Consider the following 57,671-nt stretch of genomic DNA (forward strand, 5'->3'; position numbering starts at 1 on the left):
CTGTGGCTGTGGCTGTGGCTGTGGCTGTGGCTGTGGCTGTGGCTGTGGCTGTGGCTGTGGCTGTCCAGATAAAACCAAACTGCTACACCAGTCAAGTCATTAATGCATCAGACATAAAAAAGGCCGAACATATTGTCCGGCCTTTTATAACTAAGACTTATTTACTCTGCAGTGTCTTCAACAGCTTCAGCTGCTTCAGGACGACCTACTAGTTCAATATACGCCATAGGCGCTTTATCACCAGTACGTAGACCGCACTTAAGAATACGAGTGTAACCACCAGGACGTTCCTGGAAGCGTGGACCCAATTCAGTAAATAATTTACCAACGACTTCAGCGTCGCGAGTACGTGCAAATGCCAAACGGCGGTTTGCAACACTATCACTCTTAGCAAGTGTTATCAGAGGTTCAACTACGCGACGCAGTTCTTTCGCTTTAGCTACAGTAGTTCGGATCACTTCGTGACGAACTATTGAGCATGCCATGTTGCGAAACATAGCTTTACGATGACTGCTGTTACGATTTAGTTGACGACCACTCTTACGATGGCGCATGACCTAATCCTTATTACCTATATCTGTACTAATCTGGACTTAAAGGTCGTCTACTAAACTAGCTGGAGGCCAGTTTTCGAGACGCATACCTAACGACAGTCCGCGAGATGCAAGAACATCCTTAATTTCGGTAAGAGATTTCTTACCCAAGTTAGGTGTTTTCAACAGCTCAACTTCAGTGCGTTGTACCAGATCGCCGATGTAATGAATCGCTTCAGCCTTCAAACAGTTGGCTGAACGTACAGTTAGCTCTAAATCGTCGACAGGACGCAACAATATCGGATCGAACTCCGGCTTCTCTTCGACTGGTGCAGCCTCAGTCACATCACGTAATTCAACAAACGCATCTAGCTGTTCAGCCAAAATTGTTGCAGAACGACGTATTGCTTCCTCGGGATCGATAGTACCGTTTGTGGTCATATCAATAACGAGTTTATCTAAGTCTGTACGCTGCTCAACACGTGCGGCTTCAACATTATAAGCAATGCGAGCTACAGGTGAGAACGAAGAATCAACCAACAAACGGCCGATAGGGCGATCATCGTCTTCAGTTTGTGCACGGGCAGAAGCCGGTACATAACCACGACCACGCTCTACGCGGATACGCATGCTGACGTCATTATTACCTGTCAAATGACAGATAACATGGTCAGGATTCATGATAGTAACATCACCATCATGCGTGATATCTGCTGCAGTAACAGGGCCTGCGCCTGACTTACTAAGCGTAAGCATAGCTTCGTCTTTCCCTTCGATAACAACTGCTAAACCTTTAAGGTTAAGCAATATCTCGAGGATATCTTCTTGCACGCCTTCCTTGCTACTGTATTCATGCAGTACACCATCGATCTCTACTTCGGTTACCGCGCAGCCTGGCATAGACGACAATAGGATACGACGCAACGCGTTACCTAAAGTGTGACCAAAACCACGCTCTAGCGGCTCCAGTGTAACTCTGGCACGTGTTGGATTAACCTGCTCGATATCAACGAGACGCGGTTTAAGAAATTCTGTAACAGAACCCTGCATTGTGTCCTCTCTTTTGTTTTAACTTTACTTAGAGTAAAGTTCGACGATCAGCTGTTCGTTAATTTCCGCAGACAAATCACTACGTTCAGGTAGACGCTTAAAAGCACCTTCCATCTTAGTGCTGTCAACTTCAACCCATGTTGGCTTTTCGCGTTGAGCCGACACTTCTAAAGCCGCTTTAATACGAGCTTGAGTACGTGACTTCTCGCGAACGCTCACTACATCATTCGCAGACACTTTGAATGATGGAATGTTAACGACGCTACCATTAACCATAATTGACTTATGGCTAATTAGCTGACGTGATTCAGCGCGTGTTGCACCAAAGCCCATACGATAAACTACGTTATCAAGACGGGTTTCTAAAAGAGTAAGTAGGTTTTCACCAGTGTTACCTTTAGTACGTGCAGCATCTTTGTAGTAGTTACGGAATTGCTTTTCTAGCACACCATAAATACGACGAACTTTTTGTTTCTCGCGTAGCTGTACGCCATACTCAGACAGACGGGTCTTACGAGCGCCGTGTTGTCCAGGTGCAGTTTCAAGCTTACACTTCGAATCAATTGCTCTCACACCGCTTTTTAGGAAAAGGTCAGTACCTTCTCTGCGGCTGAGCTTGAGCTTTGGACCCAAGTATCTTGCCATGTTCTTTCTCCAACGATCCTATTAAAAACGACGAATTAAACGCGACGTTTCTTAGGAGGACGACAACCATTATGAGGGATAGGCGTCACATCGGTAATGTTAGTAATTTTATAACCAACCGAATTTAGTGCACGAATCGCTGATTCGCGCCCTGGACCTGGACCCTTCACAAAAACTTCAAGGTTCTTAACACCGTAATCCTGAGCAGCAGTACCTGCACGCTCAGCAGCAACCTGTGCAGCAAATGGGGTAGATTTACGTGAACCACGGAAACCTGAACCACCAGAAGTTGCCCAAGATAGTGCGTTACCTTGACGATCTGTAATGGTAATAATAGTGTTGTTGAAAGACGCATGTATATGCGCCATACCATCAGCAACCTGTTTACGTACACGCTTACGCGGAGAACGTGACGGAACTTTAGCCATTGTGGATTACCCCGTTACTTTCTAATTGGTTTACGTGGACCTTTACGCGTACGCGCATTGGTCTTAGTACGTTGCCCACGAAGGGGAAGGCTACGACGATGGCGAAGGCCACGGTAACAACCAAGGTCCATAAGACGCTTGATGTTCATGGAAACTTCGCGACGTAAATCACCTTCTACAATGTAGTTGGCAACTTCTTCGCGTAGAGTATCTATTTGAGCTTCGCTCAATTCCTTGATCTTAGCATCTTCAGCAATTGAAGTAGCCGCGCAAATTGCTTGTGCGCGAGTACGGCCAATGCCGAAAATAGCAGTCAATGCAATGACTGCATGCTTTTGATCAGGAATGTTAATGCCAGCGATACGGGCCACTATGCACTCCTCAAGTTAAAGGTCATCTGTGAAAAGCCCGGTAGGATACTCGACAGACGACAATTTAGCAAATAATATTTTGACCAGCCCCGACTGGGCTGGTCAAATCTTTCTTTTAGCCTTGACGTTGTTTGTGTTTAGGTTCAACACAAATCACACGAACAACACCACTACGCTTTACGATCTTGCAGTTACGGCAGATCTTCTTCACGGAAGCTCGAACTTTCATTTCATCACTCCGAGATTGCTAAGTTAGCGACCAAAACGATCTAAATTCGCTTTGTTTACCAAATTAGCTTTCTTCATTACAGACTCATACTGATGAGACATCATATGGGTCTGAACTTGAGCCATGAAGTCCATGATTACGACTACCATAATAAGTAGCGAAGTACCGCCAAAATAGAACTGTACTTTCCACGCAATTAACATGAACTCCGGAATTAAGCAGATAAACGTAATGTACAACGCACCGGCTAATGTCAGGCGGGTCATTACTTTATCAATGTAACGCGAAGTCTGTTCTCCAGGACGAATCCCGGGAATAAACGCACCACTCTTCTTCAAGTTATCTGCTGTTTCGCGAGGGTTAAACACCAACGCAGTATAGAAGAAACAGAAAAAGATAATCGCTGTTGCATATAACAATGAGTACAACGGTTGTCCCGGTGACACAGCAAGTGAAAAATCACTTAACCATGACAAGGACTCATTTTGTCCAAACCACTGAGCCAGTGTGCCTGGAAACAAAATTATGCTGGACGCAAAAATAGGTGGTATAACACCAGCCATATTTATCTTCAGCGGTAAATGAGTGCTTTGCGCTGCAAAAACCTTTCGGCCTTGTTGACGCTTAGCATAGTTAACAACAATACGTCGTTGTCCACGCTCTACAAATACCACAAAATATGTGACAGCAAAAACAATTACTGCCAGCAACAACAATACTAGTACACTTATGTCGCCTTGACGCGCCTGCTCAGCCGTTTGACCGATAGCAGATGGTAGACCTGCAACAATACCTGCGAAAATTAATATCGAGATACCATTACCAATGCCTCTTTCGGTAATTTGCTCACCTAACCACATAAGGAACATTGTTCCAGTGACTAAACTCACAACCGCTACAAAGTAAAATCCGAATCCTAGGTTTACTACTAAACCTGGAACTAAGTTCGGAAGACCTGTTGCGATACCGATTGCCTGGAACGTACCCAGGACCAATGTGCCGTATCTAGTGTATTGACTAATCTTCTTTCGCCCTGACTCGCCTTCCTTTTTCAATTCAGCGAGAGCAGGATGAACGACTGTCAATAACTGCATAATGATCGATGCCGAAATATACGGCATGATACCTAATGCAAAAATAGAGGCACGTTCAAGGGCGCCACCAGAGAACATGTTAAACATGCCTAAGATGGTACCCTTTTGCTGATTAAACAGCTCTGCTAGTACAGCAGCGTCAATACCAGGAATTGGTACAAACGAACCGGCTCTAAAGACGATAATTGCACCAATCACGAACAGCAGGCGGGTTTTCAATTCAGATAAACCGCCCTTCGCGCTTTTTAAATCAAGTCCTGGTTTTGCCATCGACGTATTATTCCTCGATCTTGCCACCGGCAGCTTCAATAGCTGCACGTGCACCTTTGGTTGCCTTTAGACCTTTAACGGTCACAGGGCGCTCAATGGTACCTGAAAGAACGATTTTAGCAAACTGTATGTTGCGAGTAACTAGATTCGCATCTTTCAGCGCATTTAGGTCGATAACATCACCGTTAACTTTAGCTAGTTCGCTAATGCGAACTTCTGCTGATACCAACGCACGACGCGAGGTAAAACCAAACTTAGGTAGACGAATCTTAAGTGGCATTTGACCACCCTCGAAACCGACGCGAACGCCGCCGCCTGAACGAGACTTCTGTCCCTTGTGACCGCGGCCACAAGTTTTACCAGTCCCAGAACCGATACCGCGACCTACACGCTTAGCTGCTGATTTAGCACCTGCAGCAGGTGATAGAGTATTTAGACGCATCTTATACTTCCTCCACCGAAACCATGTAGTAAACCTTGTTAATCATACCGCGAACTGAAGGAGTATCTTCAACTTCGACTGTATGATTAATGCGGCGTAAACCTAGACCAGTCAAAGTTGCACGATGCTTAGGCAAACGTCCAATTGAACTTTTAGTCTGAGTTACTTTAAGTGTTTTAGTAGCCATGGTGCTTAACCTCGAATTTCTTTAACATTCAGGCCACGCTTAGCTGCAATTTGTGATGGTGACTTCATGTGCACCAACGCATCTACAGTTGCGCGAACGATGTTAATCGGGTTAGTAGAACCGTATGCTTTTGACAGAACGTTATGAACGCCTGCTACTTCCAATACGGCACGCATTGCGCCACCGGCAATAATACCGGTACCGTCAGAGGCTGGTTGCATGTAAACACGCGATCCAGTATGACGACCCTTTACAGGGTGGTGTAAAGTACCGTTGTTCAATTCAACGTTCACAATGTTACGGCGAGCCTTTTCCATTGCTTTCTGAATTGCTGCTGGTACTTCACGCGCTTTACCATAGCCAAAACCGACTTTACCGTTACCATCACCGACTACAGTTAGTGCAGTGAAGCTAAAGATACGTCCGCCTTTAACTACTTTAGAAACACGATTAACTGCAACTAACTTCTCTTGCAGATCGTCTTTTTGTTGAGCTTCAAATTTAGCCATTTTTCATCATTCCTTAGAACTTGAGGCCAGCTTCACGAGCGGCGTCTGCTAATGCAGCAACGCGTCCGTGATACTTGAAGCCGGAACGATCGAATGCAACTACAGCTACGCCTTTTTCGATAGCGCGCTCAGCAACGATTTTACCCACTACTTTAGCTGCATCAACGTTACCAGTGTACTTTAGCTGCTCTGATACTGCTTTCTCAGCAGTAGAAGCTGCCGCCAACACTACGTTTACAGGACTAATGACCTGAGCGTAAGTATGACGTGGTGTACGATGTACAACCAGACGATTAACGCCCAGCTCTTGGATCTTCTTACGGGCGCGTAGTGCGCGGCGTAAGCGAGATGTTTTCTTATCCATATCGCGTTACCTACTTCTTCTTAGCCTCTTTACGGCGTACTTGTTCATCAGCGTAGCGAACACCTTTACCTTTATAAGGCTCTGGTGGACGATGGCTGCGAATCTCAGCAGCTACCTGACCAATTAACTGCTTATCAGTACCTTTCAGTACGATTTCAGTTTGGCTAGGACACTCTGCTGTTACGCCGTCAGGAAGTTCGTGGACCAGTGGGTGAGAAAAACCTAAAGTTAAATCAATACCTTTACCAGCGATTTTCGCACGGTAACCGACACCAATTAACTGTAGTTTCTTTTCAAAGCCTACTGTTACACCAACAACCATATTGTTGATTAAAGCTCGAGCTGTACCCGCTTGAGCGGCAGTTTTCACGCCTTCAATTGGGCTACACTTAATTTCATTGTCTTCAATAACAATAGAAACGTCAGTGTTTATAACTCGAGTCAAACTACCTTTAGTACCTTTTACGGTGATAGTTTGTTCGTTTAAAGTCACTTCTACGCCGGCAGGAATAGCGACTGGTGCTTTTGCGACACGAGACATTGCTAGCTCCTTATGCTACGTAGCAGATAACTTCCCCGCCCATGCCATTTTGGCGGGCAGTACGATCAGTCATCAAACCTTTAGAAGTGGACACGATAGCGACACCCAGTCCGCCCATAACCTTTGGAAGTTCGTTTTTACTTTTGTAAATACGAAGTCCCGGACGGCTAACGCGCTGGATAGTCTCTACGACTGGCTGACCTTGAAAGTACTTTAAAGTAATTTCCAATTCAGGCTTGGCTTCATCTGCTACGGCGTAGTCAGTGATATAACCTTCTTCTTTAAGCATTTTCGCAATAGCGATTTTTAGCTTAGCAGAAGGCATCTTCACAGATACGTGTTTAGCAGCTTGGCCGTTACGAATACGTGTTAACATATCCGCAATAGGATCTTGCATGCTCATATTAGCTTACTCCGTGACAAGTGCTTACCAGCTGGCTTTACGTAGGCCAGGAACTTCACCGCGCATAGTTGCTTCACGTAATTTAATACGGCTAAGGCCGAATTTACGTAGGAAACCATGTGGGCGACCAGTTTGACTACAGCGATTGCGCTGACGCGCTGCGCTAGAGTCACGTGGAAGAGCTTGTAACTTAAGTACGGCATCCCAACGATCTTCATCAGAAGTTGTTGAGCTGCTAATGATAGCTTTAAGAGCTAGACGCTTTTCAGCGAACTTAGCTACGAGCTTGGCACGTTTTACTTCACGTGCTTTCATTGAACTTTTTGCCATTACGCTACCCTTATTTCTTGAATGGGAAGTTAAAGCCTTCGAGCAAAGCTCGGCCTTCTTCATCATTCTTCGCAGAAGTAGTGATTACAATATCCATACCGCGGATCTTATCGATTTTATCGTATTCGATCTCTGGAAAGATTATTTGTTCACGCACGCCCATCGCATAGTTACCGCGACCGTCGAATGATTTAACACTCATACCACGGAAATCACGGATACGCGGGATTGCGATATCTACTAAACGCTCTAAGAATTCCCACATACGCTCACCGCGCAGTGTAACCTTACAGCCTATTGGGTAGCCTTCACGGATTTTAAAACCAGCAACTGACTTACGAGCTACAGTCACTACTGGCTTCTGACCAGCGATAGCAGTCATGTCACGGAGCGCATGCTCCATAACTTTCTTATCTGCTACTGCTTCGCCAACACCCATATTAAGGGTGATCTTTTCAATCCGAGGGACTTGCATGACACTGCTAAAACCAAACTTTGTTACAAGCTCAGGACTAACAGTCTCTTTATATTTATCATGCAGTTTCGCCATCGTTTACTCCAATTACTTTACGAGTTCACTGTTCGACTTAAAGAAACGGACTTTTTTGCCGTCTTCAAATCGGAAACCAACGCGATCAGCTTTGCCAGTGGCAGAGTTGAAAATCGCTACGTTTGATGCTTGTATCGGTGCTTCTTGCTCAACAATACCGCCAGCTACGCCCAATTGTGGGTTTGGCTTTTGGTGTTTCTTGACAAGGTTAAGACCTTCTACAATTAATTTACCAGTAGTAAGAACTTGAGAAACATTACCGCGTTTCCCCTGGTCTTTACCAGCTAGTACAATTACTTCGTCTTGACGACGTATTTTTGCTGCCATTTTGAAGCTCCTTACAGTACTTCTGGTGCCAGCGAGACAATTTTCATAAATTGCTCTGTACGCAATTCACGTGTCACTGGTCCAAAGATACGAGTACCAATCGGTGCAAGGTTTGCATTAAGCAAAACCGCTGCGTTCCGATCGAAGCGAATGACAGAACCGTCTGGACGACGTACGCCTTTCTTAGTACGGACTACCACCGCGTTATATACATCACCTTTCTTCGCTTTACCGCGAGGAATAGCTTCCTTTACAGAAACCTTGATGACGTCGCCGATTCCGGCATAACGACGATGAGAGCCACCCAAGACCTTAATACACTGAACTCTACGAGCGCCACTGTTACAGGCGACTTCTAGAGTCGATTGCATTTGGATCATTTTAAGTGCTCCGCTATCGTTACTTCACATTCCCACAAAGGGGGTACATTTTCTGTCCAAATTTAGACTTTAATTTAGTCAAATTTGGCGCGCAAGTGTAACACCCAAAAATAGGAATAGATAGTACTAAAAATACAAACGGCTCCAAGCAATGGAGCCGTTTACCTAAACGCCTAATAATATTAGGCTTTTGTTACTACTTCAACCAGAGTCCAAGACTTAGTCTTAGAAAGCGGGCGACATTCGCGAATAGTCACGACATCACCAGCATTACACTGATTCTGCTCATCATGAGCATGGATCTTAGTAGTACGCTTAAGGAACTTACCGTATAACGGATGTTTAACCTTACGCTCAATAGCTACAGTGATAGACTTGTCCATCTTGTTGCTAAGTACTCGACCCTGTAAAGTACGGATATTATCAGTCATTACACACCCGCCTTAGAAGTAATAATGGTCTTAACGCGCGCAATGTTACGACGCACGATTTTAAGCTGTTGAGTTTGAGTCAACTGACCAGTGGCGTGTTGCATACGCAGATTAAACTGCTCACGCAGCAGACCAAGCAGTTCAGCGTTCAATTCTTCAACGCTCTTTTCTGTTAGTTCGCTCGCTTTCATTACATCACCGTCTTAGTTACGAAGGTAGTCTTAAGAGGCAACTTGGAAGCAGCAAGAGCGAAAGCTTCACGAGCCAACTCTTCTGGTACACCATTCATCTCATAAAGAACCTTACCTGGTTGAATTTGGGCTACCCAATATTCAACGTTACCCTTACCTTTACCCATACGCACTTCAAGAGGCTTAGAGGTAATTGGCTTATCAGGGAAAACGCGGATCCAGATTTGACCTTGACGTTTAATATGACGTGTCATAGCACGACGCGCAGCTTCAATTTGACGAGCAGTTAGACGACCACGTCCAACAGCTTTCAAACCGAATTCACCGAAGCTTACTTCAGTGCCGTTCGCAAGACCGCGGTTACGGCCCTTGAACATTTTGCGGAACTTTGTTCTTTTTGGTTGCAGCATTGCCAGCTCTCCTATTTACCGCGAGGCTTGCGCTTCGGCTGCTGTTTCGGCTCTTCATGCTGAGGAACGATACCGTCTAGAACTTCACCTTTGAAGACCCAAACTTTAACGCCAATCACACCGTATTGAGTGTGACTCTCAGAAGTAGAATAGTCGATATCAGCACGAAGAGTATGCAAAGGTACACGACCCTCACGATACCATTCCGAGCGCGCAATTTCAGCGCCGCCTAGACGGCCGCTAACTTGTACCTTGATACCTTTCGCGCCAAGACGCATTGCGTTTTGAACTGCGCGCTTCATAGCACGACGGAACATAACACGACGCTCTAACTGCGAAGCGATGCCATCGGCAACAAGCTTAGCATCTAGCTCAGGCTTACGGATCTCAGCGATGTTAATTTGAGCTGGAATACCAGTCAATTTAGCAACTGCATTGCGTAGCTTTTCTACGTCTTCGCCTTTCTTACCAATCACAACACCTGGACGGGCTGTGTGGATAGTAACACGAACACTTTTAGCTGGACGCTCGATAACAATTTTAGAAACTGATGCTTGCTTAAGTTTCTTTTCAAGAAACTTACGCACTTCCCAGTCACTATTCAAGTTATTGGCATAGTCTGACTTGTCAGCGTACCATGTCGAGATCCAAGGCTTAGTGATACCCAGACGGATACCATTAGGATGTACTTTCTGTCCCATTGCTAACTCCTAGCGATCTGATACAACCACAGTAATGTGGCTGGTACGCTTGATTATGCGATCAGCACGGCCTTTGGCACGTGGCATGATACGCTTCATAGTTGGACCTTCATCGATCATAATCTTTCCAACTCTTAATTCGTCAATGTCAGCACCTTCATTGTGCTCAGCATTGGCGATAGCAGAGTCCAGTACTTTTTTAACAAGTACGGCAGCTTTCTTAGGGCTGAAAGTTAGAATTTCGAGAGCCTTAGCAACAGGCAGTCCACGGATTTGATCTGCAACCAAACGACACTTTTGAGGCGACGTACGGGCAAAACGATGTATAGCTAAAACTTCCATCTTATTCCTCCCGTATTAACGCTTCTTCGCTTTCTTATCTGCAGCATGGCCGCGATAAGTGCGTGTTGGTGAAAACTCACCAAGCTTGTGGCCGATCATTTCGTCAGTTACGAACACAGGTACGTGCTGACGACCATTATGGACAGCGATGGTCAACCCAATCATATTAGGGATGATCATAGAGCGGCGAGACCAAGTCTTAATAGGCTTCTTGTCTCCAGCTTCCATCGCTTTCTCTACCTTCTTCAGCAAGTGTAGGTCAATGAATGGACCTTTCTTGAGAGAACGTGGCATGGCGAATCCTCTTACTTTTTATTGCGACGACGTACAATGTACTTGTCGGTGCGTTTGTTACTACGAGTCTTATAACCCTTAGTAGGCATACCCCAAGGTGAAACAGGGTGACGGCCACCAGATGTACGGCCTTCACCACCACCATGTGGGTGATCAACTGGGTTCATTGCAACACCACGAACTGTCGGGCGTACGCCTCTCCAGCGTTTAGCACCTGCTTTACCTAACTGGCGTAGCATATGCTCGGCGTTACCAACTTCACCCAATGTCGCGCGGCAATCAACCGGCACTTTACGCATTTCGCCAGAGCGAAGACGTAGAGTGGCGTATGCGCCATCACGAGCAATAACTTGTACATAAGCACCAGCAGAACGAGCGATTTGAGCACCTTTACCAGGCTTCATTTCGACTGCGTGCACTACGCTACCCACAGGGATATTACGTAGAGGCAATGCGTTACCGCTCTTGATCTCTGCATCGATACCAGACTGGATTGCATCTCCAGCTTTCATGCCTTTAGCGGCAATGATGTAACGACGCTCACCGTCAGCGTAAAGTACCAAAGCGATGTTAGCTGTACGGTTTGGATCATATTCCAAACGTTCAACCTTCGCAGGGATACTGTCTTTATTACGCTTAAAGTCGATTAGACGATAATGTTGCTTATGACCACCACCAATGTGGCGGACAGTGATACGACCAGTATTGTTACGGCCACCACTTTTTGATTTCTTCGCCAACAGGCCTGCAAAAGGTTTACCTTTATGCAGATCGTTGTTCACCACTTTAACTAGATGGCGACGACCTGGAGAGGTTGGCTTACACTTAATAACTGCCACGATAATTCTCCTTTGCTTATTCAGCGCCGCCGACGAAATCGATGTCAGCACCTTCAGCTAGAGTAACATAGGCTTTTTTCCAATCGCTACGACGGCCTGTACGGGCACCGTGACGCTTAGTTTTACCTTTGTTAACCAAAGTGCGAACTGAATCGACTTCAACTTCGAATAGCTGTGCTACTGCAGCTTTAACTTCAGCTTTAGTTGCATCGATAGCTACACGGAAAACAACTGTATTGGTTTTCTCAGCGTTCACAGTGCTCTTTTCAGAAACATGTGGAGCAAGAATAACTTTTAACAAACGTTCTTCGCTTATCATCCCAGCATCTCCTCGATTTGCTTAATAGCTTCAGCAGTTACGAGTACTTTGTTGAATGCGATAAGGCTAACTGGATCAATACCAGCAACATCACGAACATCAACTTTGTACAAGTTACGAGCAGCTAAGAACAAGTTCTCGTCAACTTCTGGAGTAACAATCAACACGTCTTCAAGTTGCATTTCAGCAAGTTTAGCTTTCAGCTCTTTAGTTTTAGGAGCATCAACACTAAACGACTCAACAACGATAAGACGGTCTTGACGTACCAATTCAGAGAATATGCTTTTCAGCGCTCCGCGGTACATCTTCTTGTTAACTTTTTGGCTGTGATCTTGTGCTTTAGCAGCGAATGTTACGCCACCGCCACGCCAGATTGGGCCTTTAACAGTACCGGCACGTGCGCGGCCAGTACCTTTTTGGCGCCATGGCTTTTTGCCAGAGCCAACTACTTCTGCACGAGTCTTTTGAGCACGAGTGCCCTGACGTGCGTTTGCAGCGTAAGCTACAACTACCTGATGAACCAGTGCTTCGTTAAAGTCACGGCCGAAGGTAGTTTCGGAAACTTCAAGAGCACTCTGTGCGTCTTTCAATACCAATTCCATTACTATCTCCTCAGACCTTAAGCTTTAACAGCTGGTTTGATGATCAGGTCGCCATTAGTAGCGCCTGGAACTGCACCCTTAACCAGTAGCAAGTTACGTTCAGCATCTACACGTATAACGTCTAGATTCTGCGTAGTAACACGCTCTGCACCCATGTGGCCTGACATTTTCTTACCTTTGAAAACGCGACCAGGTGTCTGGTTTTGACCAATAGAACCGTTAGATCTATGAGCCAAAGAGTTACCATGAGTCATATCTTGGGCATGGAAGTTCCAACGCTTAATACCGCCTTGGAAGCCTTTACCTTTTGATTGACCAGTTACATCTACTTTCGCAATTTCAGCGAAAATATCTACATTAAGCTCAGCACCAACTTCGATACCTTCACCTTCACCATCTGCCAAACGCATTTCCCATAAACCACGACCGGCTTCAACGCCTGCCTTAGCAAAGTGACCTGCTTCTGGTTTAGTGATGCGATTAGCTTTTTTAGTACCAGTAGTTACTTGAAGTGCGCGGTAACCGTCTGTATCCAAAGTTCTCACTTGGGTTACACGGTTAGCAGCAATTTCAATTACTGTTACAGGTACCGACGCGCCATCTTCATTGAAGATACGTGTCATACCTACTTTACGACCGATAAGACCGATAGCCATCTCTCAAACCTCTTCTAAGCTCAATTAACCCAAGCTAATTTGAACGTCAACGCCAGCTGCAAGATCTAAACGCATAAGTGCGTCTACAGTCTTTTCAGTCGGCTCGACGATATCAACAAGACGCTTGTGAGTACGAAGTTCGTACTGATCACGCGCATCTTTATTAACGTGTGGAGAAGTCAAAATGGTATAACGTTCTTTACGCGTAGGAAGTGGAATTGGACCACGAACCTGTGCGCCTGTACGCTTAGCAGTTTCAACGATTTCCGCAGTAGACTGATCAATCAAACGATGATCAAATCCTTTTAAGCGGATACGGATTCTTTGGTTCTGCATTGACCAGAGCTCCTAAAATGTACACATAAAAAATCACCCTCTAGCTTCTTCCTTTTGGAAAAGCAGAGCGAGATGATTTAACCGTTCGACTCACAATCGGAGTCGCTGTTTTTTTACGTCAACCTCAAGGGTAGACCAATTTAAATCGCCTAATGGTTAAGGCGAGGGGGTATTATACTGACTTTAGCGCTCAGATCAACCCCACTGTTTGAAATACCGTCAAATAGACAGAATTCAATAAAGTGGCGGCTATTATACCGAGCCAGATCAAGATTACTAGCCCCAATAACTTTCTTTCGGAAATTAAAAAGGCAGCCTAGGCTGCCTTTTTTGATATTGAGTTAAGACTCGTTGCTATTAAGCAACAATCTTAGCTACAACACCAGCACCAACAGTACGGCCACCTTCACGGATAGCGAAGCGTAAACCTTCATCCATCGCGATTGGGCAGATTAGTGTAACTGTCATCTGTACGTTATCACCAGGCATTACCATCTCAACGCCTTCAGGCAATTCGATAGTACCAGTTACATCCGTTGTACGGAAATAGAACTGTGGACGGTAACCTTTGAAGAATGGAGTGTGACGTCCGCCTTCTTCTTTAGACAGAACGTAGATTTCTGACTCAAAAGTTGTATGTGGAGTAATTGAACCTGGAGCAGCAAGAACCTGACCACGTTCAACATCTTCACGCTTAGTACCACGTAGAAGAACACCACAGTTTTCGCCAGCACGACCTTCGTCAAGTAGCTTGCGGAACATTTCAACACCAGTACAAGTAGTCTTAGTAGTATCACGGATACCAATAATTTCGACTTCTTCACCAATCTTGATGATACCGCGCTCTACACGACCAGTTACAACTGTACCACGGCCTGAGATTGAGAAAACATCTTCGATTGGAAGAATGAATGCACCATCAATAGCACGCTCTGGCTCTGGAATATAAGTATCAAGTGCTTCTGCAAGCTCAAGAATTTTAGCTTCCCACTCTGGCTCGCCTTCAAGGGCTTTAAGCGCAGAACCTTGGATAACTGGTAAGTCATCACCTGGGAAGTCATATTCAGAAAGAAGTTCACGAACTTCCATTTCTACAAGCTCAAGAAGCTCTTCGTCATCTACCATGTCACATTTGTTCATGAATACGATGATGAATGGTACGCCAACCTGACGTGAAAGCAGGATGTGCTCACGTGTTTGTGGCATTGGACCATCTGTAGAAGCAACTACTAGAATCGCGCCGTCCATTTGAGCAGCACCAGTGATCATGTTTTTAACATAATCGGCGTGACCAGGACAATCTACGTGTGCGTAGTGACGTGCAGGTGTGTCATATTCGATGTGAGAAGTATTAATTGTAATACCGCGCTCACGCTCTTCAGGAGCATTATCGATTTGTGCGAAGTTTTTAACTTCACCACCGTAAGTCTTAGTTAACACAGACGAGATAGCAGCAGTAAGAGTTGTCTTACCATGATCGACGTGTCCGATAGTACCCACGTTTACGTGTGGTTTAATACGTTCAAATTTTTCTTTAGCCACGATATATTCCTTTCTTTTCAGAAAATGCTCGGTTTATTTAACCGAGCAATAGCAATTAATTATATCAATAATAGAGTCTGGCTATTAGCCTCGAGCTTCCATTATTGCTTTAGTAACATTTTGCGGTGCATCGGAGTACTTCAAAAACTCCATTGAGTATGAAGCACGACCCTGAGTCGCAGAGCGCAAAGCGGTTGCATAACCGAACATTTCAGACAAAGGTACTGTTGCATGCACAAGTTTAACACCTGCGATACCATCGTCCATACCTTCAATTAGGCCACGACGACGGTTTAAGTCTCCCACAACATCACCCATATGATTTTCAGGTGTTGTCACTTCGACTTTCATACAAGGTTCAAGCAAGGCAGGGTCTGCTTCAAGAGCACCCTTTTTAAAGCCCATTGAACCGGCGACTTTAAAGGCCATTTCGTTCGAATCCACATCATGATATGAACCGTCAAACAAAGTAACCTTTACGTCTAGAATAGGGAAGCCGGCTAATACGCCGCTCTTCATCTGTTCTTGAATACCTTTGTCTACTGCTGGGATGTATTCCTTTGGAACAGAACCACCAACAATTTCATTGACAAATTCGTAGCCAAAACCTTGTTCTTGAGGTTCTAGCTTTAACCAAACATGACCGAATTGACCTCGACCACCAGATTGGCGAATGAACTTGCCTTCAACTTCCACGCTTGCGCGGATAGTCTCACGATATGCAACTTGAGGTTTACCTACATTACAGCTAACACCAAACTCGCGACGCATACGGTCAACGATAATGTCTAAGTGTAGCTCACCCATACCAGAGATCAGTGTTTGGCCTGATTCTTCATCAGTTTCAACACGGAACGACGGATCTTCCGCTGCAAGTTTTTGCAACGCCATCCCCATCTTATCTTGGTCTGCCTTGGTTCTAGGTTCAACAGCAATAGTAATTACAGGCTCAGGAAAATCCATTCGCTCCAGAACTACTTTATGGTCAATATCGCACAATGTATCGCCAGTCGTCACGTCTTTAAGACCAATAGCTGCAGCGATGTCGCCAGCGCGTACTTCTTTAATCTCTTGACGGTCATTAGCGTGCATCTGCACCATACGACCAATACGTTCACGTTTTTGCTTAACAGAGTTATAAACGCCAGCACCGGTTTCCAATACACCTGAATAAACACGTATAAAGGTTAAGGTACCCACAAATGGGTCTGTTGCAATCTTAAAGGCTAAAGCAGCGAAAGGCGCATTATCATCCGCAGGACGATATGTTTCTTTCTCATTGTCATCCATTCCCGTAATTGCAGGAACTTCGACAGGTGACGGTAGATAATCTACCACTGCATCGAGCACCGCTTGCACACCTTTGTTCTTAAAAGCAGAACCACAGGTGACCAAAACGATTTCATTATTTAAGGTACGCTTACGTAATGCCTCTTTGATCTCAACTTCTGAAAGTACACTTCCTTCGAGGTATTTTTCCATCAGTTCGTCTGAAGCTTCCGCTGCACTCTCAACCAAGTACTCACGCATTTCTGCTGCTTTATCGGCTAAGTCTGCTGGTATTTCTTCATAACTGAAAGTCATTCCCAGGTCTTCTTCAGACCAGTTAATCGCTTTCATCTTGATCAAATCAACAACACCTTTGAACTCTTCTTCTGCACCGATATTCAGCTGAATAGGGACACAGTTTGCTCCAAGACGGTTACGGATCTGTTCGACTACGCTATCAAAGTCAGCCCCTGCACGGTCCATCTTATTGATGAAAACCATACGAGGGACATGATACTTATCAGCTTGACGCCAAACAGTCTCAGATTGAGGTTCAACCCCAGATGAACCACAGAATACAACCACAGCACCATCTAAGACTCGTAGTGAACGTTCTACTTCAATAGTGAAGTCAACGTGACCAGGAGTATCGATGATGTTGATACGGTGTTCAGTAAACTGCGCATCCATTCCGCGCCAGAAAGTAGTCGTTGCGGCTGATGTGATGGTAATCCCACGTTCCTGCTCTTGTTCCATCCAATCCATAGTGGCTGCGCCATCATGAACTTCACCGATCTTATGAGACATACCGGTGTAGAATAGAACACGTTCAGTTGTGGTGGTTTTACCAGCGTCAACATGAGCGACAATACCGATATTACGATAACGCTCAATTGGAGTTGTACGAGCCACGATTTATACCCTCTTAGCTAAAACCTGAGTGTTAGCAATGCAAGTAAGGCGTGGGACTTAGCCCACGCCAAGATATTACCAGCGGTAATGAGCAAACGCTTTGTTTGCTTCTGCCATACGATGCACGTCTTCGCGCTTCTTAACAGCAGTACCTTTGTTGTCTGATGCGTCTAGCATTTCACCGGCTAGACGTAACGCCATAGATTTTTCACCACGCTTACGTGCAGCTTCAACCAACCAGCGCATCGCCAGTGCGTTACGACGCACTGGACGAACTTCACATGGTACCTGGTATGTAGAACCACCAACACGACGAGATTTAACTTCGACGGTTGGACGCACATTGTCCAGGGCTGCTTCAAGGATAACTAGATGATCTTCGCCTTTCTTTTCGAAAGCGGTATCTAGTGCCTTGTAAATAATTTTTTCTGCAGTCGACTTTTTGCCGTCCTGCATAATGACGTTGATGAACTTAGCCAGCAACTCACTGTTGAACTTTGGATCTGGTAGGATTTTACGTTGTCCTACAACGCGACGTCTTGGCATAACAATTTCTCCGTATGCTTCAGGGACCCCAAAACTGGAATCTCAATAAAAACTAGCTTGGCCTTACTTAACGGAAAACGTTAAGACTTAGGACGCTTAGCACCGTACTTTGAACGACCTTGACGACGTTCACTTACACCAGCACAATCTAAAGCGCCACGTACAGTGTGGTAACGTACACCCGGTAGATCTTTTACACGACCACCGCGGATTAGAATTACACTGTGTTCCTGCAGGTTGTGGCCTTCACCGCCGATGTACGAAGTAACTTCGAAACCGTTAGTTAGACGCACACGAGCTACTTTACGTAGTGCAGAGTTAGGTTTTTTTGGTGTGGTTGTGTATACGCGAGTACAAACACCACGTTTTTGTGGACACGCTTCCAACGCAGGCACATTAGTCTTATCGACTTTAGGTGCGCGTGGCTTACGTACCAACTGGTTTACAGTTGCCATGTATAGCTCCGAATCAGTTGACCGAATCAACAGTAAGGTGTGAAAAATCTATATCCCACAGGTGTGGGACGCGAAATTTTAGAAGTGTATGGCGTTAGTGTCAAGAAATAGACAACTTTTAACCGATTTAAAGTAAAAAAAAGGCGCAAAAGGCGCCTTTTTTACAATTTGTTTACTTTTCAGACTGAATTAATCAGAACTTCCAGCTAGATTTAGTAAATCTGCAAGGTTCTGCTCAGCTTCGCTTGCGCTAATTGTTGGTGCTTCAGTAGACGTTGGTTTCGCCGCCGCTGCTGCACGCTTCTGATGGTATGCGTAACCCGTACCAGCAGGGATCAAACGACCCACAATTACGTTCTCTTTAAGACCGCGTAGTTTGTCTTTCTTACCGCCAACGGCTGCTTCAGTAAGAACACGAGTGGTCTCCTGGAACGATGCTGCTGAGATAAATGACTCTGTCGCTAGAGACGCCTTGGTGATACCAAGAAGGTCACGAGTAAAGGTGACTAACTGCTTTCCTTGCGCTTCAAGTTCGCGGTTAGCGATCTTAACGCGTGAAACTTCAGCTTGCTCGCCTGCTAGGAAATTACTGTCACCAGCATTAGTGATCTCACACTTACGCAGCATCTGGCGAATAATCACCTCAATGTGCTTATCGTTGATCTTAACACCCTGTAGACGGTAAACATCCTGCACTTCATTCACGATGTAGTTAGCCACATTGTGGATACCACGTAGACGTAGAATATCGTGCGCAGCTTCTGCACCATCAGCAATAACTTCACCACGTTCGACTTTTTCGCCTTCGAACACGTTTAGGTTACGCCACTTAGGAATCATCTCTTCGTAGTGCTCGCCACCTTCTGCAGGGGTAATCACTAGACGACGCTTACCTTTGGTTTCCTTACCGAACGAGATAGTACCCGATACTTCAGCAAGAATAGCTGGCTCTTTCGGCTTACGCGCTTCAAACAAGTCGGCTACGCGTGGCAGACCACCGGTAATATCACGAGTCTTAGACGATTCTTGAGGAATACGTGCTAAGGCATCACCAACGTTAATTGATGCGTTATCGTCAAGGTTGACAATCGCGTTGCCAGGCAAGAAGTATTGTGCTGGAACTTCAGTACCAGGAATCTTCAAGTCACCGCCATCAGCTGCAACGAGACGAATCATAGGACGCATCTCTTTACCGGCTGTTGGACGTTGTGCAACATCTAATATCACAATAGATGATAGACCCGTTAGATCATCTGTTTGACGTGTCATAGTGACATTGTCAATCATATCGACGAACTTAGTACTACCCGCAACTTCAGTGATAATTGGGTGAGTATGTGGATCCCAGTTAGCGATAATATCGCCAGCTGCAACAGCTGCATCTTCTAGTTTTTCTAGAATAGTACCGTATGGCACCTTATAACGCTCTTTCTCACGACCTAGCTCATCAATAATGGCTAGCTCTGAAGAACGAGATACAATGACCAATTTGCCATTGATGTTCGTTACATGCTTAGCATTGTGCAGCTTTAGAGTACCCGCGTTCTTAACTTGAACGTTGTTCTCTGCTGACGCACGAGATGCTGCACCACCAATGTGGAAGGTACGCATCGTAAGCTGTGTTCCTGGCTCACCAATTGACTGAGCCGCAACAACACCGATTGCTTCACCTTGGTTGATGATATGGCCACGAGCCAAATCACGACCATAACAAGCAGCACACACACCGAAGTCTGTATCACAGCTAATTACTGAGCGAACAATCATTTCATCGATTGAATTATCTTCGATGATGTCACACCAAGCTTCGTCAAGCAGTGTATTACGGGGCACAAGTACTTCTTCAGTACCTGGCTTAAATACATCTTGAGCAACAACACGACCTAGAACACGTTCACGCAACGGCTCAACAACATCACCACCTTCAATAAGGGGTTTCATTGTTAGACCTTCAAACGTGCCACAGTCTTCTTCAATCACAACTAAATCTTGTGCAACGTCTACTAGACGACGAGTCAGGTAACCTGAGTTAGCTGTCTTCAATGCCGTATCCGCTAGACCTTTACGCGCACCGTGAGTCGAAATAAAGTACTGAGATACGTTTAGACCTTCACGGAAGTTTGCGGTAATCGGTGTTTCGATGATTGAGCCATCTGGCTTAGCCATCAAACCACGCATACCGGCAAGCTGACGAATCTGTGCAGCACTACCACGAGCACCAGAATCGGCCATCATGTAGATACTGTTGAAAGATTCTTGCTCTTCTTCTACGCCGTCACGGTTAATCACTGTCTCAGTTGACAGGTTTTGCATCATCGCTTTAGAAACTTTTTCGTTCGCGCTTGCCCAGATATCGATGACCTTGTTGTAACGCTCACCGGCTGTTACTAGACCTGACTGGAACTGCTCTTGAATCTCAAGAACTTCCGCTTCAGCGTCTGCAACTAGCGTGTACTTTTCATCTGGAATAACCATGTCGTTGATACCAACAGAGGCACCAGACACAGTTGCATAATGAAAACCGGTATACATCAATTGGTCAGCAAAGATAACGGTATCTTTAAGACCTAGTTGACGGTAACAAGTGTTCAATAGCTTAGAGATCTGCTTCTTACCCATGTTCTGGTTAACCAGATCATAAGATAAGCCTTTTGGCAGAATCGTTGAAAGCAATGCACGACCCACTGTTGTATCTACGATACGACGAGTCTTAACTTTTTCGCCTGCTTCGTTAATCTTGGTTTCGGTAATACGAACCTTAACGCGAGCATGCAATTCTGCGAAGCCGGTGCGGTAAGCTTTTTCAGCTTCTGCAACATCAGCAAATGCCATGCCTTCACCCTTGCCGTTAATGCGCTCACGACTCGTGTAGTAAAGACCCAATACAACATCCTGAGATGGTGTAATCACCGGCTCACCGTTTGCAGGTGATAGGATGTTGTTGGTAGACATCATTAGTGAACGTGCTTCTAGCTGAGCTTCCAGCGTTAGCGGCACGTGAACAGCCATTTGGTCACCATCGAAATCGGCGTTGTATGCCGCACAAACCAATGGGTGAAGCTGAATAGCTTTACCTTCGATGAGTACTGGCTCAAATGCCTGGATACCTAGTCTGTGCAATGTTGGTGCACGGTTAAGCATCACTGGGTGTTCACGAATAACATCGTCTAGAACATCCCAAACTTCTGGTACTTCACGTTCAACCATCTTCTTAGCAGCTTTAATGGTAGTAGCTAAGCCACGACCTTCTAACTTGCCATAGATGAACGGCTTAAATAGCTCAAGTGCCATCTTCTTAGGAAGACCACACTGATGTAAGCGAAGCGTTGGACCAACGGTAATAACCGAACGACCAGAGTAATCAACACGCTTACCTAGCAAGTTCTGACGGAAACGACCTTGCTTACCTTTGATCATATCGGCCAAAGATTTAAGCGGACGCTTGTTAGAACCTGTAATAGCACGACCACGACGACCGTTATCTAAAAGCGCATCGACAGATTCTTGCAACATACGCTTTTCGTTACGTACGATGATATCTGGAGCAGCTAGATCTAACAGACGCTTTAGACGGTTGTTACGGTTAATTACACGACGGTAAAGGTCGTTCAAATCAGACGTAGCAAAACGTCCGCCATCTAGTGGAACTAGAGGACGTAGATCAGGTGGCAGAACTGGCAGCACTTTAAGGATCATCCACTCAGGCTTGTTACCTGATTGGAAGAATGCCTCAACAAGCTTAAGACGCTTAGTGATCTTCTTACGACGAGTCTCAGAGTTGATTGATGGCAATTCTTCGCGCATCATTTCAATTTCTTTTTCAAGCTCGATAGCACGTAGCAATTCTAGAACTGCTTCAGCACCCATCTTAGCTTCGAATTCATCACCGTACTCTTCCAATGCATCCAGATAAGTTTCTTCTGTTAGCATTTGGCCGCGTTCAAGACTGGTCATGCCAGGCTCGATGACGACGAAAGATTCGAAGTAAAGTACACGTTCGATATCACGAAGAGTCATATCTAGCATCAAACCGATACGAGACGGCAGTGACTTCAAGAACCAAATATGTGCTACTGGGCTTGCAAGATCGATGTGACCCATACGTTCACGACGTACTTTAGTCTGCGTGACTTCAACGCCACACTTTTCACAGATCACACCACGGTGCTTAAGACGCTTATACTTACCGCATAAACATTCGTAATCTTTTACTGGACCAAAAATACGCGCACAGAATAAACCTTCACGTTCAGGCTTGAATGTACGGTAGTTAATGGTTTCTGGCTTCTTAACTTCACCAAACGACCAAGAACGGATCAAATCAGGTGACGCTAGGCCAATCTTGATTCCATCAAATTCTTCAGTCTTACTTTGCTGTTTCAGAAACTTTAATAAGTCTTTCACGTTTCTCTCCTGAAGGAGTTAAATCGGGTGCCCTGCTACTGCAGAGCACCGATTTTGCCAAATAGAGGCGGGAACCAGTTTTACTTGGTATCCAACTCAATGTTGATACCGAGTGAACGGATCTCTTTCAACAATACGTTGAAAGATTCAGGCATACCTGGTTGCATCTGATAGTTACCGTCGACGATGCTCTTATACATCTGAGTACGACCGTTCACATCATCCGACTTAACAGTTAGCATTTCCTGAAGAGTATATGCTGCACCGTAAGCTTCAAGTGCCCATACTTCCATCTCACCGAAACGCTGACCACCGAACTGCGCTTTACCACCCAATGGCTGCTGAGTAACAAGACTGTACGAACCGGTAGAACGGGCGTGCATCTTATCGTCAACCAAGTGGTTAAGCTTGAGCATGTACATATAACCTACGGTTACTTGACGCTCAAATTCGTTACCAGTACGACCATCACACAGCGTTAGCTGACCTGATGTCGGTAGACCTGCAAGAGCAAGCATCTGCTTGATCTCTTTCTCTTTGGCACCATCAAACGCAGGTGTAGCTGTTGGTACACCACCTTTAAGGTTTTTAGCAAGACGCAAGATTTCATCATCAGTAAATGAATCGATGTCGACTTTTTGAATTACTTCGTCGCCCAATTCATAAACTTCTTTGATGTATCCGCGAAGTTCTGCCAATTCGCGCTGCTCTTCAAGCATTTCAGCAATACGATTACCGATACCTTTAGCTGCAGCACCCATATGAACTTCAAGTACTTGACCGATGTTCATACGTGACGGTACACCTAGTGGGTTCAATACGATATCCACTGGGTTACCTTTGTCATCGTAAGGCATGTCTTCAACAGGACAAATCTTAGAGATTACACCCTTGTTACCGTGACGACCCGCCATCTTATCACCAGGCTGGATAGTACGTTTGACAGCAAGGTAAACCTTAACAATCTTCAGTACGCCAGGTGCTAAATCATCACCTTGAGTGATCTTACGACGCTTAACTTCAAATTTCTTATCGAAATCAGCTTTCAGCTCTTCCGCTTGCTCAGCTAATTGTTCTAGCTCAGTTTGCTTACCTTCATCATCGATGGTTTGAACCAACAATTGTGAACGTGAAATCGCGTTAAGTTGTTCTTCAGTGTAGCCTTCACCCAATAATAGGTTACGAGCACGACCAAGAACACCCTCTTCAAGAATTTGGAACTCTTCAGTCAAATCCTTCTTCGCTTCAGCGATATGCAACTCTTCGATTTCAACAGCACGCTTATCTTTATCAACGCCGTCACGAGTAAATACTTGAACGTCGATGATAGTACCTTTAACAGAGTTAGGTACACGTAGTGAACTGTCTTTAACGTCAGAAGCTTTTTCGCCGAAGATTGCTCGGAGGAGCTTCTCTTCTGGAGTCAGCTGTGTTTCACCCTTAGGTGTCACTTTACCAACTAGGATGTCGCCACCCTTAACTTCAGCGCCGATATAAACGATACCTGATTCATCTAACTTAGAAAGCGCAGATTCACCAACGTTTGGAATATCAGCAGTGATCTCTTCGCTACCCAACTTAGTATCACGAGCAATACATGAAAGCTCTTGAATATGGATAGTGGTGAAACGATCTTCCATCGCAACACGCTCAGAGATAAGGATTGAATCCTCAAAGTTGTAACCGTTCCAAGGCATGAACGCGATACGCATGTTCTGACCAAGAGCCAAATCACCTAAATCGGTAGATGGACCATCGGCTAGTACGTCACCGCGAACAACTGGATCGTTCATGCTACAACAAGGACGTTGGTTAATACACGTGTTCTGGTTAGAACGAGTGTATTTAGTCAGGTTGTAGATATCGATACCAGCTTCGCCAGGCGTTAGCTCAGCTTCGTCAACTTTTACCACGATGCGGCTAGCGTCAACGTAGTCAACATAACCACCACGTTTAGCAACAACAACAACGCCTGAGTCAACAGCAAGAGTACGCTCAATACCAGTACCAACTAGAGGCTTATCAGCCCTAAGTGTAGGCACGGCCTGACGTTGCATGTTTGCACCCATCAATGCACGGTTCGCATCATCGTGTTCTAGGAACGGAATTAGCGATGCCGCAACAGAAATAATCTGTTGTGGTGAAACATCCATATATTGGATATCACCAGCACCCATAAAGGTAGAATCACCTTTATGACGACAAGCAATAAGCTCATCCATCATGCGACCAGTTTCGTCGAGTTGAACGATAGCCTGTGCAATAACGTAGCGACCTTCTTCGATAGCTGACAAGTAATCTACTTCGTCAGTTACCACACCATCAACTACCTTGCGGTAAGGTGTTTCAAGGAAACCATAGTTGTTTGTACGAGCAAAGGTTGCCAACGAGTTGATCAAACCAATGTTTGGACCTTCAGGAGTTTCGATTGGACATAGACGACCGTAGTGCGTCGGGTGTACATCTCGAACCTCAAAACCAGCACGTTCACGAGTCAAACCACCAGGGCCAAGCGCAGAAATACGACGCTTATGCGTCACTTCTGAAAGCGGGTTGTTTTGATCCATGAATTGTGAAAGCTGTGAAGAGCCAAAGAATTCTTTAACAGCTGCAGAGATTGGCTTGGCATTAATCAGATCTTGAGGCATAAGCTCATTTAGATCGCCAAGGCTCAAACGCTCACGTACGGCACGTTCTACACGAACGAGACCAACACGGAACTGGTTTTCAGCCATTTCACCAACACTACGGATACGACGGTTACCAAGGTGATCGATATCATCAACTTCGTCAAATCCATTACGGATGGCGATGATGTTCTTCATCACGGCAACGATATCTTCTTTAGAAAGGATACCCGTACCTTCGTCGTCATCAATACTTAGACGACGATTGAACTTCATACGACCGACTTTAGACAGGTCATAGCGTTCTTCGCTGAAGAAAAGGTTATTAAATAACGCTTCTGCAGCATCTTTAGTTGGTGGCTCACCTGGGCGCATCATACGATAGATTTCAACAAGCGCTTCTAAGCGGTTAGTTGTTGAGTCTATACGTAGAGTGTCAGACATATAAGCACCGTTATCAAGCTCGTTGATAAACAGTGTGCTTACTTCTTTAATGCCAGCAAGTGAAAGCTTTGCAAGGTCTTCTAAGCCAATTTCTGCGTTTGCAGAAACTAAAACTTCACCGGTATCTGGATCGATATAATCTTTACCAGAAATTTTGCCAACGATGTACTCAACAGGTACTTCTAGCTCGGTAGTCTTAGTCTTTTCTAGTTGACGAATATGACGCGCAGTAATACGGCGGCCTTTCTCAACAAGAACAGTGCCATCAGCTTCTTTTATATCATAGCTTGCTGTTTCGCCACGTAGACGATCAGCAACAAGATCCATTACTAATGAATCTTTCTTGATCTTAAAGTTTACGCGATCGAAGAACAGGTCGAGAATGTCTTGAGTCGAATAATCTAATGCGCGAAGAATGATCGTAGCGGCCAATTTACGACGGCGGTCAATACGAACAAACAATGCATCTTTAGGATCGAATTCAAAGTCTAACCAAGAACCACGGTAAGGAATAATACGTGCATTATAAAGCACCTTACCTGAAGAGTGGGTTTTACCACGGTCATGATCGAAGAATACGCCCGGGCTACGGTGTAGCTGAGATACGATAACACGCTCAGTACCATTAATTACAAAAGTACCGTTGTTAGTCATAAGAGGGATATCCCCCATATAAACTTCTTGTTCTTTAATATCTTTTACAGTGCCAGGTGCCGCTTCACGGTCATAAAGAACCATACGCAATTTAACGCGTAATGGAGCTGCATATGTGATACCACGAATTTGACACTCTTTCACATCAAAAACAGGTTCGCCTAGCTTATAGCTAACGTACTGTAATTCTGAGTTACCAGAAAAACTTTTGATGGGAAAAACGCTACGGAAAGCGGCTTCAAAACCACGCTCGCCAGTAGGATCTTGATCGGTGAACTTCTTAAATGAGTCCAACTGTATAGACAAAAGATAAGGAATATCCAAAACTTGTGGACGTTTACCAAAGTCTTTGCGAATACGCTTCTTTTCAGAATAGGAGTAAACCATGGGTTTCCTCTGATTACGAGATGTGACCAAGACTGACCAATCATTTGATTGAGACAGCACGTTTGCCCATCACCGTTGATGGCAAGAACCTAACCAGTAATCTCTGTTAGGGACTGCAAAATCTGGCGACAAACGGTGAATAAAAAATCGCCTGCGCATACAGCGCAAAAAAGGCCGACGGTTAAAAAACCGCCAGCCCTAACCTAATTTCTTAGGTTGAGTAAGTTAAGTTATAACTTACTTGATCTCTACAGAAGCACCAGCTTCTTCTAGATCAGTCTTAAGCGTGTCAGCTTCTTCTTTAGAAATAGCTTCTTTAACAGCTATTGGAGAAGATTCTGCCATAGCTTTAGCTTCTTTAAGGCCTAGACCTGTAGCGCCACGAAGAGCTTTAATTACTTTAACTTTGTTCTCACCGAAAGAAGTAAGAATAACGTCAAACTCTGTTTGCTCTTCAGCAGCAGCAGCTTCGCCACCACCAGAAACAACAGCAGCAGCAGCAGATACGCCGAACTTCTCTTCCATTGCTTCGATTAGTTCAACAACTTCCATTACAGACATTTCTGCAAGAGCTTCTAAGATTTGGTCTTTAGTGATAGACATAACAAAAAATTCCTAATTGTACTGAATTCAATTTTAATTAAGCGGCTAATAAAATTATTAAGCAGCTTCTTTCTGATCGCGTAGAGCGGCCAATGTACGAACGAACTTGCCTGCAGATGCTTCTTTTAGAGTCATCATGAACTGAGCTAGTGCTTCTTCGTATGTTGGTAGTTTTGCTAAACGATCAATATCAGATGCAGGGATTAATTCCCCTTCAAAGGCTGCTGCTTTGATTTCAAACTTCTCTTGTGACTTCGCGAAATCTTGTAGAAGACGCGCTGCTGCACCTGGGTGCTCATTAGAGAATGCAATCAAAGTAGGACCAGTGAACGTATCGCTTAAGCACTCAAAATCAGTACCAGCGACAGCGCGTTTTACTAGTGTATTACGTACAACTTTAACGTATACACCAGCTTCACGAGCTGCTTTACGAAGACCGGTCATATCACCTACAGTTACGCCACGTGAATCGGCAACAACTGCAGATAAAGCACCTTTGGCAGCTTCGTTGACTTCAGCAACAATCGCTTTTTTGTCTTCGAGTCCTAATGCCATTGGCTTTACTCCTGGATTCTATCTAGGGAAAATCCCTAGCAATTACCATGCTAAATATCTAATGATATCTAGCGACTTACGGCGCGAAAAGATCCAGCAGAATAAAATCTATCTGGGGTCCGACACCGTCTACGTAGGAGATTAAGTTAGTTATTCAACTAACACCTACGGTCTTGGACGGAGATTGATTTTTAATCCAAAAAGATTAAACCTCAACCTCAACCCTACAAAGTGCGCGCATTATAGACTAATACGCGAGCATTGTAAATTTACTTACCATCATCCAGAGTACTCTGGTCAATAGTAACACCTGCACCCATAGTGGTAGAGATGCTTACTTTCTTAAGGAAAACACCTTTAGCAGCTGCTGGCTTGGCTTTTTTAAGAGCAACAAGAAGAGCTTCTAAGTTTTCTTTAAGTTGAGCTGTTTCAAAATCCACTTTACCAATAGTAGTGTGGATGATGCCGTTCTTATCGTTACGATAGCGAACTTGACCAGCTTTAGCGTTCTTAACTGCTTCTGCAACGTTTGGCGTTACAGTACCAGTTTTAGGGTTAGGCATAAGACCACGTGGGCCTAAGATTTGACCTAACTGACCAACAACGCGCATTGCATCTGGAGATGCGATTACAACGTCAAAGTTCATTTCACCCGCTTTAACTTGGGCAGCAAGCTCGTCCATACCGACTAGCTCAGCACCGGCTGCAATAGCAGCTTCAGCGTTTGCGCCTTGAGTAAATACAGCTACACGTACGTCACGACCAGTACCGTGTGGTAGCACAGTAGCGCCACGAACGTTTTGGTCAGATTTACGTGGATCAACACCAAGGTTTACAGCTACGTCAACACTTTCAAGGAACTTAGCAGTTGCTAGTTCTTTTAATAGTGCAACAGCTTCATTGATGTCGTAGTTCTTAGTTACTTCAACTTTTTCGCGGATCAAACGAGCGCGTTTAGTTAGCTTTGCCATTATATTAGTCCTCTACTACCAAACCCATTGAACGCGCAGTACCTTCAATTGAACGAGTCATCGCTTCAATATCAGCACCAGTCATATCCGCGGCTTTAGTCTCAGCAATTTCCTGGACAACGCTACGCTTGATAGTTCCCACTTTGTCAGTGTTAGGACGGCCAGAACCAGACTTCAAACCAGCTGCTTTAAGCAGTAGGAAAGATGCAGGTGGCGTCTTAGTTTCGAAAGTGAAAGAGCGATCAGTATATACAGTGATAACAACAGGAATTGGCATTCCTTTATCGAAATTTGCAGTACGAGCATTGAATGCTTTACAAAATTCCATGATGTTAACACCTTTCTGACCCAATGCTGGGCCAACTGGTGGCGACGGGTTTGCAGCACCGGCTGCTACTTGTAGTTTGATGTAACCATCAACTTTCTTTGCCATGAGACATTTTCCTCAAGTTTGGGTTCAAACGCCATCAACAAAATGTTGAAAAGCTCCCCGAAAAATATGGGTGCGAATTATATACAAATTCACACCCATTTCCAATTAGTATTTGTACTTTATTTAATCAGCTCTTTTCAATCTGACTAAAATCAAGTTCTACTGGCGTTGAGCGACCGAAGATCATGACAGAAACCTTAACGCGGTTCTTCTCATAATCCACTTCTTCAACAGTACCGTTAAAGTCAGCAAAAGGCCCGTCAGTAACGCGAACCACTTCGCCTGGCTCAAACATAACGCGATGCGTTGGAGACTCAGTAGTATCCTGAAGACGCTGAAGGATTGCATCAGCTTCTTTATCAGAAATTGGTGCTGGACGATCTGATGTACCACCAATGAAGCCCATCACACGAGGGATACTCTTCACTAAGTGCCAGCTCTCGTCATTCATTTCCATCTGTACTAATACATAGCCAGGGAAGAATTTACGTTCGCTCTTACGACGTTGGCCTGCACGCATTTCAACGACTTCTTCAGTGGGTACTAATACTTCACCAAAGTAAGCTTCCATCTCGTGCATTCTGATATGTTCGTGCAACGATTTACAAACGCGGCCTTCATAGCCAGAAAACGCTTGTACTACATACCATCTTTTTTTAGCTTCAGTTGCTTCAGTCATTCGAGATGCCTATACGCCAGTAATAAAATTAACAATTCTAAGCAATACTGCGTCCATGCCCCAAAGGATTAATCCTAAAATGGCGGTTGCAGCTAATACAATAAAAGTTGTATTCAGTGCTTCTTGACGCGTAGGCCAAACCACTTTACGAACTTCAATCTGTGATTCACGAGCAAACGTTAACGCTTGCTTGCCTTTCTCTGTTTGCGACGCAATAAGACCAGCAACGGCAAAGGCAATTACAACGCCTATCGCGCGTACTAAAACACTTGCTTCAGCGAAATAATGGTTGCCAATAATAGCAGCAGCCAACAAGATTATGACTAGGCCCCACTTTATAATATCCAGAGAATTACCCTGGCTTTCAGTATTTGTTGTCATCGGTTAATTCCGTTACTCACTACGTTCTGAGACTAGTAATACTATAAATATAGCATTTTGCTCAGTGAAAAAATCAGTCAGGCTTCAATCCGAACTGACGACGGCTCAATACACTCACTAAAAGCATATCCAGCGAGTCAAAAATCGGTCATAGATTGTATTCTTATTCCACGTATTTGGCAAGAATACAAAGCCCAGCTTAACTAACAAAATTAGTACAGACTTATAATGGAAATTAAAAAGGCAGCCTAGGCTGCCTTTTTTGATATTGAGTTAAGACTCGTTGCTATTAAGCAACAATCTTAGCTACAACACCAGCACCAACAGTACGGCCACCTTCACGGATAGCGAAGCGTAAACCTTCATCCATCGCGATTGGGCAGATTAGTGTAACTGTCATCTGTACGTTATCACCAGGCATTACCATCTCAACGCCTTCAGGCAATTCGATAGTACCAGTTACATCCGTTGTACGGAAATAGAACTGTGGACGGTAACCTTTGAAGAATGGAGTGTGACGTCCGCCTTCTTCTTTAGACAGAACGTAGATTTCTGACTCAAAAGTTGTATGTGGAGTAATTGAACCTGGAGCAGCAAGAACCTGACCACGTTCAACATCTTCACGCTTAGTACCACGTAGAAGAACACCACAGTTTTCGCCAGCACGACCTTCGTCAAGTAGCTTGCGGAACATTTCAACACCAGTACAAGTAGTCTTAGTAGTATCACGGATACCAATAATTTCGACTTCTTCACCAATCTTGATGATACCGCGCTCTACACGACCAGTTACAACTGTACCACGGCCTGAGATTGAGAAAACATCTTCGATTGGAAGAATGAATGCACCATCAATAGCACGCTCTGGCTCTGGAATATAAGTATCAAGTGCTTCTGCAAGCTCAAGAATTTTAGCTTCCCACTCTGGCTCGCCTTCAAGGGCTTTAAGCGCAGAACCTTGGATAACTGGTAAGTCATCACCTGGGAAGTCATATTCAGAAAGAAGTTCACGAACTTCCATTTCTACAAGCTCAAGAAGCTCTTCGTCATCTACCATGTCACATTTGTTCATGAATACGATGATGAATGGTACGCCAACCTGACGTGAAAGCAGGATGTGCTCACGTGTTTGTGGCATTGGACCATCTGTAGAAGCAACTACTAGAATCGCGCCGTCCATTTGAGCAGCACCAGTGATCATGTTTTTAACATAATCGGCGTGACCAGGACAATCTACGTGTGCGTAGTGACGTGCAGGTGTGTCATATTCGATGTGAGAAGTATTAATTGTAATACCGCGCTCACGCTCTTCAGGAGCATTATCGATTTGTGCGAAATTCTTAACTTCACCACCGTAAGTCTTAGTTAAGACAGACGAGATAGCAGCTGTTAGCGTTGTTTTACCATGGTCGACGTGACCAATAGTACCCACGTTAACGTGCGGTTTAATACGTTCAAATTTTTCTTTAGCCATGGTATTGCCCCAATCCAAAATACTGGTGATGAAACTGCATGTAGCAAAAAATCCGATGCATAAATGCTACCGAATCAGTGAGTAAGATAATTAAGATATATAAGAAGCAGGAGGCGTGCTGACAGAAGGTCTTAAACGGGAAAAAGCACTCGTAATCGAGTGCTTTCTACTGATTAAGTATTATCAGCAAGAATTTGGAGCGGATGGCGGGAATCGAACCCGCGTTATCAGCTTGGAAGGCTGGAGTAATACCATTATACGACATCCGCGTAACCTACTTCAGGCTACCTAACTAACTAGAAAGTGGTGGAGGGAGAAGGATTCGAACCTTCGAAGGCTGAGCCGTCAGATTTACAGTCTGATCCCTTTGGCCACTCGGGAACCCCTCCAGGGAAATGGTGCCGGCACCAAGAGTCGAACTCGGGACCTACTGATTACAAGTCAGTTGCTCTACCAACTGAGCTATGCCGGCGTGTCATTTCGGTAGCGGATATTATGGAAGTGTGAGCATAAGTGCAATAGCAAAATCGTTTTTTTTCTAAAAAAAACGCCAACAGAGGTTTTTTTACGCGCATTTCCGCCTTAATGTTTACTTTTAAGCCAATTAAATTGATTTGCTCAACATTGACTAAACGACTATCCCGTAGCAGTTGTCGATAATAAATTCATAGTGTAATCTGCCCTCCTTAACGGAGAACTTCGCAATGACGCAAAACAATCAAATTCATAAAGCACTTTACCTACCTTTCGAGCGTCAGCAATGGGCTGAATTGAGAGAATCGGTGCCTTTAACACTCAGTGAAAATGATCTAGCGGATCTGCGCGGTATCAACGAAAAAATATCACTGTCAGAAGTCACTGATATTTATCTCCCTTTAAGTCGACTACTCAATCTTAACGTCGGTGCTAAACAGCAACGCGGCTTAGCACTGAATGAATTTCTCGGCCGTGTTCCGCCGAAAAGACCCTACATTATTAGCATTGCTGGCAGTGTCGCTGTAGGGAAAAGCACTACAGCGCGTATTTTGCAGGCACTACTAAGTCATTGGCCCGAACATCCTAAAGTCGATTTAATGACTACAGATGGTTTCCTGCATCCGCTGGCAGAGCTTAAACGTCGTGGTTTAATGCAACGTAAAGGATTTCCTGAAAGTTACGATATGAAGGGGTTAGTTGAGTTTATTTCAGCAGTAAAAGCGGGAGAGTCGGCCGTCAGTGCCCCCATCTACTCTCATATCACCTACGACAGAATACCGAATCAGTTACAGTGGGTCCGTCAACCCGACATTCTCATTATTGAAGGTTTAAATGTATTGCAGACGGGTCAAGACTCAGCGGTAGACACTCGACGTCCATTTGTATCTGATTTTGTCGACTTTAGTATCTATGTTGATGCTGAAGAAGAATTATTAAAGAAATGGTATATAGAACGTTTTCTACAATTTAGAACCGGAGCATTTAGTGAAGATAGCTCTTATTTTCACCATTACTCTCAATTAAGCGATGCTGAAGCAACAGCAATAGCATCAAAAATTTGGGACAGCATCAACGGACCAAACTTAACCTTAAATATCCACCCAACTCGTGAACGAGCTCATCTTATTTTGCAAAAAGGACCGGACCATCGAATGGATCAAGTCCTCCTAAGAAAATAGTACTCGTTAAGTTAACGATCGCAGGCTTATTTCACCACCAATAAAACTCTTTAGGCCGTTGGCAGTCTCGAGCACCACGGCTCCCTGCTGATCAATACCTCTGCAAATGCCTTGAACTTCCTCAGTACCTATAATGAGCTTAATCTCTTGGCCGTTAAAGAGATCTGCCTCTCCCCATCTGGCTTGAAAAGGCGCTAAACCTTCATCTTGAAACTTGCACAGATCTTGCTGCAATTGTTTCTGCAACAACGTTAGCAATGCTGTCTTATTTGGCATGTTTTCCAGAGAGGTTAAATCACTCCAAGGCTGGTCAATTGATTTTCCTTGCTGTTCACTCATCGCCATATTCAAACCAATGCCGATCACAAGATTGCATTCGCTGTCGGTGTGGCCACTCATCTCAATCAGTACACCCGCTAATTTCTTACCTGCCAAGTAGATATCATTAGGCCACTTAACTCCCACATTGGGCACTTCTAATTGCTCAAGCACTGACACAATAGAACACGCAACCACTAAACTTAGCCCCATCGCCTGAGCCATTCCCTGCGGAAACTGCCAATACATAGAAAAATAAAGATGACATCCATAAGGCGACACCCAAACACGCCCTCTTCGGCCTCGCCCTGCGGACTGATATTCAGCGACACAAATATCACCAGAATCGAGCTCATCAGCATGCTTTAGAATAAAACCATTGGTACTGGGGATCTCATCAAAATAGAAACATCGCTGCTTCACTCCGCTTTTTAACGTGCTTTCATCCACTAACGATAGCGGGTTACTCAACTTATAGCCTTTACCTTTGACGCAATAAATATCAACGCCATAACCTTCCAGTCCGCTAATATGGTTAGCGACTGCCGTTCTCGATACCCCAAGCTTTGCCGCTAACGCTTCGCCTGAAACAAAGTGCCCATTAGCAAGTTCAGCTAAGATACTGCGCTTACGACTCCATTGTTCTGCCATGTTATAAGTTCCTTTCTCCAGTCGCCGCGATCATTCTAGGTTCTGGTTCTAATTTGATACCAAATTTGTCTTCAATACAATCGACCACATGCTGCGCCAACGCTAAAATATCATGACTGGTGGCATTGCCTCGGTTTATTAATACCAACGCTTGATCTTGATGTACTGCAGCACCGCCAACTTGATAACCTTTTAATCCAGCATTCTCAATGAGCCAACCTGCGGCAACTTTTGTATTAGCTATCCCTAGAGGATATCCGACGATGCTCGGGAATTGATGCACTAAAGCATTAAATTGATGGTTAGCAATCACAGGGTTTTTAAAGAAACTACCGGCATTACCAACCTTGTTAGGATCAGGTAACTTAGTCATTCGAGTTTTGCAGATACAGTCAAACACTTCTCTTGGCGTTACATTGGTATTTTTTAGTGCCTTAAGTGGTCCATAATCCAATTTAGGTCTCCATATTTTAGCGACTTTAAAGCCCACTCTAGTAATCAGTGCTTTACCTAATAATTGCTGCTTGAAAATTGAATCTCTATAAGCAAACTGACAATCTTTTGCATTAAGTCGAATATGCTTGCCAGTGGCAAGTTCCACGTATTCAACCCAGTCGCATATATCCGTTAACTCAACACCGTAAGCACCGATATTTTGAATCGGCGCAGCACCCACCTTGCCGGGAATAAGCGCAAGGTTTTCTAATCCCGCAATATTTTTCGCCAAACAAAAGCAAATGAGTTCATGCCAGTTCTCTCCCGCTGCAACCGAAAGAAGGTGAAAATGTTCAGTGTCAGCAATTTCAATCCCTCTCGTTTCAACAAGTACCACAGTGCCCTCAAAATCGTCACAGAAAATGACGTTGCTACCACTACCAAGCACCAGCATAGGCTCTTTAGCTTGGTAAAGCGCTAAGCAGCAAGAGATTAGCTGCTCTGTGGTTTTAACGGTAATAAGCTCTCGACAGGAGTGTTCAAGCCCAAAGGTATTATGCGATTTTAGAGAAACGGAATGGGTCACTGAGGCAGTCTTATTCATCAAAGGAAAGTCACATTGTATCGTAAACCGATTACTCTCAGAAGCCCCTATCACCCAAGTTGGATTTAGCCAAAGACACAACGGGCTGGCACACGGCAGTTAACTCCCACATTTCATGGAGCCGGCCGCAAGTTCTCGTCATGGATCAAGTGTGCTGTCAGCATTCCCAGCCAACAAGATCTATAGTTTTGCTTCTACCTGTCCAACTTAATCAATAAACTACTTATCTTCAGCTGTTTTCATTTGAACCTTAGTAAAGATGCTGTATGTGATAGGTTTCAGTAGGTTTTTTGACGAAATTTCGCAGTCGTTTAGTCAAAGCATAATGTAATGAAGGTACACCACCTACTCAACAGGTCAGCAGAGCCAACGAGAGGCATTTCACATTCTGCAGCTTTGGGAGATTGGCTTTATATCTACTTTATCTACTAACGTAACTTTCTCAGCAAATAGTATTGTCTGTTCGATTAGAATTTTTGCAGTTACCACTTTTAAATACAGCTGAGATATAGGTATTCACTCAATAACCCGCCGCGGTTCTTGTTCCGTTATCGTGCGGTTTTACGGTAAAAACGCAGTATTAGTTACTTTTACTCGGTCACAAATAAATTGAAAAATCGCGATAGGTATATAAAAGTGACGAACTATATAATGCACTCACCCATTTCAGCTCAATAATAAGCCAACGAGCCCGTATATTGTCTCTTTTCATGCCATAAAAAACAGACACGAAAAAGCCCTAGCATTGCTGCTAGGGCTTATCGTAATGTTGGCGGAGTGGACGAGACTCGAACTCGCGACCCCCGGCGTGACAGGCCGGTATTCTAACCAACTGAACTACCACTCCTTTAGCAAAAAGCCGAAGCATGATGCTAAATTCTTTTAAAGTCGCTAACGTGTCAAAGGTTAGTAGACTCGCTTTACCTCTTTATAAGAGATTAAGCTAAATAGGCGCCTGGAAATGACCTACTCTCACATGGGGAAACCCCACACTACCATCGGCGATACTGTGTTTCACTTCTGAGTTCGGAATGGGATCAGGTGGGGCCACAGCTCTATGGTCTCCAGACAAATTTGGAATTCGAAAAGCTGTTACTCGCTATCGCAAGTAAATCGAAATTTATTATTGAGTTTTAACACCACATTAAGTGCTTTATTCTAACTCTGGTGTTTTGTAAAAACATCAGTCTCATACAAAACCCATCAGGGTTGTATGGTTAAGCCTCACGAGTCATTAGTACAAGTTAGCTCAACGCCTCACAACGCTTACACACCTTGCCTATCAACGTCCTAGTCTCGAACGGCTCTTTAGAGGAATTAAATTCCTAGGGATGACTCATCTTAGGACTCGCTTCCCGCTTAGATGCTTTCAGCGGTTATCGATTCCGAACGTAGCTACCGGGCAATGCTATTGGCATAACAACCCGAACACCAGCGGTTCGTCCACTCCGGTCCTCTCGTACTAGGAGCAGCTTCCTTCAATCATCCAACGCCCACGGCAGATAGGGACCGAACTGTCTCACGACGTTCTGAACCCAGCTCGCGTACCACTTTAAATGGCGAACAGCCATACCCTTGGGACCGACTTCAGCCCCAGGATGTGATGAGCCGACATCGAGGTGCCAAACACCGCCGTCGATATGAACTCTTGGGCGGTATCAGCCTGTTATCCCCGGCGTACCTTTTATCCGTTGAGCGATGGCCCTTCCATACAGAACCACCGGATCACTATGACCTACTTTCGTACCTGCTCGACGTGTATGTCTCGCAGTTAAGCTGGCTTATGCCATTGCACTAACCGTACGATGTCCGACCGTACTTAGCCAACCTTCGTGCTCCTCCGTTACTCTTTGGGAGGAGACCGCCCCAGTCAAACTACCCACCAGGCACTGTCCCGAACCCCGATTCAGGGGCCGCGGTTAGAACATCAAAACTACAAGGGTGGTATTTCAAGGTTGACTCCACATCATCTAGCGACAATGCTTCAAAGTCTCCCACCTATCCTACACATGTAGGTTCAATGTTCAGTGCCAAGCTATAGTAAAGGTGCACGGGGTCTTTCCGTCTAGCCGCGGGTATACGGCATCTTCACCGCAATTTCAACTTCACTGAGTCTCGGCTGGAGACAGCGTGGCCATCATTACGCCATTCGTGCAGGTCGGAACTTACCCGACAAGGAATTTCGCTACCTTAGGACCGTTATAGTTACGGCCGCCGTTTACCGGGGCTTCGATCATGAGCTTCTCCGAAGATAACCCAATCAATTAACCTTCCGGCACCGGGCAGGCGTCATACCGTATACTTCCTCTTGCGAGTTTGCACAGTACTGTGTTTTTGATAAACAGTTGCAGCCACCTGGTATCTGCGACTGCCAACAGCTTAAGGAGCAAGTCCTATCACCGTCGGCAGCGTACCTTCTCCCGAAGTTACGGTACCATTTTGCCTAGTTCCTTCAGCCGAGTTCTCTCAAGCGCCTTGGTATTCTCTACCCAACCACCTGTGTCGGTTTGGGGTACGATTCCTACTAACCTGAAGCTTAGAAGATTTTCCTGGAAGCATGGCATCAACTACTTCATCACCTTAGTGACTCGTCATCAGTCCTCAGTCTTGCAATTAAATGCGTATTCCCGGATTTGCCTAAGAATACAACCTACAACCTTAAACGCGGACAACCAACGCCGCGCTAGCCTAGCCTTCTCCGTCTCTCCATCGCAGTTAGCAGAAGTACAGGAATATTAACCTGTTTCCCATCGACTACGCCTTTCGGCCTCGCCTTAGGAGTCGACTCACCCTGCCCTGATTAACATTGGACAGGAACCCTTGGTCTTTCGGCGAGGGAGTTTTTCACTCCCTTTATCGTTACTCATGTCAGCATTCGCACTTCTGATACCTCCAGCGTGGGTTACCCCTTCACCTTCAACGGCTTACAGAACGCTCCTCTACCGCACTAGTGTAAACACTAGTACCCATAGCTTCGGTGTATTGCTTAGCCCCGTTAAATCTTCCGCGCAGGCCGACTCGACTAGTGAGCTATTACGCTTTCTTTAAATGATGGCTGCTTCTAAGCCAACATCCTAGCTGTCTAAGCCTTCCCACATCGTTTCCCACTTAGCAATAACTTTGGGACCTTAGCTGATGGTCTGGGTTGTTTCCCTTTTCACGACGGACGTTAGCACCCGCCGTGTGTCTCCCGAGTAGTACTCATTGGTATTCGGAGTTTGCAAAGGGTTGGTAAGTCGGGATGACCCCCTAGCCTTAACAGTGCTCTACCCCCAATGGTATTCGCTCGAGGCGCTACCTAAATAGCTTTCGAGGAGAACCAGATATCTCCCGGTTTGATTGGCCTTTCACCCCCAGCCACAAGTCATCCGCTCATTTTTCAACATAAGTCGGTTCGGTCCTCCAGTTGATGTTACTCAACCTTCAACCTGCCCATGGCTAGATCACCGGGTTTCGGGTCTACACCTTGCAACTAAACGCGCAGTTAACACTCGGTTTCCCTACGGCTCCGCTATTCGCTTAACCTCGCTACAAAATGTAAGTCGCTGACCCATTATACAAAAGGTACGCAGTCACGGTCTCAAGAACCGCTCCCACTGCTTGTACGTATACGGTTTCAGGTTCTATTTCACTCCCCTCACAGGGGTTCTTTTCGCCTTTCCCTCACGGTACTGGTTCACTATCGGTCAGTCAGGAGTATTTAGCCTTGGAGGATGGTCCCCCCATGTTCAGACAAGATGTCACGTGTCCCGTCCTACTCGTTTTCACGTAAAGTTAGTTTTCATGTACGGGGCTATCACCCTGTGCCGCTGTGCTTTCCAACACATTCCACTAACACCCTCTACGCTTAAGGGCTAATCCCCGTTCGCTCGCCGCTACTAGGGGAATCTCGGTTGATTTCTTTTCCTCCGGGTACTTAGATGTTTCAGTTCCCCGGGTTTGCCTCATTAACCTATGAATTCAGTTAATGATACATGCTTATGCATGTGGGTTTCCCCATTCGGAAATCGTTAGCTCAAATGCTTGTTACTAGCTCGCCAACGCTTATCGCAAGTTACTACGTCCTTCATCGCCTCTGACTGCCAAGGCATCCACCATATACGCTTAGTCACTTAACCATACAACCCAAATAAGTCTCTATGAGAAATACTCGTTGTTTCAAGCGGGTAAGCTTAAAACAGCCGTATCATAACTAATGGTTTCTACTTTCGCCAAAATTAGAATTTTTCACTTATTGCTGCGACGCAATAAGCCAAGACACTTAATGTTTAAGTGTTTAGAACTCAATTTTTTAAATTTCGCGCTAACCCTATAAACAACAACCTACAAGTAAGTCGCTGTCCCTTTTCAGGTTAACACTATCAGCTTTCCAAATTTTTAAAGAACGGGCTTAAAAAAGCCAAAGATAAATTTTCGTTTATCTTTGGCATCTCTATCCAATGCATGCCTTACTTTCTACTGGTAAAGTAAGTTTACTCAGTCAATTAGAATAATTTTCTAACCGACTAGCAAAGTAAATGGTGTATTTACAAGATAGCTATCGAACCTAAGTTCTTAACAATCAAGTAAATGGTGGAGCTATGCGGGATCGAACCGCAGACCTCCTGCGTGCAAGGCAGGCGCTCTCCCAGCTGAGCTATAGCCCCATTTACATGCAGTCAAACAAATTTACGTTACGACCAAACCTTTCTTATCAAAGATAAGGAAAGATATTGGTGGGTCAGAGTGGACTTGAACCACCGACCTCACCCTTATCAGGGGTGCGCTCTAACCAGCTGAGCTACAGACCCAACGTAATTTTGCTCTTTCTTTATAACAAGCATATCTGTGTGGACACTCAAACGTATTTGCATACTTCAGATGTGAGTTAGTCGTATAGGTAAGGAGGTGATCCAGCCCCAGGTTCCCCTAGGGCTACCTTGTTACGACTTCACCCCAGTCATGAACCACACCGTGGTAAACGCCCTCCCGAAGGTTAAGCTATCTACTTCTGGTGCAGCCCACTCCCATGGTGTGACGGGCGGTGTGTACAAGGCCCGGGAACGTATTCACCGTGACATTCTGATTCACGATTACTAGCGATTCCGACTTCACGGAGTCGAGTTGCAGACTCCGATCCGGACTACGACCGGCTTTGTGGGATTAGCTACACCTCGCGGCTTTGCGACCCTCTGTACCGACCATTGTAGCACGTGTGTAGCCCTACTCGTAAGGGCCATGATGACTTGACGTCGTCCCCACCTTCCTCCGGTTTATCACCGGCAGTCTCCCTAAAGTTCCCACCATTACGTGCTGGCAAATAAGGATAAGGGTTGCGCTCGTTGCGGGACTTAACCCAACATTTCACAACACGAGCTGACGACAGCCATGCAGCACCTGTCTCACAGTTCCCGAAGGCACTAATCCATCTCTGGAAAATTCTGTGGATGTCAAGAGTAGGTAAGGTTCTTCGCGTTGCATCGAATTAAACCACATGCTCCACCGCTTGTGCGGGCCCCCGTCAATTCATTTGAGTTTTAACCTTGCGGCCGTACTCCCCAGGCGGTCTACTTAATGCGTTAGCTTGAGAACCCAGTGTTCAAGACACCAAATTCCGAGTAGACATCGTTTACGGCGTGGACTACCAGGGTATCTAATCCTGTTTGCTCCCCACGCTTTCGTACATGAGCGTCAGTCTTTGTCCAGGGGGCCGCCTTCGCCACCGGTATTCCTTCAGATCTCTACGCATTTCACCGCTACACCTGAAATTCTACCCCCCTCTACAAGACTCTAGTTTGCCAGTTCGAAATGCAGTTCCCAGGTTGAGCCCGGGGCTTTCACATCTCGCTTAACAAACCGCCTGCGTACGCTTTACGCCCAGTAATTCCGATTAACGCTTGCACCCCTCGTATTACCGCGGCTGCTGGCACGAAGTTAGCCGGTGCTTCTTCTGCGAGTAACGTCACACCCAATCGCTATTAACGCTTGAGCTTTCCTCCTCGCTGAAAGTACTTTACAACCCGAAGGCCTTCTTCATACACGCGGCATGGCTGCATCAGGCTTTCGCCCATTGTGCAATATTCCCCACTGCTGCCTCCCGTAGGAGTCTGGACCGTGTCTCAGTTCCAGTGTGGCTGATCATCCTCTCAGACCAGCTAGGGATCGTCGCCTTGGTGAGCCATTACCTCACCAACTAGCTAATCCCGCCTAGGTTCATCCAATCGCGGAAGGCCCGAAGGTCCCCTCCTTTCCCCCGTAGGGCGTATGCGGTATTAGCAGTCGTTTCCAACTGTTATCCCCCTCGATTGGGCAGATACCTAGGTATTACTCACCCGTCCGCCGCTCGTCACCTCAGGAGCAAGCTCCCTTGTGTTACCGCTCGACTTGCATGTGTTAGGCCTGCCGCCAGCGTTCAATCTGAGCCATGATCAAACTCTTCAATTAAAGTTTTTTGCTTTACTCCGTTAAGAGCAAAGCGGCTCAATGAATTATACTGTTTTTCAAAAGCCCGAAGACTTTCGAAGTTTACATATTGCTATGGTCACTCAGTGGTTCATTGAGTAAATATTTTTGATTGCTTCCTAAGAAGCAATTTCGAATAACTCAACACCTGTGAGTGCCCACACAGATTTGCTTGTCATATTGTTAAAGAGCGTGACACCATCTTTCATGTGTCGCCGAAGACGCTAGGTCGTTGGCTTGAGGAGGCGTATTCTACACTCTCCAGTGTCGGCGTCAAGTGCTTATTTTAAGAAGTTTTTCGAGTGATGCTTTCTTAATCAGAAGTCAAAACCGAAGCCTTTAAAGCGCTTGTCACCTGAATTAAATTTCCGAGGAGATTTAACTCTCTAACACCGCTGCAAGTCCCGTACTACCTAAGTAGTTGGCCTGCTGTGCCGTGTCAGTGGGTGCGAATTATAGGGAATTCCTCAGCAAGCGCAAGTGCTTTTTTACAAGAAAATGTCCGCTTGCCTAACTTTTCACCAAGATGTCTATTTGTGCACATTTATCGCGCTTTTTACGACGATAAATCTGCCTATAAAGGAAGAGAATGTAGATAAAGTTCATTTTTTCAGCAACACACTAGTGTATTGGCTAATAATTCATTACCATAAGCAAGTTATTAACAGTTAGTTATCGATCCATTCATTTACACTTCAGAGATTATATATATGCAGAAGTCATTCTTTATCGTTTTAGCCGTTGCCATTATTGGTGCATTAGCTATTTTTCAGATCGCTCCAGATCTAAACGCTGCCATTGCTTTCTTTACTGGCGCGATCATCGCAAGCGTTATCTTTTCTATTCAATCTAAATCAGGAACGTCTGCTGTTGCCAGTAACGAACCTTACACTGGTCCTACTATGACCTTATATGTAGGTAACCTGCCATACCGTGTTCATGAAGGTGAAGTGAAAGCTTTATTCGGTGAGTATGGTCCGGTCAATTCTGTCCGCTTAGTACGAGATCGTAAAACAGGTCGTCGTAAAGGCTTCGGATTTATCGAGATGTCTGAAGCTGGCGCAAAGAAAGCAATGTCTAAGTTAAACGAATATGATTTTCAAGAAAGAACATTGAAGGTTCGTGAGGCTAAGTCTCAAGATTCAGATGCTGATAAAGCAGAAAGCCAGGCATAGCCTAGCTAAGGTGTGTTGAGGAGTGTGGTTCTATTTTAGTGAACCCCTCTTCAACTAACCTTTCTCTCAACCCTACTGCAATATCATCCGTCGTATACACCGCACTGTAATTTACACGTCTTTTGTCATCTGATATCACCGCCGCATCGTTTCCTAGTAAATAAGCAACCCGATCCGCTACCGCTTTACCCGAATCAAGCAAAGTGATGTGATTGCCTAGTACTTGCCGTATCTCAGCTGCCAGTATTGGAAAGTGGGTACAACCTAGCACCAAGGTATCGAGTGCCGATTCTCGGATAGGCGTGAGCAGCAAAGTAAGCTTGGCCATATCGATAGCGGTTCCTGCTAGTTTTGCTTCAGCCAACATAACCAGTTCAGATGAACCAAATAGCTCGACTCGACAATCTTCAGCAAATGCATCAATCAGCTCCTTTGTATAAGGCCGTTTAATCGTACCTGGAGTGGCAAGCAGCCCAATATGTCGCTGTGTTGATATTTTTGCTGCAGGTTTAATTGCTGGTACCACGCCAACAATCGGAATCGATAGCCGCTTTCTTAGTATAGGAAGCACTAGGGTACTGGCTGAGTTGCATGCAACCACTACTATAGCGGCATTAATCCGCTTAGCATGTTCGCAGATAAGTGAAACGCAGCCGGTGATAAGTGCTAACTCCGCTAACTCACCATAAGGTAGACGCGCATTATCAAATAAGTAACAACAGTCCTTGTCAGGTATCAGTGTTCTGATCTCATCCAGAATCGATAAACCACCAATTCCTGAGTCAAAAATGAGAATAGGTCCAGACAAATGCGTGCTCCACTATTATGTAAATCCGTTCATACAGCTGCGTGGTTCGGAAACTCCCAGCAGAATTGACTATTTTGCGTTAAAATTTTCCTACAAGCTAGGTCTAATAAGGAGGGGAAACTGGACATCCCAGCTATCTAGTATAATATTCCGCCCCTAATTTAATGCTCACGGTGATCAAAATATGAATTTAGCAGCAATGGACCCTTCAACCTATGATGTGCAACTCGAAGCAAAGCGCGTCAAGCTAAAGCAGCTATTTACCGATTTTGATACTCCAGAACTTGAATCGTTTGGCTCTGAGCCTGCTCATTATCGCATGCGTGCTGAATTTAGAATGTGGCATGAAGGTGAAGACCTCTACTACTATATGTTCGATAAAGCACTTGATAGTAAAGTACGTTGCGATCAGTTCCTGCCAGCAAGTGAACTTATCAATAAAATGATGCCTGCTTTGGTTGCACTATTAAAGCCAAACACTATCTTGCGTCATCGCTTATTCCAAATTGACTTTCTATCGACGTTAAGTGGTGAGATTTTAGTATCGCTGCTGTATCACAAGCAACTCGATAGCGAATGGGAAGAGCAAGCTAAAATTTTAAAGCAAACACTCAGTAGCCAGTTTAACGTCAACTTAATTGGTCGTGCGCGCAAGCAAAAGCTTGTCTTTGACAAAGACTTCGTCATCGAATCACTTAACGTGGCAGGCGAACAGCTGCAATATCATCAAATTGAAAACAGCTTTACGCAGCCAAACGGCAAAGTATCCGTCAAGATGCTTGAGTGGGCAATTGATGTCACTAAGAACAGTACCGGTGATCTGCTCGAGCTTTATTGCGGTAACGGCAACTTTTCTATCGCGCTGGCACAAAATTTTGAACGAGTATTAGCAACAGAATTGGCTAAACCATCGGTTGAGTCAGCTCAATACAATATTAAAATTAACCAAGTAGATAATTTGCAGATCATTCGCATGTCTGCTGAAGACTTTACCGATGCGATGGCTAAAAAGCGCAGCTATCGACGTTTAGAAGGTATCGATCTCGACGGCTACAACTGTAATACCATTTTCGTTGACCCACCTCGTGCTGGGCTCGATGACAACACGGTTAAATTAGTCCAAGGCTATGAGCGTATCATTTACATCTCATGTAATCCCAATACACTATTAGACAATCTCAAAGAGTTAAGTAAAACGCATAAGATCACTCGATTTGCGTTATTTGATCAATTCCCTTACACCGACCATATGGAGTCTGGTGTTTTTCTTGAGAAAAAGTAACCTCACCCTTTATTAAACAAAAACGGCATCCAAAGGGATGCCGTTTTTGTTATTGAGTTAGCTACTTATGATCTCTTTTACTTTGTAAAGCATCTGCACCTTTAGCAATCATATGCAACTGAATCACTAAGCGGTCAGCTAATACCTTACGATCAGTACGTTTCATATCCAATGCGGCGGCGCCGGCATTAAACACCAAGGTAACCAAAGCTTCTGCCTGTGCATGAGCTAAGTCTGGCGATCTATGAGCTGTAGCTTCCGTATAATGTGCAAGTTCAGAGATAAAATGCTCTATCTCACGTGCTACTGCTGCTCTAAAGGGAGCTGAGGTGCCAGATCGTTCGTGCAATAGAATACGGAACACGTTTGGATTCGACTCCATCACTTCCATGAAAGTTTCAACTGAGATTCGAATGACACTCCCACCCGCCTCAGCACGTTGACGCCCTTTACGCATCATTTGCCGTAGTGTCAGTCCACCTTCATCAACCATGGTCAAGCCCAGCTCATTCATATCTTTGAAATGACGATAGAATGAGGTTGGAGCAATATTGGCCTCACGCGCAACTTCGCGCAAACTTAGGCTAGAAAAGCTACGCTCAGCACTCAACTGATTAAACGCTGCATCGACCAGCGCCCGACGCGTCTTCTCTTTTTGTTGTGCTCTTATGCCCATGTTGCACCTACTCACAAAAATTATATTTCGAATAATAACGCTTTTTTACACAAAACGCAGCATCAACAAACTTGACCCAAGTTCTTATCCAAGTTAAATTAGCGTACAGCTGTACGCTCAACTAGAGATTATTAAAAATAATGAAAAAACCTCCTATTCTTTGGATGAATGTGAGTCTATTTACCATCACATTTGCCTCCGCTGTGTTATTTGTTCCTTGGTACGGTATTGCCCACGGCTTTGAAGCCATTGAATGGGTTGCCTTTGTCGTACTGGCCTTTGCTAGTGGCTTATCGATCACTGGTGGATACCATAGACTCTGGTCTCACCGCACTTACAAAGCACATGCTTCAGTGCGTTTCTTATATGCTCTTGGTGGTGCTTTAGCGCTACAAAATAGCGCATTGCATTGGTCATCTGATCATCGAGTTCACCATAAGCATGTCGATAACAACGACAAAGACCCCTATTCCGCTAAAATGGGATTTTGGTATAGCCATATAGGCTGGATGCTACGTGAGTATCAATCTCAGCGTTACCACGATTACAAGAATGTACGTGACCTACAGAATGATAAAATTGTGATGTGGCAGCATAAATACTACCTTCCCTTATTGATTATTATGAATTTTGGCCTGCCAATTTTACTCGGTTGGTTAAATGGCGACATCCTCGGCATGTTACTACTCGCAGGCCTGCTGCGCTTAGTGGTTGTGCATCACTGTACTTTCTTTATCAATTCTCTTGCCCATATTTGGGGGTCACAGCCGTATACCGATAAAAATACCGCGCGTGATAACGGTTTCATCGCCTTATTAACCTACGGCGAGGGTTATCATAACTACCATCATATTTTTGAAAACGACTATCGCAACGGTATTCACTGGTGGCAGTATGACCCAACCAAGTGGCTAATTGATGGCTTAGCACTCGTTGGCCTGACTCATAGTCGCCGTGTGGTGCCACAAGAGCGTATTGAGAGCGCTCGCTTACAGATGCAGTTAAAACGCACTCAAAATAAAGTGGCCCATCTACCCAATAGCGACGAAATAGTCGAAAAGCTGCAAGCTGAATATGAAACATTGAAAGCGCATTTAGTTGAATATTACGATGCTAAAAAAATATTACTCGAAGCCAAGCGTAAACAACTTGCAGATAGAGACCTTATGACGCGAGTCAAAGAATTAAAACTTCAATTCAAACAACAGCAGAAAAGTTGGCACAGTCTGACGGCCAGTTTCAGCTAACATAATTAACGCCACTCAATAGAGTGGCTTTTTATTATGCTTATCTGCAAGATCCCCCTTAAGCATCAACTTACCTTATGACTTCATTGAAGTCATAAGGTGATGGGTCTATGATGATCGGCTAATTAGCTTCTTTTAGGGCGTTTTAAGCTCATGTCAGATCAACAAATCAAACTTACCGAATACAGCCACGGCGCTGGTTGCGGCTGCAAAATTTCTCCTAAAGTGCTTGGCACTATACTCGCAACTCAACTGCCAGTATTTCACGACCCTAAGTTGCTTGTTGGCAACCAAACGCGAGATGATGCCGCGGTTTACAAACTGAACGATACCACTGGTATTATCAGCACCACCGACTTCTTTATGCCGATTGTTGATGATCCATTTACATTCGGACGCATCGCCGCGACCAATGCAATAAGCGACATCTATGCGATGGGCGGTACACCTATGATGGCAATCGCTATTTTGGGCTGGCCAGTCAATAAATTACCCGCTGAAGTGGCGCAACAAGTGGTTGATGGTGGCAGACAAGCCTGTGCAGATGCGGGCATTATGCTTGCAGGTGGCCACAGTATCGATTCACCTGAGCCTATTTTTGGTTTGGCCGTAACCGGACAAATTCCACTTGAAGAGCTAAAACAGAACAGTACTGCAAAAGTTGGTGACAAACTTTATCTGACTAAACCACTCGGTATCGGTATTTTAACCACTGCGCAAAAACAGAAAAAGCTCGCTGATGCGGATCTTAATACTGCAGCAGAGGCGATGTGCCAACTCAACATATTAGGCCCTGATATCGCAAAGATCCCACAGGTAAATGCACTGACAGATGTCACTGGATTTGGCTTAGCAGGACATCTTTTAGAAATGTGCCATGGCGCAGATCTAGGGGCAAAAATTGATATTAGCTTGTTACCCTTGCTCCCCAACGCACGGCACTATTTAGAAATGGGCTGCATTCCTGGAGGAACTCACAGAAACTTCGACAGTTATGCAGAGCAGTTACCTCCATTAACGGACGAGCAGAAAGCGATTATTTGCGATCCCCAAACAAGTGGTGGTTTACTGATATCTGTGTCGGTTGAAGGTGAAGCTACGCTACAAAAATTGCTTACCGATAACGGTGTAGCACCTATCTGTATCGGCCAACTCGTCGAGAAAGCCGCGACGACAGTGGAGCTTATCTAATGCCACTCAACATTGTGAGCGCAACTGAGTACAGACGAATACTCGTCAGTGATCACCCTATAATGGATGTGCGAGCACCTGTTGAATTTGACAAAGGTGCCTTTCTTGGCAGCACTAATCATCCACTAATGGAAGATGAAGAGCGCAAGCTTGTCGGCACCTGTTACAAGGCGAAAGGCCAAGAAGCAGCTATAGCACTTGGGCACTCACTTGTGGGCGGAGAGATTAAACAGCAAAGAGTTGATACTTGGCTGCGTTTTTTCACCGAAAATCCTAATGCTTATTTGTACTGCTTTCGTGGCGGCTTACGCTCTCAATTAACCCAGCAATGGTTAAAAGAGGCTGGCATCGACGTCCCCTTTATTGAAGGGGGCTACAAAGCGATGCGCCAATTTCTGATTGAAACTATCGATAATGCACCAAGCCAAAAGCCAATGCTGATCCTAAGTGGGATCACCGGCAGCGGCAAGACTGACTTTTTATTAGCCCGCAATGATGCGGTCGATCTAGAAGGTATTGCGCATCATCGTGGTTCAAGCTTTGGCCGTTACCATGAACCTCAACCCACGCAGATTAACTTTGAAAACGCACTCGCTGTGGCACTGCTAAAACATCAAGACAGCGACGCCAAACACTTACTACTTGAAGATGAAAGCTTTCTCATTGGCCGCTCAGCATTACCAAAACCTTTTTATAACGGGATGCAAGCCGCTAATATCGTCGTGCTAGAAGAGCCCCTAGAAGCCAGACTGACACGCTTGCTCAATGAGTATGTGCATAAAATGCATAGCGGCTATATTGAACGTTTAGGTGAAGAAGCGGGATATAATGCATTCGCGGAATACCTTGCGTTAAGTATCACCGGTATCAAGAAGCGTCTTGGCGGAAAACAGCATGACGAATTCCAAGCCATCATCACTAACGCACTTAACATTCAACAAAGCCGTGGCGACACGACAGCGCATCTTGAATGGATTGAACTCCTGCTAAGCAAGTATTACGACCCTATGTATCAATATCAAATTGATAAAAAAGCGGAGCGTATACTATTTAAAGGCAACCACGCTGAAGTCCACCAATGGTTAGATGCTATTTAACCATTAAAACGCGTCAAACGGTTATCTCGTCAAGCATGAGGTAGCCGACTTTTTCATATCGAAAATCCTACCTCAACTTGCCCTCTGAACCCACTCGCTTGTCTTTGCTCTATACGGCACTTGAGTAATTTAGCGTTGGCAATTACTGGCTGAGCTTGAGCGCCAGCGATACAGACCAACACAGGGGCTGATTGCGATAGCGTAACACCATGCCATTGTCGCTTATTAATGATATATGCCAGCAAACCTCTTTGTGCAGCCTTTAGTGGATCTGTAACGAAATACACTGGTCGATTAAACATACCGTAAAGAACCAGCAATGTACGCCAGTTAAGCGGGGTTAACTCGACAATTAGCGGCATCGATTTATCCTGCAGTAAGGGAGCCAATTTGGTCTTATTAGACACCGTCACTCTATTCAGCACTCTACGCACCACATAACTCATGGCGCTCACGACAAGCTCAGGCCAAAAAACGAATAGCAGTAAAAGCACCAATACGTTGCCGCAAGCGAGCAGTAAAAACAGTTGCTCTATATTCCACTGCAATCCATTTAGCACCAACATGGCGAAAATAGCCGATGTCACCATAAAGAGCGCATTCATGATGTTATTACTGGCGATAGCTTGCGCACACTCACTTTCATCTGCGCGAGCTTGAATAAAGGTATATAGCGGCACGATAAACAGACCGCCACCGACCCCTATCATGAATAGATCAAACATGAGGCGATAATGACTAGCATCAGCGATAAAGGAACGGATATCAAATACAGGCTCTGACACTAAAACCACAGGCAATGCAGCATACAAATCAATGCCAAAGCCGCCGAGTAGCATAAGTCCGATCGGTGCGACACCCAACTCGACCTGTTTGAAAGACAAGCGTTCACAAACAAAAGAGCCAATACCAATTCCTACTGAAAACAGTAGCAATAACAAAGAGACTACTGTTGGGTCGGCATTGAGCGTGATCCGTGCAAAGTTAGGGATCTGGGTTAAATAGGTTGCACCCACAAACCAAAACCAACTAATCGCCAAGATGGCTAACCAGATATCCTTAGTTTTTCGGACCTTACGAATACTCGCAACCGTAGCAGAAATAATCGAAAATTGAGGCTTTATCCGATTAGGTGTCGGGACACTGGGGATCATACAACTGGCGAGTAAGCCGATCATCGCCAGTATCAAGACACTGCCAGCCGCCCAATAAGTGGCATTGTCACTCGCTACAATCAGCCCTGCGGATAGTGTGCCGATTAAGATGGCTAAAAACGTGCCCATCTCTACCCAAGCATTGCCCGATACTAGTTCATTCTCTTTAAGCACGCGTGGCAGTAGTGAGTATTTAACAGGACCAAAGTATGCAGACTGCGTTCCCATTAAAAACAGCAAGAGCAACATAATAAGATAGCTATGGGAGAGTATGGCGAACACTGCCGCCGACATAATCAAAAATTCGACAACCTTAAGGCGACGGATCAGTATCGCTTTATCAACACTATCTGCAATTTGGCCAGCATGGGCGGAAAACAATAAAAACGGCAGTATAAACAAACCTGCGGCAAGGTTTACAAACAGATGCACATCTATCGGTAAAGCCTCAATTTGCGAGTAACTCACCATCAGTAACAGCACGTTTTTAAATACATTGTCATTTAATGCCCCCAAGCACTGGGTAATGAAGTAGGGCAAAAAGCGGCGACTAAATAACATGATTTTCCTTTTGAAATGGCTGACGAGATCTACAACTACACGACAATGACAAAATAAGTCCCATAAAAAAGCCATCACACTGTGATGGCTTCAATCTGCTGAGGACTTAGCTCTCAGCTGTGAGGATCTCGTCCCAGGCTAAATTCGGCGAACCAACAACAATGAAATTTGGGTTCTCTAAACTTTCACGCTCATTATAGCTCAGTGGTTGCAGTGCAAGATCCATAATCTGCCCGCCTGCCTCTTCGACAATAATCTGCGCGGCGCCAGTGTCCCACTCTCCAGTGGGGCCTATGCGCACATAGCTATCGGCGCGACCTTCAGCCACTAAACAGCTTTTCAATGCAGCTCCCCCGAGAACGACGAGTTCACAGTGCTTATTCTGATTAAACAGCTTTATCACCGATTGTGGATCTTGACGCCGACTGACCGCCAATCGCAACGGGCTATTATCATCTTTGCCAATCTGACGGCTACTGATGCGTAGATCATTACCTTTTACACGCTTATAAGCGCCTAATCCGGCGATCGCGTAATAACACACCTCAGTCATCGGCACATAAACAACACCTACGATAGGACGATTATGCTCGACCAATGCGATGATGACCGAGAAGTCACCACTACCTGCGATAAATTCGCCAGTACCATCCAGTGGGTCGACTAACCAATACCGTTGCCAGTGACTGCGCTGTGCGAAAGGGATATCAGCAGCTTCTTCCGATAATACTGGAATATCGGGGGTTAACTCATTCAACGCTTTGGTAATAATATTATGCGCTGCGATATCAGCCGAGGTAACAGGGGTGTTATCTGACTTTATCTCGCGATCATAATCACCTTTTTGGTAAATATCGCGAATTCTTTTACCCGCCACGGTGGCGATTTCAATGACTTGATCGATGTAACTCTCTGGCTTCATAACGACTCCAACAGCCTCACTACCCGAATATTTGTTGAACTACTTAAGTTGTAGATGCTTTTGCGCTAAAAATAAAGCACTTACACTACGTGACTCTGAGAAATCCTGCTCTTGTAATAAACTCAGCCACTGATCAAGTGGCCATTTGACCAACTCTATCGGTTCAGGTTCATCCCCTTCCAGCTCACTCTGGTAAAGCTCTTCAGCCAGAAATATCTGCATTTTACTCGCAAAATATCCTGGTGCTAAGCTTAATTCCATCAAATGAGTCAGTTTTTTCGAGCCAAAACCAATCTCTTCCTGTAATTCTCGGTTGGCAGCCTCTGCAGCGTTCTCACCCGGATCAATCAGTCCTTTCGGAAAACCGAGCTCGTAACTGTGCGTGCCCGCCGCGTACTCTCGACCTAACAGTAGCTGTTTTTGATCAAGTACTGGCACAACCATTACCGCACCACGGTTATTGCCTTTCATCCGCTCATATTGGCGTTCAACTTGATTCGAAAACCTTAAATGCACTTGTTCAATTTGAAATAATCGACTCTTGGCGACGACTTCAGCATGCAATATTTCCGGTTTAACGTTCTTGTTAGTCATACACATCCCAGTGTTGATGCAGATAAATTTACGAGATCAGTTACAATCTTACTATTCTACCTGCAATCTACAACCTGAATTTTTGAGGATCAGCAAACTATGTTCCCATGGCGCAAAATTGATACCGTTCTACTCGATATGGATGGCACTTTGCTCGACCTTCATTTCGATAACCATTTTTGGCTAAATTTAGTCCCCAAAGCGCTCAGTGAACAACGTAATATCACAGAGAAAACAGCAATGGAGTGGGTTGAGACGAGTTACCAAAATGTAGAGGGTACCCTCGATTGGTACTGCTTAGACTATTGGGAACGGCAGATGGGGTTAGATATAATGACCTTACATAAAACGCTCGTGGATAAGATCCAGCTACGCCAAGACAGCTTGCCGTTTTTATATGCGTTAAAGCAAGCAGATAAGCGCCGTATCCTGGTAACAAATGCACACCCGAAAGGCTTAGCCCTAAAACTGCAGCATACGGACTTAGCACTTGGGCTCGATGAAATGATCTCTAGCCATGAAACCGGCTACCCAAAAGAGCATCCGTTATTCTGGCAGCAACTTTTTCAGCGCTTTAATTTAGACCCAGCTCGCTGCTTATTCATTGATGATAACGAAGCGATTCTAGCGGCTGCGAAACTGGCAGGGGTGGGCTATCAATTAGGTGTTACCAACCCCGATAGTCAGAAGCCAGTTAAACCCTTTAACGATTTTCCTGCAATAGCAGATTATCGTCACCTGCTAGACGAATTACTCGCCAGCGACAGCGTGATTTAAAGCGAGCTTGTCGATCTAAAAAGGGCACTATAAAGTGCCCTTTTTTAATGACCGTGAGTAATGCCTAGATCGGCAATCGGCCTTGATAAGTAATAGGGTAATAGCCTTGGCTGTCTTTTTTACCTAAAAATCCCAGGGCTTTTTTCAAATCATCCGGTTGAGTATTCACTTCACGAATTTTGGCATTTACCTGCATCATCTTATTGTCGGCCAATACGATGGTGCCATCTAAACCCAATCCGTTTAGCTTTTCATCAGTGGCTAATTGCACGTTGCCATCAAGACAACTTAAGCCTAAAGCAATGTCACCGAGTGGGTAATTACCAAACTGATTGGTGACTTGTACCTTATTTAAAAATAGCTTACCGACTAGCTGCTCACACCAAGGCAATCCTTGTTCAAAAGTATTCACTAACGCACTAATATCACCATTGATTTTGGTCTTAAACGGTAAACGAGTCTTGCCAAGCAAGAAGTCACTTGGTGCGTCAAAACGCAAACCACTGACATCGAGTCCGCCAAATGAATAAGCCACAACGCCTTTGCCATTAACTGCACTGCTACGCGTCCCGATACTTATATCAGCCTTAACCGTTCCGGTTAATAATGAAGCAATACTTAAATCCCATTGCACCTGTTCAACTTGACGTTTTTGCACGCTAAGCATATCAATACTGCCAGACCAAATAGTACCCGACACACCATTGAGAACGATATTGGCTGGGATAGGGGCCAATTTAACGGCCATACTTGCAGGAAACAAAACCAGCAGGAACACCAAATAGATGAAAAAACCGAGCGCTATTTTTTTAACTAATTTCACAACAACATCCTACTTGGATAACTGAATTCGGCGAACATTTACAAAACCAGGCGTATCAGATTCTGCCAAATCGAGGCTCTCTAACGACAAGCCTTGATTTTGAACCAACTCATAAAGGTAGCTAAGCAAGGTTTCGAACGGAACTTCATCCATCCATACTTGGATTTTATTCCCTTGCGGCTGCATACGGGTAATGGTCAAACCAAAACGACCTGCGGTTTGATTAACTGCTGCACTTAAGCTGCCTTTAAAAGCACTACCTTGGCTTGTCTGTTTCAAGCCCGCTATACGGTTAGCGGTCTTCTTTACATAATTTAGCGTACTAAGTTGCCCTTCAAGATTGAGCTGCGCATCATTTTCAGCATTAGCTATCGGAGTCCAAATACCCCAATACAAAATACCAATCAATAACACTACACCACAAGCGCTGACCATCTGCTTTTCACGCAGAACCAGTCCAGCCCACCATACTTTAATGTTATCCATCTTATTTGCTCCTGATGGTTAAGGTGCTAGTGACTTCTGATTCACCGCTATTCATTGCGCCACCATCGAGCTTATATGAGCGAGAGATTATCTCTTTAAACTTTTCAATCTGATCGTAGCTTTTGGCCTTAACCTGCATGCGGATCTCGCTGCGACTACTGTCGAAGCGTAATGAGGTGGGTTTTAAATCCGTGACTTGAGCAAATGCGACTTTTGTACCTTCTAGCATCGCAAAAAATTCACTACCACTGCCGCCGCCCTGCATCTTGCGAACATAGCTTTCCATTTGAGCCCGTAAATTAACGACTCGAGAACTGCCCGGAACCACTTGCTTATAGATCTGTTCACTTTGTAGCTTTACGGCATCAGCTTTGGCATTCATCTGATGAATGTTGAGCCCTTTGTTTACCAGAGCCAATATCACAACCACGGCAAATACAACGGCGGCATTGCGCCATAAACTCAAATGTTTACCATATTCGCGTTTAGGCTGATAAACCCCTGACAGTAAATTCATTGGGGCATTCAGTATACCCCGAGCCAAAACCAGCATAGGGAGGTCGAGTGGCTGCTCTTTAATATCAACACCCGTCAACGTTAATTCGGTATAGCCTGCGACAGTGGTGGTGTTTGCGCTATCAGGTAACAATTGTGGTAAAGCCACATCTAACCAGTCTTTATTAAGGCTAACACCACTGCTTTCGCCTGTTCTAAGCAGAATATCTTGCCCAAAAGTAATAGCGGCCCAGTCACACTCTGCCAGCGGCAGTGCCAAACAATCAGGGACGATACACTTGGCTTTAAGCCCAGCTTCAGCTAGCCATTCAATCCAATTTTGCATCTGTTCGTGTGCCACAACGGCAATACTGAGTGCGTCACCTTGGCGGGGGCCCACCACAAAATGAAGCTCATCAACATCTTGAGCTAAATTTTCTTCCAGCATAAAAGGTAGCGCTTTAATCGCTTGGCGCTGACCCTTTTCTGGCAGGTCCACTGCGGTCAATGTAATGCTAGAGGCCGGGACTAAAACGTCTACCGCACGGTTACCCGCTCTTTCAGTCAGAGTTGATAGCGCACTGGCGTCACTCAGTTCGCCAGAACCTATAATTTCTTGCTCCTGTTCAGACCAAACGAGCCACGAACATGGTTGCTCAAATGATTGCCCTAAACGGATGAATAATCTTTCACTCACTGATCTGTCTCCACAAGTCTCTTTAACTCATTAAAGGACTGTTGTTATTTTTGTCCGCCAAACTGCCGGGATAACACTTCTAGCGTTTTGCTATCGCCTTTGAGCACACTTTCAAGCCTAAAGACGGCGTTATCAACTTTGGCTCCCGCTTGCAGTAGGAAATAGCTACTGGTCACACCAAAACTTGATTTAAGCTGTGCGTCACTGGCTAGGCCGGCGATAGAGGAGTTTTCCCAAAACTCGTCTATTTTTTCGTAGCCATCACCTGGGCGTTGGTTAATGATACTTTCAGCTTCACCCACCGAAATTTTATTATCGAGCATGCCAGCAATCAGTGCCGCTTGCTCAACAGGGACCGTATTAACATTTAACACCATAGTGCTATTGCCCGGTACTGCACACACATACGGCGCTATTTTCAGATAGATATCTTGGGTAAACCCCATCACCGCACGCAGTTCACTCTTATGGCTCAGCAAAGTATTAGCTGCACGATAAGGGACATTACGCGCCTCATAGTCTGCATCTTCTGCACCGTAAGGCCCTGCAGTCGTATCCTCATCTATATAATCTTTTAAGGTTTGCGCTAAGCGCTCGGCCGCAAAGTCATCCATACCCAATGCCACTAATAAGCCTTTAAATTGCACTGCGGGCAAAGGTAATTTGGGCTGACCGTTTTCTACTGTCTTAGTCGTCTGTGATAATGCATTCAGGTTAAAACATGACTGCATATCACTTATTTTACCGGCGATCTCCCCATTCTCTGCTGGAAAAATCACATCGGCTTGCGCCCAGTACTGTTGCATATGCACAGTATCAGAGTCTTCTAAATCTTGTTTTAAGACCTTCTTCGCGATCTCTTCAGCCGAGATGGCATACCAAAAAGCTTGATCGTATTGCGCCAAATTAATGGTGCGCCTAACGGATATCTGGTTTCTAGAGGTTATCTTGGTCGCCACTATTGCCACTATTGCTACAATCAATAATACGACAATGAGTGCGACTCCACGCTGCTTAGTCCGCATCGTTAAGTCCCTTTACCGTTATTGCCCGAACCATTACCCGTGTCTTCTTTTTCTTTGTCTTTTTCTGTGTCGTTATTGTTATTACCGCCGTTATTATTGCTCGAGTTACTGCCCGCTGGGGCCCCTAACGGCAATAGAAACTTACGCTGAACTTTGCCTAAATCTTCAAATTCAATTTCCATGGCTATCGCCTTGGGTAATTTGGTAGCGTCGGTTTTTCGTTCCCACTTATCGTCGCTAAAGAAAGCATACTCAACAGAAATAACCTTTTCCATTATCACCGTTTTTATCGGTTCAGCGCCAATTTCAGGCTCTGGATAGGGGTAATACCAACGCTGTAACTGTCCCTCTATCACTACGTAGGCTACCGACTGTAGGCTGCCTCGAGGCAATAGACCATCAGGGTTTAACCAACCCAAACGGAAAAACACTAGCGACTCAGATTCT

At 45.0% G+C, this 57,671-nt stretch carries 60 protein-coding genes, 6 tRNA genes and 3 rRNA genes (1 of these 69 running past the window's edge); 7 read left to right on the plus strand and 62 right to left on the minus strand.

What is annotated here, in order from left to right; genetic code table 11:
- Positions 1-161 precede the first annotated feature (161 nt).
- From rplQ to CXF83_RS00310, 44 genes are all read right to left on the minus strand, one after another.
- Positions 162-554, minus strand: a complete 393-nt coding sequence (gene rplQ, locus CXF83_RS00095) for a 50S ribosomal protein L17 (RefSeq protein WP_101089005.1) — start codon at positions 552-554, stop codon at positions 162-164.
- A 39-nt stretch (positions 555-593) separates the two neighbouring features.
- Positions 594-1,583 (minus strand): DNA-directed RNA polymerase subunit alpha, encoded by a 990-nt coding sequence (locus CXF83_RS00100; RefSeq protein WP_101089004.1) that lies wholly within the window; start codon positions 1,581-1,583, stop codon positions 594-596.
- 24 nt (positions 1,584-1,607) lie between these two features.
- Positions 1,608-2,228, minus strand: a complete 621-nt coding sequence (gene rpsD, locus CXF83_RS00105) for a 30S ribosomal protein S4 (protein WP_101089003.1) — start codon at positions 2,226-2,228, stop codon at positions 1,608-1,610.
- Positions 2,229-2,263: 35 nt separating this feature from the next.
- Positions 2,264-2,656, minus strand: a complete 393-nt coding sequence (gene rpsK / locus CXF83_RS00110; protein WP_012153476.1) for a 30S ribosomal protein S11 — start codon at positions 2,654-2,656, stop codon at positions 2,264-2,266.
- Positions 2,657-2,670: 14 nt separating this feature from the next.
- Positions 2,671-3,027 (minus strand): 30S ribosomal protein S13, encoded by a 357-nt coding sequence (gene rpsM / locus CXF83_RS00115; RefSeq protein ID WP_101089002.1) that lies wholly within the window; start codon positions 3,025-3,027, stop codon positions 2,671-2,673.
- Between the two features lie 115 nt (positions 3,028-3,142).
- Positions 3,143-3,256, minus strand: coding sequence for a 50S ribosomal protein L36 (rpmJ, locus tag CXF83_RS00120; RefSeq protein WP_006083579.1), 114 nt, complete (start codon positions 3,254-3,256; stop codon positions 3,143-3,145).
- 23 nt (positions 3,257-3,279) lie between these two features.
- Complete coding sequence (secY, locus tag CXF83_RS00125; RefSeq protein ID WP_101089001.1) at positions 3,280-4,620, minus strand: preprotein translocase subunit SecY; 1,341 nt, start codon at positions 4,618-4,620, stop codon at positions 3,280-3,282.
- 7 nt (positions 4,621-4,627) lie between these two features.
- Complete coding sequence (gene rplO / locus CXF83_RS00130) at positions 4,628-5,062, minus strand: 50S ribosomal protein L15 (RefSeq protein ID WP_101089000.1); 435 nt, start codon at positions 5,060-5,062, stop codon at positions 4,628-4,630.
- Position 5,063: 1 nt separating this feature from the next.
- On the minus strand, positions 5,064-5,249 hold the full coding sequence (gene rpmD, locus CXF83_RS00135) for a 50S ribosomal protein L30 (RefSeq protein ID WP_041410757.1): 186 nt from the start codon (positions 5,247-5,249) through the stop codon (positions 5,064-5,066).
- Positions 5,250-5,254: 5 nt separating this feature from the next.
- Positions 5,255-5,758: a 30S ribosomal protein S5 gene (rpsE, locus tag CXF83_RS00140; RefSeq protein ID WP_101088999.1), complete on the minus strand. Its 504-nt coding sequence runs from the start codon at positions 5,756-5,758 to the stop codon at positions 5,255-5,257.
- 13 nt (positions 5,759-5,771) lie between these two features.
- Positions 5,772-6,122 carry a 50S ribosomal protein L18 gene (rplR, locus tag CXF83_RS00145; protein WP_101088998.1) on the minus strand — a complete coding sequence of 117 codons (351 nt, stop codon included), beginning with the start codon at positions 6,120-6,122 and terminating at the stop codon, positions 5,772-5,774.
- 10 nt (positions 6,123-6,132) lie between these two features.
- The gene (gene rplF, locus CXF83_RS00150; protein ID WP_101088997.1) at positions 6,133-6,663 is read right to left on the minus strand and encodes a 50S ribosomal protein L6; all 531 of its coding nucleotides are present in this window, start codon (positions 6,661-6,663) and stop codon (positions 6,133-6,135) included.
- A gap of 10 nt (positions 6,664-6,673) precedes the next feature.
- Complete coding sequence (gene rpsH / locus CXF83_RS00155; RefSeq protein ID WP_101088996.1) at positions 6,674-7,066, minus strand: 30S ribosomal protein S8; 393 nt, start codon at positions 7,064-7,066, stop codon at positions 6,674-6,676.
- 24 nt (positions 7,067-7,090) lie between these two features.
- Positions 7,091-7,396 carry a 30S ribosomal protein S14 gene (rpsN, locus tag CXF83_RS00160; RefSeq protein WP_101088995.1) on the minus strand — a complete coding sequence of 102 codons (306 nt, stop codon included), beginning with the start codon at positions 7,394-7,396 and terminating at the stop codon, positions 7,091-7,093.
- 10 nt (positions 7,397-7,406) lie between these two features.
- On the minus strand, positions 7,407-7,946 hold the full coding sequence (rplE, locus tag CXF83_RS00165) for a 50S ribosomal protein L5 (protein WP_101088994.1): 540 nt from the start codon (positions 7,944-7,946) through the stop codon (positions 7,407-7,409).
- A 12-nt stretch (positions 7,947-7,958) separates the two neighbouring features.
- A complete protein-coding gene (rplX, locus tag CXF83_RS00170) occupies positions 7,959-8,273 on the minus strand; it encodes a 50S ribosomal protein L24 (protein WP_101088993.1) in 315 nt (104 codons plus the stop codon).
- An 11-nt stretch (positions 8,274-8,284) separates the two neighbouring features.
- Positions 8,285-8,653, minus strand: coding sequence for a 50S ribosomal protein L14 (rplN, locus tag CXF83_RS00175; protein ID WP_011863976.1), 369 nt, complete (start codon positions 8,651-8,653; stop codon positions 8,285-8,287).
- Positions 8,654-8,835: 182 nt separating this feature from the next.
- On the minus strand, positions 8,836-9,084 hold the full coding sequence (gene rpsQ, locus CXF83_RS00180) for a 30S ribosomal protein S17 (RefSeq protein ID WP_101088992.1): 249 nt from the start codon (positions 9,082-9,084) through the stop codon (positions 8,836-8,838).
- Entirely contained in the window at positions 9,084-9,275 is a 192-nt protein-coding gene (gene rpmC, locus CXF83_RS00185; protein WP_101088991.1) for a 50S ribosomal protein L29, read from the minus strand. The genes rpsQ and rpmC overlap by 1 nt, the downstream gene beginning before the upstream one ends.
- The gene (gene rplP, locus CXF83_RS00190; RefSeq protein ID WP_101088990.1) at positions 9,275-9,685 is read right to left on the minus strand and encodes a 50S ribosomal protein L16; all 411 of its coding nucleotides are present in this window, start codon (positions 9,683-9,685) and stop codon (positions 9,275-9,277) included. The genes rpmC and rplP overlap by 1 nt, the downstream gene beginning before the upstream one ends.
- 11 nt (positions 9,686-9,696) lie before the next feature.
- Positions 9,697-10,386, minus strand: a complete 690-nt coding sequence (gene rpsC, locus CXF83_RS00195; protein ID WP_101088989.1) for a 30S ribosomal protein S3 — start codon at positions 10,384-10,386, stop codon at positions 9,697-9,699.
- 9 nt (positions 10,387-10,395) lie between these two features.
- A complete protein-coding gene (gene rplV / locus CXF83_RS00200; protein ID WP_101088988.1) occupies positions 10,396-10,728 on the minus strand; it encodes a 50S ribosomal protein L22 in 333 nt (110 codons plus the stop codon).
- 15 nt (positions 10,729-10,743) lie between these two features.
- Complete coding sequence (rpsS, locus tag CXF83_RS00205) at positions 10,744-11,022, minus strand: 30S ribosomal protein S19 (RefSeq protein WP_006083596.1); 279 nt, start codon at positions 11,020-11,022, stop codon at positions 10,744-10,746.
- Between the two features lie 11 nt (positions 11,023-11,033).
- Complete coding sequence (gene rplB, locus CXF83_RS00210) at positions 11,034-11,861, minus strand: 50S ribosomal protein L2 (RefSeq protein WP_101088987.1); 828 nt, start codon at positions 11,859-11,861, stop codon at positions 11,034-11,036.
- Between the two features lie 16 nt (positions 11,862-11,877).
- On the minus strand, positions 11,878-12,180 hold the full coding sequence (gene rplW / locus CXF83_RS00215) for a 50S ribosomal protein L23 (protein WP_101088986.1): 303 nt from the start codon (positions 12,178-12,180) through the stop codon (positions 11,878-11,880).
- Positions 12,177-12,782 carry a 50S ribosomal protein L4 gene (rplD, locus tag CXF83_RS00220; protein ID WP_101088985.1) on the minus strand — a complete coding sequence of 202 codons (606 nt, stop codon included), beginning with the start codon at positions 12,780-12,782 and terminating at the stop codon, positions 12,177-12,179. Before rplD ends, rplW begins: the two co-directional genes overlap by 4 nt.
- Positions 12,783-12,799: 17 nt before the next feature.
- Positions 12,800-13,438, minus strand: coding sequence for a 50S ribosomal protein L3 (rplC, locus tag CXF83_RS00225; protein WP_101088984.1), 639 nt, complete (start codon positions 13,436-13,438; stop codon positions 12,800-12,802).
- A gap of 24 nt (positions 13,439-13,462) precedes the next feature.
- On the minus strand, positions 13,463-13,774 hold the full coding sequence (gene rpsJ / locus CXF83_RS00230; protein WP_005503530.1) for a 30S ribosomal protein S10: 312 nt from the start codon (positions 13,772-13,774) through the stop codon (positions 13,463-13,465).
- 357 nt (positions 13,775-14,131) lie between these two features.
- Positions 14,132-15,316: an elongation factor Tu gene (tuf, locus tag CXF83_RS00235; protein ID WP_101088972.1), complete on the minus strand. Its 1,185-nt coding sequence runs from the start codon at positions 15,314-15,316 to the stop codon at positions 14,132-14,134.
- A gap of 84 nt (positions 15,317-15,400) precedes the next feature.
- Entirely contained in the window at positions 15,401-17,497 is a 2,097-nt protein-coding gene (gene fusA / locus CXF83_RS00240; RefSeq protein ID WP_101088983.1) for an elongation factor G, read from the minus strand.
- Positions 17,498-17,572: 75 nt separating this feature from the next.
- Positions 17,573-18,043, minus strand: coding sequence for a 30S ribosomal protein S7 (rpsG, locus tag CXF83_RS00245; protein ID WP_101088982.1), 471 nt, complete (start codon positions 18,041-18,043; stop codon positions 17,573-17,575).
- 80 nt (positions 18,044-18,123) lie between these two features.
- Entirely contained in the window at positions 18,124-18,498 is a 375-nt protein-coding gene (gene rpsL, locus CXF83_RS00250) for a 30S ribosomal protein S12 (RefSeq protein WP_101088981.1), read from the minus strand.
- 189 nt (positions 18,499-18,687) lie between these two features.
- Positions 18,688-22,902 (minus strand): DNA-directed RNA polymerase subunit beta', encoded by a 4,215-nt coding sequence (gene rpoC, locus CXF83_RS00255; RefSeq protein ID WP_101088980.1) that lies wholly within the window; start codon positions 22,900-22,902, stop codon positions 18,688-18,690.
- Between the two features lie 80 nt (positions 22,903-22,982).
- Entirely contained in the window at positions 22,983-27,014 is a 4,032-nt protein-coding gene (gene rpoB, locus CXF83_RS00260; RefSeq protein ID WP_101088979.1) for a DNA-directed RNA polymerase subunit beta, read from the minus strand.
- 237 nt (positions 27,015-27,251) lie between these two features.
- Positions 27,252-27,617: a 50S ribosomal protein L7/L12 gene (gene rplL, locus CXF83_RS00265; protein WP_101088978.1), complete on the minus strand. Its 366-nt coding sequence runs from the start codon at positions 27,615-27,617 to the stop codon at positions 27,252-27,254.
- Between the two features lie 57 nt (positions 27,618-27,674).
- Positions 27,675-28,172 (minus strand): 50S ribosomal protein L10, encoded by a 498-nt coding sequence (rplJ, locus tag CXF83_RS00270; RefSeq protein ID WP_101088977.1) that lies wholly within the window; start codon positions 28,170-28,172, stop codon positions 27,675-27,677.
- Positions 28,173-28,441: 269 nt separating this feature from the next.
- Positions 28,442-29,143, minus strand: a complete 702-nt coding sequence (rplA, locus tag CXF83_RS00275) for a 50S ribosomal protein L1 (RefSeq protein WP_101088976.1) — start codon at positions 29,141-29,143, stop codon at positions 28,442-28,444.
- A 4-nt stretch (positions 29,144-29,147) separates the two neighbouring features.
- Positions 29,148-29,576: a 50S ribosomal protein L11 gene (gene rplK, locus CXF83_RS00280; protein ID WP_101088975.1), complete on the minus strand. Its 429-nt coding sequence runs from the start codon at positions 29,574-29,576 to the stop codon at positions 29,148-29,150.
- A gap of 127 nt (positions 29,577-29,703) precedes the next feature.
- A complete protein-coding gene (gene nusG, locus CXF83_RS00285) occupies positions 29,704-30,255 on the minus strand; it encodes a transcription termination/antitermination protein NusG (protein WP_101088974.1) in 552 nt (183 codons plus the stop codon).
- Positions 30,256-30,264: 9 nt separating this feature from the next.
- Entirely contained in the window at positions 30,265-30,636 is a 372-nt protein-coding gene (gene secE, locus CXF83_RS00290) for a preprotein translocase subunit SecE (RefSeq protein ID WP_101088973.1), read from the minus strand.
- Positions 30,637-30,925: 289 nt separating this feature from the next.
- Positions 30,926-32,110: an elongation factor Tu gene (tuf, locus tag CXF83_RS00295; RefSeq protein WP_101088972.1), complete on the minus strand. Its 1,185-nt coding sequence runs from the start codon at positions 32,108-32,110 to the stop codon at positions 30,926-30,928.
- Between the two features lie 195 nt (positions 32,111-32,305).
- Positions 32,306-32,379, minus strand: a tRNA-Gly gene (locus CXF83_RS00300).
- Between the two features lie 35 nt (positions 32,380-32,414).
- Positions 32,415-32,499: transfer RNA gene (locus tag CXF83_RS00305), tRNA-Tyr, on the minus strand.
- A gap of 7 nt (positions 32,500-32,506) precedes the next feature.
- A tRNA-Thr gene (locus CXF83_RS00310) sits at positions 32,507-32,582 on the minus strand.
- Between the two features lie 232 nt (positions 32,583-32,814).
- Here CXF83_RS00310 and coaA point away from each other — a divergent pair.
- Positions 32,815-33,765, plus strand: coding sequence for a type I pantothenate kinase (gene coaA / locus CXF83_RS00315; RefSeq protein WP_101088971.1), 951 nt, complete (start codon positions 32,815-32,817; stop codon positions 33,763-33,765).
- 6 nt (positions 33,766-33,771) lie between these two features.
- Here the strand turns inward: coaA and birA are convergent, their stop codons facing one another.
- From birA to CXF83_RS00355, 8 genes are all read right to left on the minus strand, one after another.
- Complete coding sequence (gene birA, locus CXF83_RS00320; RefSeq protein ID WP_101088970.1) at positions 33,772-34,734, minus strand: bifunctional biotin--[acetyl-CoA-carboxylase] ligase/biotin operon repressor BirA; 963 nt, start codon at positions 34,732-34,734, stop codon at positions 33,772-33,774.
- A gap of 1 nt (position 34,735) precedes the next feature.
- Positions 34,736-35,773: a UDP-N-acetylmuramate dehydrogenase gene (gene murB / locus CXF83_RS00325; protein WP_101088969.1), complete on the minus strand. Its 1,038-nt coding sequence runs from the start codon at positions 35,771-35,773 to the stop codon at positions 34,736-34,738.
- Between the two features lie 770 nt (positions 35,774-36,543).
- Positions 36,544-36,620 (minus strand) — tRNA-Asp (locus CXF83_RS00330).
- Between the two features lie 106 nt (positions 36,621-36,726).
- Positions 36,727-36,842, minus strand: a 5S ribosomal RNA gene (gene rrf, locus CXF83_RS00335).
- Positions 36,843-36,986: 144 nt separating this feature from the next.
- A 23S ribosomal RNA gene (locus CXF83_RS00340) occupies positions 36,987-39,891 on the minus strand.
- A 452-nt stretch (positions 39,892-40,343) separates the two neighbouring features.
- Positions 40,344-40,419 (minus strand) — tRNA-Ala (locus CXF83_RS00345).
- Positions 40,420-40,486: 67 nt separating this feature from the next.
- A tRNA-Ile gene (locus tag CXF83_RS00350) sits at positions 40,487-40,563 on the minus strand.
- A gap of 90 nt (positions 40,564-40,653) precedes the next feature.
- Positions 40,654-42,196, minus strand: a 16S ribosomal RNA gene (locus tag CXF83_RS00355).
- Together the 16S, 23S and 5S rRNA genes with 3 tRNA genes alongside form the textbook arrangement of a ribosomal RNA operon.
- 728 nt (positions 42,197-42,924) lie before the next feature.
- On the opposite strand from CXF83_RS00355, the gene CXF83_RS00360 reads away from it, so the two are divergent.
- On the plus strand, positions 42,925-43,389 hold the full coding sequence (locus tag CXF83_RS00360) for an RNA recognition motif domain-containing protein (protein ID WP_101091910.1): 465 nt from the start codon (positions 42,925-42,927) through the stop codon (positions 43,387-43,389).
- 1 nt (position 43,390) lies between these two features.
- Here the strand turns inward: CXF83_RS00360 and murI are convergent, their stop codons facing one another.
- On the minus strand, positions 43,391-44,197 hold the full coding sequence (gene murI / locus CXF83_RS00365) for a glutamate racemase (RefSeq protein WP_101091911.1): 807 nt from the start codon (positions 44,195-44,197) through the stop codon (positions 43,391-43,393).
- 184 nt (positions 44,198-44,381) lie between these two features.
- On the opposite strand from murI, the gene trmA reads away from it, so the two are divergent.
- Positions 44,382-45,479 carry a tRNA (uridine(54)-C5)-methyltransferase TrmA gene (gene trmA, locus CXF83_RS00370; protein WP_101091912.1) on the plus strand — a complete coding sequence of 366 codons (1,098 nt, stop codon included), beginning with the start codon at positions 44,382-44,384 and terminating at the stop codon, positions 45,477-45,479.
- 61 nt (positions 45,480-45,540) lie between these two features.
- Here the strand turns inward: trmA and fabR are convergent, their stop codons facing one another.
- Positions 45,541-46,155 (minus strand): HTH-type transcriptional repressor FabR, encoded by a 615-nt coding sequence (gene fabR, locus CXF83_RS00375; protein WP_101091913.1) that lies wholly within the window; start codon positions 46,153-46,155, stop codon positions 45,541-45,543.
- A 140-nt stretch (positions 46,156-46,295) separates the two neighbouring features.
- Here fabR and CXF83_RS00380 point away from each other — a divergent pair, with 140 nt between their 5' ends.
- The 3 genes from CXF83_RS00380 to mnmH all read left to right on the plus strand — a co-directional run bounded on the left by CXF83_RS00380 (position 46,296) and on the right by mnmH (position 49,690).
- Positions 46,296-47,402 (plus strand): acyl-CoA desaturase, encoded by a 1,107-nt coding sequence (locus tag CXF83_RS00380; protein ID WP_101091914.1) that lies wholly within the window; start codon positions 46,296-46,298, stop codon positions 47,400-47,402.
- A 153-nt stretch (positions 47,403-47,555) separates the two neighbouring features.
- Positions 47,556-48,593: a selenide, water dikinase SelD gene (gene selD / locus CXF83_RS00385; protein ID WP_101091915.1), complete on the plus strand. Its 1,038-nt coding sequence runs from the start codon at positions 47,556-47,558 to the stop codon at positions 48,591-48,593.
- A complete protein-coding gene (gene mnmH / locus CXF83_RS00390; protein WP_101091916.1) occupies positions 48,593-49,690 on the plus strand; it encodes a tRNA 2-selenouridine(34) synthase MnmH in 1,098 nt (365 codons plus the stop codon). Before selD ends, mnmH begins: the two co-directional genes overlap by 1 nt.
- Before the next feature lie 53 nt (positions 49,691-49,743).
- On the opposite strand, the gene CXF83_RS00395 is transcribed toward mnmH, so the two are convergent.
- The 3 genes from CXF83_RS00395 to nudE form a co-directional block, all read right to left on the minus strand.
- On the minus strand, positions 49,744-51,405 hold the full coding sequence (locus tag CXF83_RS00395; protein WP_101091917.1) for an MFS transporter: 1,662 nt from the start codon (positions 51,403-51,405) through the stop codon (positions 49,744-49,746).
- Between the two features lie 106 nt (positions 51,406-51,511).
- Positions 51,512-52,327: a 3'(2'),5'-bisphosphate nucleotidase CysQ gene (cysQ, locus tag CXF83_RS00400; RefSeq protein WP_101091918.1), complete on the minus strand. Its 816-nt coding sequence runs from the start codon at positions 52,325-52,327 to the stop codon at positions 51,512-51,514.
- Between the two features lie 39 nt (positions 52,328-52,366).
- Entirely contained in the window at positions 52,367-52,921 is a 555-nt protein-coding gene (gene nudE / locus CXF83_RS00405; protein WP_101091919.1) for an ADP compounds hydrolase NudE, read from the minus strand.
- A gap of 99 nt (positions 52,922-53,020) precedes the next feature.
- On the opposite strand from nudE, the gene yrfG reads away from it, so the two are divergent.
- Positions 53,021-53,698, plus strand: a complete 678-nt coding sequence (yrfG, locus tag CXF83_RS00410) for a GMP/IMP nucleotidase (RefSeq protein ID WP_101091920.1) — start codon at positions 53,021-53,023, stop codon at positions 53,696-53,698.
- 64 nt (positions 53,699-53,762) lie between these two features.
- Here the strand turns inward: yrfG and CXF83_RS00415 are convergent, their stop codons facing one another.
- The 5 genes in view from CXF83_RS00415 to gspJ are tightly spaced (at most 44 nt apart) and all read right to left on the minus strand, a layout consistent with a single transcriptional unit that may run on beyond the window.
- A complete protein-coding gene (locus tag CXF83_RS00415) occupies positions 53,763-54,521 on the minus strand; it encodes a type II secretion system protein N (RefSeq protein WP_101091921.1) in 759 nt (252 codons plus the stop codon).
- 9 nt (positions 54,522-54,530) lie between these two features.
- A complete protein-coding gene (locus tag CXF83_RS00420; RefSeq protein ID WP_101091922.1) occupies positions 54,531-55,007 on the minus strand; it encodes a type II secretion system protein M in 477 nt (158 codons plus the stop codon).
- Between the two features lies 1 nt (position 55,008).
- A complete protein-coding gene (gene gspL / locus CXF83_RS00425; RefSeq protein ID WP_101091923.1) occupies positions 55,009-56,199 on the minus strand; it encodes a type II secretion system protein GspL in 1,191 nt (396 codons plus the stop codon).
- Between the two features lie 44 nt (positions 56,200-56,243).
- The gene (gene gspK, locus CXF83_RS00430) at positions 56,244-57,224 is read right to left on the minus strand and encodes a type II secretion system minor pseudopilin GspK (protein ID WP_101091924.1); all 981 of its coding nucleotides are present in this window, start codon (positions 57,222-57,224) and stop codon (positions 56,244-56,246) included.
- A 2-nt stretch (positions 57,225-57,226) separates the two neighbouring features.
- Positions 57,227-57,671 carry the 3' portion of a type II secretion system minor pseudopilin GspJ gene (gene gspJ / locus CXF83_RS00435; RefSeq protein ID WP_101091925.1) on the minus strand. Its footprint extends 284 nt past the window's final position, so the window shows 445 of its 729 coding nt (coding positions 285-729); its start codon lies beyond the right edge, outside the window; the stop codon is at positions 57,227-57,229.

This window comes from Shewanella sp. Choline-02u-19 (genome assembly GCF_002836205.1).
GTDB lineage: Bacteria > Pseudomonadota > Gammaproteobacteria > Enterobacterales > Shewanellaceae > Shewanella.

Bases quoted from the DNA above. Each gene is read 5' to 3' on its own strand.
- rplQ (WP_101089005.1), bottom strand. From the start codon at position 554: ATGCGCCATCGTAAGAGTGGTCGTCAACTAAATCGTAACAGCAGTCAT.
- CXF83_RS00100 (WP_101089004.1), bottom strand. From the start codon at position 1,583: ATGCAGGGTTCTGTTACAGAATTTCTTAAACCGCGTCTCGTTGATATC.
- rpsD (WP_101089003.1), bottom strand. From the start codon at position 2,228: ATGGCAAGATACTTGGGTCCAAAGCTCAAGCTCAGCCGCAGAGAAGGT.
- rpsK (WP_012153476.1), bottom strand. From the start codon at position 2,656: ATGGCTAAAGTTCCGTCACGTTCTCCGCGTAAGCGTGTACGTAAACAG.
- rpmJ (WP_006083579.1), bottom strand. From the start codon at position 3,256: ATGAAAGTTCGAGCTTCCGTGAAGAAGATCTGCCGTAACTGCAAGATC.
- secY (WP_101089001.1), bottom strand. From the start codon at position 4,620: ATGGCAAAACCAGGACTTGATTTAAAAAGCGCGAAGGGCGGTTTATCT.
- rplO (WP_101089000.1), bottom strand. From the start codon at position 5,062: ATGCGTCTAAATACTCTATCACCTGCTGCAGGTGCTAAATCAGCAGCT.
- rpmD (WP_041410757.1), bottom strand. From the start codon at position 5,249: ATGGCTACTAAAACACTTAAAGTAACTCAGACTAAAAGTTCAATTGGA.
- rpsE (WP_101088999.1), bottom strand. From the start codon at position 5,758: ATGGCTAAATTTGAAGCTCAACAAAAAGACGATCTGCAAGAGAAGTTA.
- rplR (WP_101088998.1), bottom strand. From the start codon at position 6,122: ATGGATAAGAAAACATCTCGCTTACGCCGCGCACTACGCGCCCGTAAG.
- rplF (WP_101088997.1), bottom strand. From the start codon at position 6,663: ATGTCTCGTGTCGCAAAAGCACCAGTCGCTATTCCTGCCGGCGTAGAA.
- rpsH (WP_101088996.1), bottom strand. From the start codon at position 7,066: ATGAGCATGCAAGATCCTATTGCGGATATGTTAACACGTATTCGTAAC.
- rpsN (WP_101088995.1), bottom strand. From the start codon at position 7,396: ATGGCAAAAAGTTCAATGAAAGCACGTGAAGTAAAACGTGCCAAGCTC.
- rplE (WP_101088994.1), bottom strand. From the start codon at position 7,946: ATGGCGAAACTGCATGATAAATATAAAGAGACTGTTAGTCCTGAGCTT.
- rplX (WP_101088993.1), bottom strand. From the start codon at position 8,273: ATGGCAGCAAAAATACGTCGTCAAGACGAAGTAATTGTACTAGCTGGT.
- rplN (WP_011863976.1), bottom strand. From the start codon at position 8,653: ATGATCCAAATGCAATCGACTCTAGAAGTCGCCTGTAACAGTGGCGCT.
- rpsQ (WP_101088992.1), bottom strand. From the start codon at position 9,084: ATGACTGATAATATCCGTACTTTACAGGGTCGAGTACTTAGCAACAAG.
- rpmC (WP_101088991.1), bottom strand. From the start codon at position 9,275: ATGAAAGCGAGCGAACTAACAGAAAAGAGCGTTGAAGAATTGAACGCT.
- rplP (WP_101088990.1), bottom strand. From the start codon at position 9,685: ATGCTGCAACCAAAAAGAACAAAGTTCCGCAAAATGTTCAAGGGCCGT.
- rpsC (WP_101088989.1), bottom strand. From the start codon at position 10,386: ATGGGACAGAAAGTACATCCTAATGGTATCCGTCTGGGTATCACTAAG.
- rplV (WP_101088988.1), bottom strand. From the start codon at position 10,728: ATGGAAGTTTTAGCTATACATCGTTTTGCCCGTACGTCGCCTCAAAAG.
- rpsS (WP_006083596.1), bottom strand. From the start codon at position 11,022: ATGCCACGTTCTCTCAAGAAAGGTCCATTCATTGACCTACACTTGCTG.
- rplW (WP_101088986.1), bottom strand. From the start codon at position 12,180: ATGATAAGCGAAGAACGTTTGTTAAAAGTTATTCTTGCTCCACATGTT.
- rplD (WP_101088985.1), bottom strand. From the start codon at position 12,782: ATGGAATTGGTATTGAAAGACGCACAGAGTGCTCTTGAAGTTTCCGAA.
- rplC (WP_101088984.1), bottom strand. From the start codon at position 13,438: ATGGCTATCGGTCTTATCGGTCGTAAAGTAGGTATGACACGTATCTTC.
- rpsJ (WP_005503530.1), bottom strand. From the start codon at position 13,774: ATGCAGAACCAAAGAATCCGTATCCGCTTAAAAGGATTTGATCATCGT.
- rpsG (WP_101088982.1), bottom strand. From the start codon at position 18,043: ATGCCAAGACGTCGCGTTGTAGGACAACGTAAAATCCTACCAGATCCA.
- rpsL (WP_101088981.1), bottom strand. From the start codon at position 18,498: ATGGCAACTGTAAACCAGTTGGTACGTAAGCCACGCGCACCTAAAGTC.
- rpoB (WP_101088979.1), bottom strand. From the start codon at position 27,014: ATGGTTTACTCCTATTCTGAAAAGAAGCGTATTCGCAAAGACTTTGGT.
- rplL (WP_101088978.1), bottom strand. From the start codon at position 27,617: ATGTCTATCACTAAAGACCAAATCTTAGAAGCTCTTGCAGAAATGTCT.
- rplJ (WP_101088977.1), bottom strand. From the start codon at position 28,172: ATGGCATTAGGACTCGAAGACAAAAAAGCGATTGTTGCTGAAGTCAAC.
- rplA (WP_101088976.1), bottom strand. From the start codon at position 29,143: ATGGCAAAGCTAACTAAACGCGCTCGTTTGATCCGCGAAAAAGTTGAA.
- rplK (WP_101088975.1), bottom strand. From the start codon at position 29,576: ATGGCAAAGAAAGTTGATGGTTACATCAAACTACAAGTAGCAGCCGGT.
- nusG (WP_101088974.1), bottom strand. From the start codon at position 30,255: ATGACTGAAGCAACTGAAGCTAAAAAAAGATGGTATGTAGTACAAGCG.
- secE (WP_101088973.1), bottom strand. From the start codon at position 30,636: ATGACAACAAATACTGAAAGCCAGGGTAATTCTCTGGATATTATAAAG.
- tuf (WP_101088972.1), bottom strand. From the start codon at position 32,110: ATGGCTAAAGAAAAATTTGAACGTATTAAACCGCACGTTAACGTGGGT.
- coaA (WP_101088971.1), top strand. From the start codon at position 32,815: ATGACGCAAAACAATCAAATTCATAAAGCACTTTACCTACCTTTCGAG.
- birA (WP_101088970.1), bottom strand. From the start codon at position 34,734: ATGGCAGAACAATGGAGTCGTAAGCGCAGTATCTTAGCTGAACTTGCT.
- murB (WP_101088969.1), bottom strand. From the start codon at position 35,773: ATGAATAAGACTGCCTCAGTGACCCATTCCGTTTCTCTAAAATCGCAT.
- CXF83_RS00360 (WP_101091910.1), top strand. From the start codon at position 42,925: ATGCAGAAGTCATTCTTTATCGTTTTAGCCGTTGCCATTATTGGTGCA.
- trmA (WP_101091912.1), top strand. From the start codon at position 44,382: ATGAATTTAGCAGCAATGGACCCTTCAACCTATGATGTGCAACTCGAA.
- fabR (WP_101091913.1), bottom strand. From the start codon at position 46,155: ATGGGCATAAGAGCACAACAAAAAGAGAAGACGCGTCGGGCGCTGGTC.
- CXF83_RS00380 (WP_101091914.1), top strand. From the start codon at position 46,296: ATGAAAAAACCTCCTATTCTTTGGATGAATGTGAGTCTATTTACCATC.
- selD (WP_101091915.1), top strand. From the start codon at position 47,556: ATGTCAGATCAACAAATCAAACTTACCGAATACAGCCACGGCGCTGGT.
- mnmH (WP_101091916.1), top strand. From the start codon at position 48,593: ATGCCACTCAACATTGTGAGCGCAACTGAGTACAGACGAATACTCGTC.
- CXF83_RS00395 (WP_101091917.1), bottom strand. From the start codon at position 51,405: ATGTTATTTAGTCGCCGCTTTTTGCCCTACTTCATTACCCAGTGCTTG.
- cysQ (WP_101091918.1), bottom strand. From the start codon at position 52,327: ATGAAGCCAGAGAGTTACATCGATCAAGTCATTGAAATCGCCACCGTG.
- nudE (WP_101091919.1), bottom strand. From the start codon at position 52,921: ATGACTAACAAGAACGTTAAACCGGAAATATTGCATGCTGAAGTCGTC.
- yrfG (WP_101091920.1), top strand. From the start codon at position 53,021: ATGTTCCCATGGCGCAAAATTGATACCGTTCTACTCGATATGGATGGC.
- CXF83_RS00420 (WP_101091922.1), bottom strand. From the start codon at position 55,007: ATGGATAACATTAAAGTATGGTGGGCTGGACTGGTTCTGCGTGAAAAG.
- gspK (WP_101091924.1), bottom strand. From the start codon at position 57,224: ATGCGGACTAAGCAGCGTGGAGTCGCACTCATTGTCGTATTATTGATT.